This window comes from Pseudomonas sp. DF11, assembly GCF_058148565.1.
Window position 1 is genome coordinate 56,650 of sequence record NZ_JBYVYN010000009.1, and the last position, 57,202, is coordinate 113,851.

The 57,202-nt window shown below is 59.6% G+C and carries 51 protein-coding genes and 1 pseudogene (1 of these 52 cut by a window edge); 25 read left to right on the forward strand and 27 right to left on the reverse strand.

The window, feature by feature from the left end:
* The first annotated feature begins 91 nt into the window (after positions 1–91).
* Both AC30D9_RS23670 and AC30D9_RS23675 read left to right on the forward strand, forming a co-directional pair.
* Positions 92–1,945 (forward strand): ABC transporter ATP-binding protein, encoded by a 1,854-nt coding sequence (locus tag AC30D9_RS23670; RefSeq protein ID WP_490144973.1) that lies wholly within the window; start codon positions 92–94, stop codon positions 1,943–1,945.
* A 64-nt stretch (positions 1,946–2,009) separates the two neighbouring features.
* Positions 2,010–2,261 (forward strand): annotated as a pseudogene (locus AC30D9_RS23675) (type 1 glutamine amidotransferase family protein); the annotation flags it as partial.
* Between the two features lie 114 nt (positions 2,262–2,375).
* Here the strand turns inward: AC30D9_RS23675 and AC30D9_RS23680 are convergent.
* From AC30D9_RS23680 to AC30D9_RS23715, 8 genes are all read right to left on the reverse strand, one after another.
* On the reverse strand, positions 2,376–3,566 hold the full coding sequence (locus tag AC30D9_RS23680) for an ABC transporter substrate-binding protein (protein ID WP_490144974.1): 1,191 nt from the start codon (positions 3,564–3,566) through the stop codon (positions 2,376–2,378).
* A complete protein-coding gene (locus AC30D9_RS23685; RefSeq protein WP_490144975.1) occupies positions 3,563–4,537 on the reverse strand; it encodes a CobW family GTP-binding protein in 975 nt (324 codons plus the stop codon). Before AC30D9_RS23685 ends, AC30D9_RS23680 begins: the two co-directional genes overlap by 4 nt.
* Positions 4,534–4,833, reverse strand: a complete 300-nt coding sequence (locus tag AC30D9_RS23690) for a hypothetical protein (RefSeq protein WP_490144976.1) — start codon at positions 4,831–4,833, stop codon at positions 4,534–4,536. The genes AC30D9_RS23685 and AC30D9_RS23690 overlap by 4 nt, the downstream gene beginning before the upstream one ends.
* A 13-nt stretch (positions 4,834–4,846) precedes the next feature.
* Entirely contained in the window at positions 4,847–5,596 is a 750-nt protein-coding gene (locus tag AC30D9_RS23695) for an SDR family NAD(P)-dependent oxidoreductase (RefSeq protein ID WP_490144977.1), read from the reverse strand.
* A 136-nt stretch (positions 5,597–5,732) separates the two neighbouring features.
* On the reverse strand, positions 5,733–6,494 hold the full coding sequence (locus tag AC30D9_RS23700; RefSeq protein ID WP_490144978.1) for an SDR family NAD(P)-dependent oxidoreductase: 762 nt from the start codon (positions 6,492–6,494) through the stop codon (positions 5,733–5,735).
* Positions 6,495–6,504: 10 nt separating this feature from the next.
* Complete coding sequence (locus AC30D9_RS23705) at positions 6,505–7,845, reverse strand: MFS transporter (protein WP_490144979.1); 1,341 nt, start codon at positions 7,843–7,845, stop codon at positions 6,505–6,507.
* 28 nt (positions 7,846–7,873) lie between these two features.
* A complete protein-coding gene (locus tag AC30D9_RS23710) occupies positions 7,874–8,752 on the reverse strand; it encodes a polysaccharide deacetylase family protein (protein WP_176688144.1) in 879 nt (292 codons plus the stop codon).
* A 41-nt stretch (positions 8,753–8,793) separates the two neighbouring features.
* The gene (locus AC30D9_RS23715; protein WP_490145042.1) at positions 8,794–10,170 is read right to left on the reverse strand and encodes an amidase; all 1,377 of its coding nucleotides are present in this window, start codon (positions 10,168–10,170) and stop codon (positions 8,794–8,796) included.
* A gap of 329 nt (positions 10,171–10,499) precedes the next feature.
* Here AC30D9_RS23715 and AC30D9_RS23720 point away from each other — a divergent pair, with 329 nt between their 5' ends.
* Positions 10,500–11,492, forward strand: a complete 993-nt coding sequence (locus AC30D9_RS23720; RefSeq protein ID WP_490145043.1) for a GntR family transcriptional regulator — start codon at positions 10,500–10,502, stop codon at positions 11,490–11,492.
* A 14-nt stretch (positions 11,493–11,506) separates the two neighbouring features.
* Here AC30D9_RS23720 and AC30D9_RS23725 read toward each other — a convergent pair whose 3' ends face one another.
* On the reverse strand, positions 11,507–11,959 hold the full coding sequence (locus tag AC30D9_RS23725) for a MarR family winged helix-turn-helix transcriptional regulator (RefSeq protein WP_490144980.1): 453 nt from the start codon (positions 11,957–11,959) through the stop codon (positions 11,507–11,509).
* A gap of 62 nt (positions 11,960–12,021) precedes the next feature.
* Between AC30D9_RS23725 and AC30D9_RS23730 the strand changes: the two genes are divergently transcribed.
* The 3 genes from AC30D9_RS23730 (at position 12,022) to AC30D9_RS23740 (ending at position 14,621) form a co-directional block, all read left to right on the forward strand.
* Positions 12,022–12,582 (forward strand): PaaI family thioesterase, encoded by a 561-nt coding sequence (locus tag AC30D9_RS23730; protein ID WP_134923805.1) that lies wholly within the window; start codon positions 12,022–12,024, stop codon positions 12,580–12,582.
* Between the two features lie 68 nt (positions 12,583–12,650).
* Positions 12,651–13,655, forward strand: a complete 1,005-nt coding sequence (locus AC30D9_RS23735) for an aldo/keto reductase (protein ID WP_490144981.1) — start codon at positions 12,651–12,653, stop codon at positions 13,653–13,655.
* Between the two features lie 156 nt (positions 13,656–13,811).
* A complete protein-coding gene (locus AC30D9_RS23740) occupies positions 13,812–14,621 on the forward strand; it encodes an isocitrate lyase/PEP mutase family protein (RefSeq protein ID WP_490144982.1) in 810 nt (269 codons plus the stop codon).
* Positions 14,622–14,890: 269 nt separating this feature from the next.
* On the opposite strand, the gene AC30D9_RS23745 is transcribed toward AC30D9_RS23740, so the two are convergent.
* The 10 genes from AC30D9_RS23745 to AC30D9_RS23790 all read right to left on the reverse strand — a co-directional run bounded on the left by AC30D9_RS23745 (position 14,891) and on the right by AC30D9_RS23790 (position 27,202).
* A complete protein-coding gene (locus AC30D9_RS23745; RefSeq protein ID WP_490144983.1) occupies positions 14,891–16,432 on the reverse strand; it encodes an amino acid ABC transporter permease/ATP-binding protein in 1,542 nt (513 codons plus the stop codon).
* Positions 16,433–16,481: 49 nt separating this feature from the next.
* Positions 16,482–17,279: a transporter substrate-binding domain-containing protein gene (locus AC30D9_RS23750; protein ID WP_134923799.1), complete on the reverse strand. Its 798-nt coding sequence runs from the start codon at positions 17,277–17,279 to the stop codon at positions 16,482–16,484.
* Between the two features lie 23 nt (positions 17,280–17,302).
* On the reverse strand, positions 17,303–18,352 hold the full coding sequence (locus tag AC30D9_RS23755; RefSeq protein WP_490144984.1) for an isopenicillin N synthase family dioxygenase: 1,050 nt from the start codon (positions 18,350–18,352) through the stop codon (positions 17,303–17,305).
* A complete protein-coding gene (locus AC30D9_RS23760) occupies positions 18,345–19,202 on the reverse strand; it encodes a sugar phosphate isomerase/epimerase family protein (protein WP_307571137.1) in 858 nt (285 codons plus the stop codon). The genes AC30D9_RS23755 and AC30D9_RS23760 overlap by 8 nt, the downstream gene beginning before the upstream one ends.
* A gap of 390 nt (positions 19,203–19,592) precedes the next feature.
* On the reverse strand, positions 19,593–21,863 hold the full coding sequence (locus tag AC30D9_RS23765; protein ID WP_490144985.1) for a molybdopterin guanine dinucleotide-containing S/N-oxide reductase: 2,271 nt from the start codon (positions 21,861–21,863) through the stop codon (positions 19,593–19,595).
* 189 nt (positions 21,864–22,052) lie between these two features.
* On the reverse strand, positions 22,053–22,841 hold the full coding sequence (locus AC30D9_RS23770) for an ABC transporter ATP-binding protein (protein ID WP_307571139.1): 789 nt from the start codon (positions 22,839–22,841) through the stop codon (positions 22,053–22,055).
* Positions 22,835–23,833, reverse strand: coding sequence for an ABC transporter permease (locus AC30D9_RS23775; RefSeq protein ID WP_109755264.1), 999 nt, complete (start codon positions 23,831–23,833; stop codon positions 22,835–22,837). The genes AC30D9_RS23770 and AC30D9_RS23775 overlap by 7 nt, the downstream gene beginning before the upstream one ends.
* Complete coding sequence (locus AC30D9_RS23780; RefSeq protein ID WP_134923795.1) at positions 23,820–24,893, reverse strand: ABC transporter substrate-binding protein; 1,074 nt, start codon at positions 24,891–24,893, stop codon at positions 23,820–23,822. Before AC30D9_RS23780 ends, AC30D9_RS23775 begins: the two co-directional genes overlap by 14 nt.
* 29 nt (positions 24,894–24,922) lie before the next feature.
* Positions 24,923–26,248 (reverse strand): LLM class flavin-dependent oxidoreductase, encoded by a 1,326-nt coding sequence (locus AC30D9_RS23785; RefSeq protein ID WP_163854252.1) that lies wholly within the window; start codon positions 26,246–26,248, stop codon positions 24,923–24,925.
* 12 nt (positions 26,249–26,260) lie between these two features.
* A complete protein-coding gene (locus AC30D9_RS23790) occupies positions 26,261–27,202 on the reverse strand; it encodes an aliphatic sulfonate ABC transporter substrate-binding protein (protein ID WP_307571142.1) in 942 nt (313 codons plus the stop codon).
* 446 nt (positions 27,203–27,648) lie between these two features.
* On the opposite strand from AC30D9_RS23790, the gene AC30D9_RS23795 reads away from it, so the two are divergent.
* The 3 genes from AC30D9_RS23795 (at position 27,649) to AC30D9_RS23805 (ending at position 29,901) form a co-directional block, all read left to right on the forward strand.
* Entirely contained in the window at positions 27,649–28,383 is a 735-nt protein-coding gene (locus tag AC30D9_RS23795) for an SDR family NAD(P)-dependent oxidoreductase (protein WP_109755268.1), read from the forward strand.
* Positions 28,384–28,412: 29 nt separating this feature from the next.
* The gene (locus tag AC30D9_RS23800; protein WP_134923791.1) at positions 28,413–29,249 is read left to right on the forward strand and encodes a CmcJ/NvfI family oxidoreductase; all 837 of its coding nucleotides are present in this window, start codon (positions 28,413–28,415) and stop codon (positions 29,247–29,249) included.
* 298 nt (positions 29,250–29,547) lie between these two features.
* Positions 29,548–29,901 (forward strand): helix-turn-helix domain-containing protein, encoded by a 354-nt coding sequence (locus AC30D9_RS23805; protein WP_307571144.1) that lies wholly within the window; start codon positions 29,548–29,550, stop codon positions 29,899–29,901.
* Positions 29,902–29,919: 18 nt separating this feature from the next.
* Here the strand turns inward: AC30D9_RS23805 and AC30D9_RS23810 are convergent, their stop codons facing one another.
* The 6 genes from AC30D9_RS23810 to pstS form a co-directional block, all read right to left on the reverse strand.
* Positions 29,920–30,492 carry a hypothetical protein gene (locus tag AC30D9_RS23810; protein WP_307571625.1) on the reverse strand — a complete coding sequence of 191 codons (573 nt, stop codon included), beginning with the start codon at positions 30,490–30,492 and terminating at the stop codon, positions 29,920–29,922.
* A 71-nt stretch (positions 30,493–30,563) separates the two neighbouring features.
* Positions 30,564–31,262: a hypothetical protein gene (locus AC30D9_RS23815; RefSeq protein WP_109755275.1), complete on the reverse strand. Its 699-nt coding sequence runs from the start codon at positions 31,260–31,262 to the stop codon at positions 30,564–30,566.
* Between the two features lie 93 nt (positions 31,263–31,355).
* The gene (gene pstB, locus AC30D9_RS23820; RefSeq protein ID WP_025214260.1) at positions 31,356–32,117 is read right to left on the reverse strand and encodes a phosphate ABC transporter ATP-binding protein PstB; all 762 of its coding nucleotides are present in this window, start codon (positions 32,115–32,117) and stop codon (positions 31,356–31,358) included.
* A gap of 75 nt (positions 32,118–32,192) precedes the next feature.
* Positions 32,193–33,104 carry a phosphate ABC transporter permease PstA gene (pstA, locus tag AC30D9_RS23825; RefSeq protein ID WP_116832030.1) on the reverse strand — a complete coding sequence of 304 codons (912 nt, stop codon included), beginning with the start codon at positions 33,102–33,104 and terminating at the stop codon, positions 32,193–32,195.
* A complete protein-coding gene (gene pstC / locus AC30D9_RS23830; protein ID WP_109755277.1) occupies positions 33,104–34,069 on the reverse strand; it encodes a phosphate ABC transporter permease subunit PstC in 966 nt (321 codons plus the stop codon). The genes pstA and pstC overlap by 1 nt, the downstream gene beginning before the upstream one ends.
* Positions 34,070–34,144: 75 nt before the next feature.
* Positions 34,145–35,176, reverse strand: coding sequence for a phosphate ABC transporter substrate-binding protein PstS (pstS, locus tag AC30D9_RS23835; RefSeq protein ID WP_109755278.1), 1,032 nt, complete (start codon positions 35,174–35,176; stop codon positions 34,145–34,147).
* 183 nt (positions 35,177–35,359) lie between these two features.
* Between pstS and ppk2 the strand changes: the two genes are divergently transcribed.
* Entirely contained in the window at positions 35,360–36,277 is a 918-nt protein-coding gene (gene ppk2, locus AC30D9_RS23840) for a polyphosphate kinase 2 (RefSeq protein ID WP_163854264.1), read from the forward strand.
* Positions 36,278–36,438: 161 nt separating this feature from the next.
* Here ppk2 and AC30D9_RS23845 read toward each other — a convergent pair whose 3' ends face one another.
* Entirely contained in the window at positions 36,439–37,371 is a 933-nt protein-coding gene (locus tag AC30D9_RS23845) for a LysR family transcriptional regulator (RefSeq protein WP_134923787.1), read from the reverse strand.
* A gap of 123 nt (positions 37,372–37,494) precedes the next feature.
* Between AC30D9_RS23845 and ilvD the strand changes: the two genes are divergently transcribed.
* The 7 genes from ilvD (at position 37,495) to AC30D9_RS23880 (ending at position 46,616) form a co-directional block, all read left to right on the forward strand.
* Complete coding sequence (gene ilvD / locus AC30D9_RS23850; protein WP_490144986.1) at positions 37,495–39,207, forward strand: dihydroxy-acid dehydratase; 1,713 nt, start codon at positions 37,495–37,497, stop codon at positions 39,205–39,207.
* On the forward strand, positions 39,204–40,487 hold the full coding sequence (locus AC30D9_RS23855) for an aconitase X (protein ID WP_490144987.1): 1,284 nt from the start codon (positions 39,204–39,206) through the stop codon (positions 40,485–40,487). Before ilvD ends, AC30D9_RS23855 begins: the two co-directional genes overlap by 4 nt.
* Entirely contained in the window at positions 40,484–40,966 is a 483-nt protein-coding gene (locus AC30D9_RS23860; RefSeq protein ID WP_134923784.1) for an aconitase X swivel domain-containing protein, read from the forward strand. Before AC30D9_RS23855 ends, AC30D9_RS23860 begins: the two co-directional genes overlap by 4 nt.
* A gap of 91 nt (positions 40,967–41,057) precedes the next feature.
* Positions 41,058–42,335 (forward strand): FAD-dependent oxidoreductase, encoded by a 1,278-nt coding sequence (locus tag AC30D9_RS23865; protein ID WP_307571147.1) that lies wholly within the window; start codon positions 41,058–41,060, stop codon positions 42,333–42,335.
* A gap of 78 nt (positions 42,336–42,413) precedes the next feature.
* On the forward strand, positions 42,414–43,778 hold the full coding sequence (locus AC30D9_RS23870) for an MFS transporter (RefSeq protein ID WP_307571148.1): 1,365 nt from the start codon (positions 42,414–42,416) through the stop codon (positions 43,776–43,778).
* 113 nt (positions 43,779–43,891) lie between these two features.
* Positions 43,892–45,121: an OprD family porin gene (locus AC30D9_RS23875; RefSeq protein WP_490144988.1), complete on the forward strand. Its 1,230-nt coding sequence runs from the start codon at positions 43,892–43,894 to the stop codon at positions 45,119–45,121.
* Positions 45,122–45,173: 52 nt separating this feature from the next.
* Positions 45,174–46,616 (forward strand): MFS transporter, encoded by a 1,443-nt coding sequence (locus tag AC30D9_RS23880; protein WP_490144989.1) that lies wholly within the window; start codon positions 45,174–45,176, stop codon positions 46,614–46,616.
* Between the two features lie 406 nt (positions 46,617–47,022).
* Here the strand turns inward: AC30D9_RS23880 and AC30D9_RS23885 are convergent, their stop codons facing one another.
* Positions 47,023–47,853 (reverse strand): LysR family transcriptional regulator, encoded by an 831-nt coding sequence (locus tag AC30D9_RS23885; RefSeq protein ID WP_490144990.1) that lies wholly within the window; start codon positions 47,851–47,853, stop codon positions 47,023–47,025.
* Between the two features lie 243 nt (positions 47,854–48,096).
* Between AC30D9_RS23885 and AC30D9_RS23890 the strand changes: the two genes are divergently transcribed.
* From AC30D9_RS23890 to AC30D9_RS23925, 8 genes are all read left to right on the forward strand, one after another.
* Positions 48,097–49,533: an NAD-dependent succinate-semialdehyde dehydrogenase gene (locus AC30D9_RS23890; RefSeq protein ID WP_134923778.1), complete on the forward strand. Its 1,437-nt coding sequence runs from the start codon at positions 48,097–48,099 to the stop codon at positions 49,531–49,533.
* A gap of 11 nt (positions 49,534–49,544) precedes the next feature.
* The gene (locus tag AC30D9_RS23895; protein ID WP_134923777.1) at positions 49,545–49,877 is read left to right on the forward strand and encodes a carboxymuconolactone decarboxylase family protein; all 333 of its coding nucleotides are present in this window, start codon (positions 49,545–49,547) and stop codon (positions 49,875–49,877) included.
* A 1-nt stretch (position 49,878) separates the two neighbouring features.
* On the forward strand, positions 49,879–50,880 hold the full coding sequence (locus AC30D9_RS23900; protein ID WP_307571151.1) for an NAD(P)H-quinone oxidoreductase: 1,002 nt from the start codon (positions 49,879–49,881) through the stop codon (positions 50,878–50,880).
* A 641-nt stretch (positions 50,881–51,521) separates the two neighbouring features.
* Positions 51,522–52,295, forward strand: a complete 774-nt coding sequence (locus AC30D9_RS23905) for a pirin family protein (protein WP_490144991.1) — start codon at positions 51,522–51,524, stop codon at positions 52,293–52,295.
* 122 nt (positions 52,296–52,417) lie between these two features.
* Positions 52,418–53,197, forward strand: a complete 780-nt coding sequence (locus AC30D9_RS23910; protein ID WP_490144992.1) for an AraC family transcriptional regulator — start codon at positions 52,418–52,420, stop codon at positions 53,195–53,197.
* A gap of 93 nt (positions 53,198–53,290) precedes the next feature.
* A complete protein-coding gene (locus AC30D9_RS23915; RefSeq protein ID WP_134923773.1) occupies positions 53,291–54,250 on the forward strand; it encodes a quinone oxidoreductase family protein in 960 nt (319 codons plus the stop codon).
* 311 nt (positions 54,251–54,561) lie between these two features.
* Positions 54,562–55,908: an outer membrane beta-barrel protein gene (locus AC30D9_RS23920; protein WP_490144993.1), complete on the forward strand. Its 1,347-nt coding sequence runs from the start codon at positions 54,562–54,564 to the stop codon at positions 55,906–55,908.
* Positions 55,909–55,980: 72 nt separating this feature from the next.
* Positions 55,981–57,202: the 5' portion of an ABC transporter substrate-binding protein gene (locus tag AC30D9_RS23925; RefSeq protein ID WP_490144994.1), read on the forward strand. The gene runs 95 nt beyond the window's last position; only the first 1,222 of its 1,317 coding nucleotides appear in the window; its start codon is at positions 55,981–55,983; the stop codon falls past the right edge of the window.

Below are 57,202 nucleotides of genomic sequence, written 5' to 3' on the forward strand. Positions count from 1 at the left end.
GTCCTGGGCGATTAACCCTTTCCCCTCACAAAACCCTCAAAGCAGCCCATGCGTGCCAGAATCTCCTCACTGGATCGTCTTGGAGACCACCATGCTTCGCACGTTTGAAAAATGGCTCGACCCCTTCCCGCCCGACGAAGTACCGCCACCGCCTGAAGGCTTGGCGCGCTTTCTCTGGGCCTGCACCCGCGGCGCTCGCGGCTATATTCTCGCGCTTGCGCTACTGAGTGCCGCTGTGTCGGTTTACGAAGCCTGGCTGTTTTCTTTCCTCGGGCAGGTCGTGGACCTGCTGTCGACCTGGCAGGCCGGCGGCGATGCGGCGATACAGGAAAGTCGCGTGCTGTGGGGCATCGGCATCGTATTGCTGACCAGTATTGGGCTGGTCGCGTTGCGCACGATGGTGCAGCACCAGATATTGGCGATCAACCTACCGTTGCGGCTGCGCTGGGACTTCCATCGATTGATGCTGCGACAAAGCCTTTCGTTCTTCTCCGATGAGTTCTCCGGACGCGTCACCACCAAGGTGATGCAGACGGCGCTGTCGGTGCGCGAGGTGTTGTTCACCGTCATCGAGATCGCACCGGGGATCGGCGTTTACTTCATCGCGATCATCGCCCTGGCCGGCGGCTTCGACCTGAAGCTGATGCTGCCTTTCATTGCCTGGGTCGCGTTGTTCGGCCTGGCCATGCGCTACTTCGTGCCCCGCCTGGGACAAGTCGGGCAGGAACAGGCCAATGCGCGGTCATCGATGACCGGTCGCATCTCCGATGCCTATACCAACATCACCACAGTGAAGCTGTTCTCGCACTCCAAACGCGAAGCCCACTTCGCCCGCGCGGCAATGGAGGATTTCAAGCAGACCGGCTTGCGCCAGATGCGCCTGGTCAGCCAATTCGAAATCGTCAACCAGGCACTGGTGGTCGCGTTGATCATGGGCGCAGGCGGCTATGCCCTATGGCTGTGGCACCAGGGCGAAGTCGGCGCGGGTGCCGTGGCGGCGATTACCGCCATGGCGTTGCGCATCAATGGCATGTCGCACTGGATCATGTGGCAAATGACCTCGCTGTTCGAGAACATCGGCACCGTGCAGGATGGCATGGCCACTTTGACCCGTGGCCCCAAGGTGCAGGACGCGCCGGATGCGAAAGTGCTGGTGACCACTGGCGGAGCGGTGACCTTCGACAACGTGAGCTTCAATTACAACGGCGAACGCCAGGTGCTCGACGGGCTGAGCCTGAGCATCCGCGCGGGGGAAAAAATTGGCTTGGTGGGTCGCTCCGGCGCCGGAAAATCCACGCTCATCAACCTGCTGTTGCGCTTCTATGATGTGGACAGCGGAGAGATTCGCATCGACGGGCAAAACATCGCGCACGTCACGCAAGACAGTCTGCGCAGCGCCATCGGCATGGTCACTCAGGATACGTCCCTGCTGCACCGCTCCATTCGCGACAACATCGCCTATGGTCGCCCCGATGCAACCGACGAGCAAATCCGCAGCGCCGCTATCAACGCCCAGGCCGATGGCTTCATCAGCCAACTGAGCGATCAGCATGGCCATAGCGGCTACGACACCCTGGTCGGCGAGCGTGGTATCAAGCTTTCGGGCGGCCAGCGTCAACGCGTCGCAATTGCCCGGGTGATGCTCAAGAACGCCCCGATCCTGCTGCTGGACGAGGCCACTAGCGCGTTGGACTCGGAAGTCGAAGTAGCCATCCAGGAAAGCCTCGATGTCATGATGCAGGGCAAGACCGTGATCGCCATCGCCCATCGCCTGTCCACGATTGCCGCCATGGACAGGCTCATCGTCATGGATGACGGGCGCATCGTAGAACAAGGCACCCACACGGAACTGCTCGGGAAAAACGGTACCTATGCGCGGTTGTGGCATCACCAGAGCGGCGGATTTCTGGGCGAGGATCAGGGCGTGGTTGAGGCGGTGGAATAGGCATGGGCGTGGGCGTTTTGGGCGATCATTGACCGCCCGAAGCAGCCCTTGATGTCCGTTTTTCGTCGCGAGGGCCGGCTTGCTCGACACGGTTGCTCATACCTCGAACAGCGCAGAGTTCTTGCAACACAATGCCGTAGGTTATGCAGGGCAGGCGCTTTATCGAAGCAGCCCGGTAGCCGTGGTCGCAGACCGCATCATAACGGCTCCAGGCCCCGCACCCGTTAGCTTCACCTGCGCAGTGTTCGAAAGCGCCGGGCTATCTGCAGAAGTCACTTGTCAATTCAGGTCAATGTTGGCAGCGGAACATGGGTGACTGCTTCGTCCTGAGAGGGTTTTGAGTGGCCGTTCATGGCAGACTTCTGACGGCCACGACCGACAGGAAACGCTTGATTTCTCCGGCTCTTCGTTGACCGTGCAGGTTGGAAACTCACCGTCTGGGGGAGTTTTTCACTCCCGCCCGTAAAATATCGCCCCAGCGACGCACCAGATAGTTGTGCTCATCCATCACCGAGTTCCACACGGCGATATGGCCCATGCGCTGCTCATAGGAACCACCATCGCGCACGTCACCAATGTCAATCAGCGGCAAACCATCACTGCCCAGTAACTCCTCCCGCGCAGGTTGACCGGCGTACCAGTAATCCCACTCGGCACTGCTCAGATGGTCGCGGCTGCGCGCCGGGTTGCCGATGTAGTAACCCTGGCGCGCCATCACCGCGCCGGGCCAGCCGGACAACCACCAATTGAGGTAGGCGTAGGCCGCATCCAGCACCGGGCCCTGGGCGTGGCGCGACAATGACAAACCGCCGAACCAGGCGCGGTAACCCTCGCGAGGCACCGCCAGACGGTATTTCACCCCGGCGCGATGCAGGCGCATCAACGTCGGCGACCACAGGCTCTGGATATCGATGTTCGGACTGAGCATCAATTGCGCGGCCTCCTCGTCATCGGACCAGAACGCGGCAAAGTGGCCTTCCTTCTGTTTGCGCACCAGAATATCGGCCAGCACATCGATCTCTTCGATGCTCATATTGCCGATATCCTTGAAGCGCGCCAGTCCCGCGCCCTGCACCGCCAGCGCGGCATCCAGGGCACCGATGGCAGCGTCGCTCTGCAGTGCGGTGCGCGCGCGCCAGGCCGGGTCCAGCAGCCAGCCCCAGCTTTCGTTGCCATGGCAAAAACCCTCGGGCAGGCGCTCGGGACGGTAGGCAAAACTGTCGGCGTTATGGGTCAGGGGCAGCATGCTGATGCGCTCGGTGACCGTGCTGCCGAGGCTGCCATCGTGCTGCACGAACAAGCGCTCGCTAGGCACGCTGCCACTGCCCAACCGATCATTCGCGCAAAGGCGACCGCGCTTGGGCAGGTCGTTGATCTCATGCCACAACGCAATGCGCCGCGTGTCGATGGGCTGGATCGCCCGGGCCGGCCATACGAAGTCGACGTTATGGAACCATTGATCGTACAGGTCATAGCTGTCGGGCTGCATCACCGCGATGCGCTGGGCCTGCTCGACATCGTGCACCTGGTACACCAGGTGAATGCCCAATTCCTGTTCGGCACGAACACGCAGGCATTCGAGCAAGGTCACTGAAGTGCCGAGGACGCGGAGTGTGATCATGCGGCGAACCGCTGAGAGAACACGGCAAAGGAGCGCCGCAGCAGCGCAGGGTCGAGACCACGCAGGATGAACACCAGGCGCGACTGCCGATCCGTGCCCGGCCAGGCAGGCAAGTGCACGGGGGCATGCAGGCAATGCTGCACACCATGAATGACGATCGGGGCGTTACTGCTGTTCACGTTGAGCAGTCCTTTGACACGTAGAATTCGTTCGCCGTGGCATCTTAACAGCATCGACAACCAAACCCCGAAGCCGACCCAATCCAACGGCTGGTCGAAGGTGAGGCTGCACACCTGCGCGGCGCCGTGAGTGGCGCTGATACTGCGATGCAGTTGCCAGCGACTGACTTCCACTGTCGGTTCGGCGCTGCGCAATCCTTCACCTAGCAACAGTTGATCGCCGCTGTGGACGTCACAGGTATTGAGGACCGGCGTACCGGCATTGAGCGCTTGCAGGTGCATGCGCAGTGGGGCGCAGTCCTCCACCAGGTCGGTCTTGCTCAACAGCAAGCGGTCCGCGGCGGCGACCTGGGCCAGCCATTCCGGATGCAAGCGTTCTTGCAGAGTGGCGTGGCTGGCATCCACCAGAGTAATCACCAGGCCGATATGAAAACGCCCGCGCAGTTGCGCGTCGTTGTTCAAGGTGGCGAGGATCGGCGCCGGGTCGGCCAGGCCGGTGGTCTCCAGGATGACCCGTTTGAACGCCGGGATTTCGCCGCGCTCACGGCGTTGCAACAGGCCGAGCAATGCGTCTTTGAGTTCGCCACGAATCGAGCAACAGACGCAGCCACTGGGCAACAGCACGGTATCCGGGGCGACTTCTTCCACCAGCAGGTGGTCGATGCCGACGTCGCCGAATTCGTTGATCAGCAAAGCCGTATCGCCGAGGCTTTCGCCTTGCAGCAGGCGCTTGAGCAAGGTGGTTTTGCCGCTGCCGAGAAAGCCGGTGATGACATTGAGAGCGATGCTCATACGGCTGACTCCAAGTAATCCAACAGACGCGGGTCCAGGGGATCCAACGGGCGACCGAGCATGGTTTCGGCCGCTCGCCAGAGTTGATCCAGGCCACTCGCCAACTCCTGCTTGCCGGTCGCGCCGAGCAGCAGGTAAGAGGCGCCCTGAAAGTCTTCGACCTTGAGCCGGAACACCGCCAGTACCTGATTGATCGCAGCAATGCGGCGCAGGCGTTCGCGGCGCCTGGGCAGCTCATCGCCCAGGGGATCGCTCCAGTGCAGATCCTCGCCGAGCAAACCGCAGAGTCCACACATGGCTACACCTCACTCATGGCATGACATCGCCAGAGTTCGGGCCGAGGGTCTGGCCAACGAACAGGTTGCCACCCGGCTCGCTGGCTAGCAGCACAGCGGTGGGCGCCACCTCGTCCGCCAGGCCGAACCGGCCCAGGGGTAACTCGGCGGCCTTGGCGCGTTTCCAGTCGGCGCTGATCCCGGCGACCAATGGTGTTTCAATCGGCCCCGGAGCGATGGCATTGACCAGTACGTTGTCCTTGGCGACTTCCAGCGCCAAGGACTTGGTGAAGCCGATGACCCCAGCCTTGGCCGCGGCGTAATGGGTGAGTTCGGCGCCGCCCTTGATGCCCAGTTGCGAGGCTACGTTGATGATCCGCCCCCAGCGCTGGGTGAGCATATGCGGCAAGGCGCGCTGGCTGGCGACGAATACGCTGGTAAGGTCGACGCGCAGCATGTCGTTCCACATCTCGATCGTGAGGTCGACGCAACGTGCCTGGGTGAGCATGCCAGCGTTATTGACCAAAACGTCGATGCCGCCGAAGTGCTCGACGCAACGGTCGACACCGGCCTGGGCGCCTTCGACGGTGCCTACATCGGCGAGGCACTCCACCACTTCGGCGCCGAGGTTGCGGCAGGTGATCGCGGTTTCGGTGAGACTGCCAGCGTTGCGGTCGGTCAGCACCAGGCGCGCGCCTTCAGCCGCATAGGCACGGGCGATGGCGGCACCGATACCGCTGCCGGCGCCGGTGATGACGGCGCGGCGGTTGGTAAGTTGAGGCATGTAGAATCTCCTGAAGCAAACACAGGTCCCAGGTGGGAGTGGGCTTGCTCGCGAATGCGGTCTGTCAGTCACACCTGATTTATCTGAAACACCGCATTCGCGAGCAAGCCCGCTCCCACATTTGAATTGAGTACAGTCAGTCGGGCCAGCGTACGGTCAGGCCACCGTCGATGACGATGCTCTGCCCGGTCAGGTAACTCGACGCATCACTGGTCAGGAACTGCACCAATGAAGCCACTTCATCCGCGCGCCCTACCCGCCCCAACGGGATCGCCCTCGCAGCCTTCGCCAGGCCTTCCGGCCCGAGAGAGTTCTTCGCATCCAGTGACTGTGGCGTCTCGATCAACCCTGGGATCACCGCATTGCAACGAATGCCCTTTGCTGCCAACTCCACCGCCAGCGAACGACACAAGCCCGGCACGCCGGCCTTGGCCGCTGCGTAATGGCTGTGTTCTTGCCAGCCATACACGCCGCCGGCAATCGACGAAATCGCCACCAACGCTCCGCCCTCGCCCATATGCCGAGTCGCCGTGCGAAAGGTGCGCATCACTCCCGTCAGGTCGACGTTGAGCATCTCGTCCCACAGCGCATCGCTCATTTCCAGCAACGGTGCACGACGCAGCAAACCAGCGTTCGCCACGGCGTAATCCAGGCGGCCGAAGCGCTGCACGGCGTGTTCGGCCAGTGCATCCACCGAGGCGGTATCGCCCACGTCCAGCGGCAACATCAGGCACTCGCCACCGGCTTCTTCCACCAAGGCCACCGTGGTCTGCGGGTCATGGGGATCGGCCGGGTAATACCCGCCGACGACCGCCACACCATTGCGCGCATAGACCACAGCGAGGGCTTGGCCGATGCCGCTGGCGGCACCGGTAATCAAGGCAACTTTACGGCTCATCTGAAGATCCTCACTGAACGGTTTCCGGACGCACGTGGCGTGCGGCGAACATCAGCGCACCGGACAAGAAGCACGGCACGGCACCGAACCACAGTGCGGCGGTCTGCCAGTCACTGCCGGCGGACAACACCTGTGTGGCGCCAAACCCTGCGACCACCGCGCCAATCGGGCCCATGGCATGGATGATCGCGCCACCGGTGGCGCGGATGCTGGTAGGGAAACTTTCACTGATAAAAAACAGCGCCGCCGAATAGGGCCCGATCAGGAAGAACAGGCCCAGGCTGTACAGCCCGACCACCATCCCCATATTGCTCGGGCCGAACAGCATCCCGGCAAACGACAGGCCGCCGAGCATCCAGCCCAGGCCGATCACGTTGCGGCGGCCAATCTTGTCGCCCATCCAGCCGTGGCTGAGGTAACCGCAGTAACCCACCAGGTTCGACAGCACCAGGATGATCAGCGAGTTCTCGAACGAGATGTGGTGCACGCTGACGATCACTGAGGTGCCAAGCACGCTGAACACCTGGATCGCCGCCCAGTTGAGCAACAGCGCGGCGCCGATCACCAAGGTGGCGCGACGGGCCGGGCCACGGAACGCGGCCTTGAGGCCGGCCTTGCTGTGTTCGTCGTAGTCCACGCCGTAAGTCACGGCGACGTTTTGCGCTTCTTTCACCGCGCCGTTTTTACGCAACTCAGTGATACGCTGATGGATCTGAAACTGCGGGCTCTCCTTGAGCTTGCGCGCCAGGATCGCAATCACCACCGCCGGAATCGCGGCGAAGATGAAGCAGCCCTGCCAGCCGATGATTGGCAGCAGCAGCGCGGTCAAACCCGCCGCGATCAACGCACCGACTGGCCAGCCGCCCTGCACCAGGCTGTAGATAAAGCCGCGACGTTTGGTCAGCCGCGGGTCTTGCGAGGCACCATACAACTCGGTCAAGTAGGTGGCGTTGACGGTTTCTTCGGCATAGCCCAGGCCGCCCAACGAACGGATCAGAATCAGCGGCGACTTGCCCCACGCCCCGCCAATCGCGGTGAGCGCCGAGCACAGGGCGGAACCGGCCACCGTGAAGATAATCCCTTTGCGCCGCCCCAGCTTGTCGACGATTGGCCCGATGGCCAACGCAACGACAGCGGTGCCCACCGCCACCCAGGTCGCGATTTCGGCCTGCTCCACTTCACTCCAGCCAAAGTGCCGGCCTATCTCGGGCAGCAAGGTACCGAACAGGATGAAGTCATACACCGCAAACACCCAGGCGAAGAAGGCGATCCAGGTGGCGAAGCGGACTTCCTGGGACGTCAGTTGCCGGGGTTTCCAGCCAGTCAGGTCAAGCTTGTTGTAGATAGACATGAATCGCGCCTCGGAAGGTGGGTGGGAATCAGGTACGCGGCTGGCGGCGGATAAAGTCATCGGCGATTTCGTCGAAAGTGACGAAGCGCACGCCGGTATGGCTCTGGATGTGTTCGATCAGACGCTCAAGCATCAGCAGCACTTGCGGGCGACCGGATACATCGGGGTGGATGGTCATGGTGAATACCGCGTATTCGTGTTCGCGGTAGACCCAGTCGAACTGGTCGCGCCACATTTCCTCGAGGTGGCGCGGGTTGACGAAACCGTGACTGTTGGGGGCCTTTTTGATGAACATCATCGGCGGCAAATCGTCGAGGTACCAGTTGGCCGGGATCTCCACCAAGTCGGTTTCTTCGCCGCGCACCAGGGGTTTCATCCAGGTGTCGGGGTGCTGGCTGTAGTCGATCTTGGTCCAGCTGTCGCCCTTGCGCACGTAGTAGGGGTGGAAGTCGTTGTGCATCAGGCTGTGGTCATACTTGATGCCTTTTTTCAGCAGCAGCTCGTTGGTGACCTTGCTGAATTCCCACCACGGCGCGACGTAGCCGGTGGGTCGTTTGCCGGTGACCTGGGTGATCAACTCGATGGACTTATCCAGCACGATTTCTTCCTGCTCGGCGGTCATCGCAATCGGGTTTTCGTGGCTGTAGCCATGCACGCCGATTTCATGGCCGGCGTCGGCCACCGCCTTCATCTGCTCGGGAAAGGTTTCCATCGAGTGGCCGGGGATAAACCAAGTGGTACGCAAGCCGTAACGCTCGAACAATTTGAGCAAACGCGGGGCACCAATTTCGCCAGCGAACAGACCACGGGAAATATCGTCGGGTGAGTCCTCACCACCATAAGAGCCCAGCCAGCCTGCCACGGCGTCTACGTCGACGCCGAAGGCACACAGAATTTCTTTAGCCATCATTGTTCTCCTGCGGATTTATCAATCAGTCGTGGGATTTTTCAGGGCTGGCGCAACGCGGCTTCCACTGCCAGCGCCGCGCGCAACAATCGAAAGTCTTCGCCCGCAGGCGCGCTAATCAACATGCCGGTAGGCAAACCGAGCGCATCGCAGCCGCTGGGCAGGGACACGCCCGGCAGATCCAGCAAGCTACCGGGCATGGTCAGGCGCAACGTCGCGAGATTGGTGTGCACGAACAGTTCGTCGTCGGCCTCCAATGGCGCCAGGGGTGGCGCGACATGGGATACGCTTGGCGTAATCAAAAACGCCCCATCCAGCTCATCGGCGATTTGTTGCTGCAGCCGGTCGCGTGCGCTGTAGAGGTTGACCAACTGGCTGGCGGGGAATGTACGTGCGCTTTCCAGACGGCGCCGCACGCGCGGGTCGAGTCGGGTAGCAGCATCGCTGTCGAGCAACGACTGATGCAGCGCGAAAGCTTCAGGGGCGCCAAGCCAGCCTTGCTGCTCGATAAGCTGAAGTGTCGCTTGAAAGGCTGGCGACGGCCGCAGGTCAATCTGCGCACCGTGACCTTTCAACACGCGCAAGCAGTTCAGCAGGTTGTCACGCACCGCAGGTTCTACGCGTGGATCATCAAGGACCGACGGGTCGACCCAAAAACGCTGCCCTGCCAGACCGCGGGGGATGAGTGAGGTCGGCTTCGTACGCCCGCACAGGATGTCGTCGATAGCCAAGGCATCGCGCACGCTGCGCGTCAAAGGCCCCACGCTGTCGAGGGTATGTGCAAGCGGGAAGACACCTTCACGGCTATATCGCCTGCAACTGCTGCGAAATCCCACCACCCCATTGAAGGCCGCTGGAATTCGGATAGACCCAGCGGTATCCGTGCCCATCGCAATCGGCACGATTCCCGCCGCGACCGCGACCGCTGAGCCTGAGGACGAGCCACCCGGAATGCGTGGCTGGTCGAGTCCGACAGGATTGTGCGGCGTTCCAAAATGGGGATTGAGTCCAAGGCCCGAGTAAGCAAACTCGCTAAGGTTAGTTTTCCCGACACTGACCATTCCGGCTCGCGCCAACAGGCCTACGACATTGGCGTCGAGCAGCGCTGGCGTAATGTCGCGGCGCACGGCTGCGCCTGCGGTAGTTGGACTGCCTGCGACGTCGAACATGTCTTTCCAAGCAATGGGAACGCCATCCAGTGCACTTGCCGGCTGTCCGGCCTTCCAGCGCGCGGCTGATGAATGGGCTTCGCGAAAGGCACGCGCCGAACAAAGAGAGATGAACACGTCATCGACTTCCGCCACCTTGGCCAGCATTTCTTCCAACGCCTTGACCGGGTCGCTGCTGCCCGAGGCGAATGCATCCGCCATCGCCAATGCATCGGCTTCAAGCGGTAATTGAGGACTGGCGTAGGACATCTGATCCACCAAAAACGTATTCATTATTAAAATGTACGTTTTGTAGAGCAGATAGCATGCCAAACTGAGTGCTAAAGGAACGCCCGAGCGAAAGCAATCCGCGTCTAGCCTACGGGCTAGACACCTTTGCAGACGGATAGATATTCCATTTTGCGGCGTCATTCATGCAGGACCAGCTCGCAACACCAATAATGTATTAATTAAAAAACATCCGTTTTGGTGCAGAACAGTAACAACGGCCTCAGGAACGCGCACAAAGGACGTGGTCCACGGTGACAACCGACTTGTGCGAGAATCTTCCCCCGCCTTTCGAGAAGCGTATGAGATCGATGACCGCCGAGGATTACCGCACTGCATCCCGCTACGCCATGATCCGCCAGGTCCTGCGCAACGCCATCGTTGATGGAGAGGTGGCCCAAGGACTTGTCCTGCTCGAAGCGCCTCTGGCCGACCTGTTCGGAACCAGCCGCGTACCGGTGCGCAAAGCATTGGACCTGTTGCATAAGGAAGGCTTGATCAGTCGATTCGATGGTCGTGGTTATCTGGTCAACCCAAAGGGGGTTGAAGTGGAGCCACTGCGGCTGGCCGTAACCCACAAGCAACTCGGTCTTGATAGCAGCGAAGAACTGGTCGATACCCGGCCGCTGGGCGAGCGGATGTTCGACGAGATTGGTTCGGCCTTATCGACCTGTATCGCTTTCGGGCACTACCGACTCGACGAGCAAATGGCCGCCGAACATTACGGCGTCAGTCGGGCGGTGATACGCGAGGCATTGATGCGTCTGCGTGACCGCGGCCTGGTGGAAAAGGAACCCTACTCCCAATGGTTGGCCGGCCCGCTCACCGCCAGGGAGATCACCGAAGACTACGAACTGCGCGCGTGCCTTGAACCTGAGGCGTTACGCCAAAGCGCACCGGGACTTAGCCGGGAATCCCTGGAAGCCATGCTGGCGCGGGTTAAAGAGGCACAGAGCACCCCACGTTGCAGCCTGGCATGCATCGAGCAGCTTGAAGAAGACCTGCATTACCACTGCCTCGCCGGAATAAACAATCGCAAGATCGCTACGCTGATCCGGCAGGCACAGAGTCCCAGGATCATCAGTCGGATTTTCTACAGTCAGTTGGGCCTCGGCCCCGACGAAGCCATGCTGGCCGAGCACCGGTTGATTTTAGAGCTGCTACTGCATGGCGCATTCGACGCAGCAGCACTGAACCTCAAGGAACACCTCCACCGCGCCCGCCAACGCATGTTGCAGCGGTTGAAAGTTCTGTCCGTGCTACCTGAGCAGCAAGTACCGGAGTATCTGACCAAACTGAGCTGAAAATCGTCTACCAGTCAGTCCGTACACATTTCAGGCTCGTCATCAAGGCACTCGATGCATGCATCCAGCAACTCATGGAGCGCTGCAACGCGATGCACGCCGAGTCGCTCATTAAGTGCCAATTGCGCCTCTTTCCAGGCGCGCTGTCCTTCGGCTTGCTTTTCCAGTCCTGCTTCGGTCACTTGGACAAGGCGGCTGCGCGCGTCGCCACCCGCCCCGACCGTCAGCCAGCCTTGAGTGACCAGTGGCTGCATATTCCGTGTCAATGTCGAAGCCTCCATTTGCATTCGCCTGGCCAGGTCGCTCGGGCGAATGGGCCCCAGTCGGACGACGTGGGACAACAATGCGTACTGCGTGTTTTTTAATCCGAACTCGGCGATATAGCGATCGTAGTGACGCGTCACCATGCGATTGAGCTGGCGAATCTTCAGATTGGTGCAACCCTGTGGCTTGGTCATTTTTTTCATGGTATAGATTGTATCTACAAGTATTGCATATGCAAGTATCTAGCATGAGGAAGGAGTTCGTGATGGAGGCTGACCAGGTCGTTGCGCGGTGGGAGGAAGAGGAAAAAGCGATTCGTGCCCGCTGGAACACTTCCCACGCCGCAACGCACAAACAGATCACCAGCCTGACAGGCATGGAGTTGTTCCAGGCAATTTTTGCCGGGGAACTACCACCTGCCCCAATCGGCGATACGCTCGATTTCCTGCCCATTCACATGGAACCAGGCACAGCGATCTTCCAAGGTCGCCCGCAACGAAGGCACTACAACCCACTGGGAACCGTGCACGGCGGTTGGTTTTCCACGCTGCTCGATTCGGCGGTGGGATGCGCCGTGCATTCGACCTTACCCGCAGGCAAGGGCTTCACTACGCTGGAGCTGAAAGTCAACATGGTCCGCGCCTTGACCGACGCGGTACCGCTAGTACGCGCCGAGGGAAAATTGATCCATGCGGGAAGTCGGATTGCCACGGCTGAAGGTCGAATCGTTGGCCCCGACGGCAAGCTGTATGCGCACGCCACCACGACATGCTTGATCTTCGATTTCCCTGCACCTTCCCCGAGGCGTCCACATGAGCAAGCCTGACGTTGTTCTCTGCGCTCCGGTCCGAACTGAGTAACCTCGTGGTTCCGCCTCAATCAACGGAGAAAGTCATGAAATACACATCCTTTGGCAAGACCGGCCTGCGGGTTTCGCAGGTAGCGCTCGGCACGGGCAACTTTGGCACGGGTTGGGGCCATGGCGCCGACCCCGATACCAGCACAGCGATCTTCAACGCCTACGCCGAGGCTGGAGGCAATTTCATCGATACAGCGGATGTCTACCAGTTCGGACAATCGGAGGAACAGATCGGCATCCTGCTGCAGGGGCGGCGCGAAGATTTCGTCATTGCGACGAAGTACAGCAACGGCGCGCAGCCGAATGCCAATCGGCTGGTCACCGGCAACAGCCGCAAGGCCATGGTCGCCTCCGTGGAAGCGAGCCTGAAGCGACTCAAGACCGATCGGATTGACATTTACTGGGTGCATCATCCCGATGGCCTCACGCCAGCCGAGGAAATCGTCCGTGGCTTCGAGGACTTGGCACGCGCGGGCAAGATCCTCTATGCGGGCCTCTCGAACTTCGCCGCCTGGCGACTCGCCCGTACAGTGACCCTGGCCGAACTGACTCGTACCATTCCCATCGCGGCTGCACAGTTCGAGCACAGCCTGGTTCATCGCGAGTCCGAAGCCGACCTGTTCCCGGCATCGCACGCGCTGGGCCTTGGCATCGTCACCTGGTCGCCGCTGGGCGGCGGCATGCTGACGGGCAAGTACCGCCAAGGGGAGAAAGGTCGTGCCGAAGGTTTGGGCGGCCGGGTGTTCCAGCCGGAGAATTCGGCGCAGCGTACGCAAATCCTCGACACCGTCATTGCCATCGCGGGCGAGATCGGCGCCAGCGCGGGTCAGGTCGCCATTGCCTGGGCAGGCACCCACGGGGCAGTGCCGATCATCGGGCCACGCTCAATGAGCCAGCTCACCGACAACCTCGGCGCGCTGTCGCTCGAGCTTTCTTCCGAGCAGATCAGCCGTCTCGATACGGCAAGCATCCTGACGTCCTCGGCGCCAGCGCGGGCGATAATTCCCTGGGGCGAGAGCACGGATCGGATCGTGGCATAGTGCGGTACTCGGCTAGAAGTGCTATTGAAAGCGCGGAAAACCAGTACGCCGGCGGACAGAATCATTCGACACGCTGCCCACGGAGCCGTCGCCCTGAGCATCAGCCCGGTCACGCCTCAGCGTAAAAAACATAACTTTCAAAGGAGTTGAATTGTCATGCCCACCCTGGACAACGCTTTTCACAGCCTGCATCAGAATGGACTACTGGTCTTGGCCAATGTGGCCGATGCGGGCGGTGCGCGCATCGTCGAACGCTTGGGCGGCAAGGCTGTAGCGACCAGCAGCGCGGCCATGGCCTGGTCGCATGGTTATCAGGATGGCAACAAGCTGCCTCTCGACCTGCTGAGTACCACCGTCAAGTCGATGGTACGGGTGCTCAGCGTACCGCTCACGGTGGATATCGAAGGCGGCTATTCGGATGACCTGGAGCGGGTCGGCCAAGTGATTGACACCGTCATCACCGCAGGAGCGGTCGGGATCAACATCGAAGACGGCCTGGGCTCTCCAGAGCTGCTTGTCCGCAAGATCGACGTCGCGAGAAAGGTGGCGAACCAGGCGGGCGTCAAGTTGTTCATCAACGTACGGACCGACGTCTACCTGAAAAACCTGTTTCCCACCGAACAACGTCTGGAGGAACTTCTGAAACGCAGCGCACTGTATGCCAACAGCGGAGCGGATGGTCTGTTTGCCGCTGGCGTGGTCGATTCGAACGAAATTGCCACCATCTGCCGGGACACCAAACTGCCAGTCAACCTGCTGTCCCGGGACGGACTGCCCTCCCCCGACGAATTGAAGCGTCTGGGCGTCAGACGACTCAGTGCGGGCTCCAGCATCGCCGAGTTTCTGCACGGCGCCATGGGGGCATTGGTCCGCAGTTTCTTGGACAACGGCCAACTCGACACCCAAACCTTGAAAGCCCACACATACGGCGAATTGAACGCTTTGATGGCGGCGAAAACCGAGTAATGCTGTCCCGCGGACGAGGCCAAACGCCAGTCTGAATTGAAAGTGTCTAGTTCTGAAATAGGCTTACACCGGTTTCAGGGCTAGGACCACCGAAAGCAACGGCCTCCAAACCTGTACGGACACAGCTAACTTGTGCCCAGGGAATGGGCGAGTCCATCGACCTGTTTTGCCAGGGTTTCGAGGGTAAAATGTTCGATTGCGCGGGCACGCCTTGGTCCGAGAGCGATGTGACCACGATAACGCGGATCGTGCGACCCAACACGCTCGATTCAGCCCATCGACAGGCAACGCTCCTCCTCTGACTCTTCCAACCCGATAAATCGTCGCACCCGTTGAGCTCCATGCCCTTCGCGGATCGCCTGTGGCGAGGCATCCAGCTGCACGTTGCCGTTTTCCATGAAAATCACCCGGTCAGAGATCGACAGGGCAAACTCCATTTCGTGAGTGACAATCAGCAGGGTCATCCCTTCGCGAGCCAGGTCGGCGATCACCGTAAGTACCTCGCCGACCAGTTCCGGGTCCAGTGCCGAGGTCGGTTCGTCAAACAGCAGGATGTCCGGGTCCATGGCCATGGCCCGGGCGATCGCCACACGTTGCTGCTGGCCGCCAGACAGTTGATGCGGATATTTGTGAACGTGGGCCAGCAGGCCAACCTTGTCGAGCAACTGGCAGGCCCGCTGCTCACTCAGTGCGCGGCTGACGCCATGATAACGAGGGGCGAGACTGATGTTGTCCAACAGTGTCCGGTGCGGAAACAGGTTGAAGTTCTGGAACACCATGCCGATGCGCTGCACCCCCTGACGAACCCGACGCCCATCCGGTTTGTCCTCGGCATTAATGAAACCCTCCCCGAACAACAGGATTTCACCCTGATCGATGCGTTCCAGGCCATTGATGGTGCGGATCAACGAGGTCTTGCCGGAGCCGGACGGGCCGATGATGGAAATCACCTGGCCGCTTTGCACCTTCAGGTCGATACCTTTAAGCACATGATGATCGCCGTAGCGTTTGTGCACGCCCTGCAGGTGCAGGGCCGGGGCAGCACCTTTGGCTGGGAGACTGACCTTGCTCGGTACCCTAGGTGCCAGACTGTCACGCAGCACTTGTGTCGAGGTGTTCTCCAGGGTTTGCGGTGTGCGCAGGTTCAGGTCCAGGTAACGTTCCAGACGCTGCAAGGCGAAACCAAACACTGTCACGATCAGCACGTAGTACAGGCCCACAGCCGCCAGGGTCTCCATGACCAGGAAGTTCTGGGCATACAGGCGCTGGCCGACAGTCAGCAGTTCGGTCAGTGAAATCACCGAGATCAACGAGGTCAGTTTGACCACCGTGATGTATTCGTTAATCAACGTCGGCAGTGAGATACGAAACGCTTGAGGAATGACGATCAGCCGTTGCACGCCAAGCAGCCCGAGTCCCAGGGCACGGCCCGCTTCCTTCTGGCCCTTGGCGATCGAAATCAGCCCGCCACGATGAATTTCTGCCATGTAGGCGGCCTCAGTGACCACCAGCGCCAACAGACCGGAATAAAATGGCACCGACAGCACCGGCCCGGCACCGGGCAGCAACTGCGGCAGGTTGTAGACGAAGACCACCAGCACCAGCAGCGGAATACTGCGAAAGAACCAGATGTAGAGTGATGCGGGTATGCGCAGCCAGCGCACGCTCGACAGTTTGGCCGATGCCAGGACAAAACCCAGCAGCATGCCCAGGAACCAGGCCAGGGTGCTCAGTTCGATGACGGTCAGGCTCGCCGCCCAGAAGTCAGCCAGGGTGAACAGCGAAAAAAAGTAATCCCAATCGAATTGCATAGACACCTCGCGCAAGCCGCGCCCCCGATCGAGGGCGCGGTTTCAGGCATTACTCAGAGACCGGTTCCAGGTCGTACGCCTTGAGAATGGCGGCGTACTCGCCGTTGGCCTTGCTCTCAGCCAACGCCTTGACCAGCGCCTGATAGGTCGCGTCGGCGTCTTTCTTGACGTAGATGCCCAAGGTTTGCGGGTAAACCAACTTCTGCGAGCTGACGATCACACGGCCGTTGGTACGCTGAGCGATCATGTGCGCGGCACCGGCAATTTCCACTTGAGCCTGGATGTTCTTTGACAGCAGCGCCTGCGTCACCTCGGGTGCCGAGGGAAACTCACTGACGGTGATGGCACCCTTGTTGTTCGGGACGCAGTAGTCGCTGGACAACTGACGGAACTTGCCGACCCAGGTGGTGCCCTGCTCCAGCCCGATTTTCAGGCCACACAGGTCTTCGGGAACCTGCGGGTTCAACTCACTGCCCTTGGGCACCATGATTGCCGCGCCGGTGTTGGCATAAGCAATGGTCCGGGCCTGGGCCTGGCGCTCCGGGGTGATGTACATGCCGGAGATGATTGCGTCGTAATGCCCGGCGTTGAGGCCGTTGAGCAGATTGGGAAACTTAGTGTCGACGAAACTGGCCTTGACGCCCATTGCCTTGGCCAGGGAATGGGCCAACTCCGGGTCGGAACCGACCACGTTCTTGTTGGCGTCATAGGACTCGAACGGCGGGTAGGTGATTTCCATACCAACCTTCAGTACACCCGGGGTCGCGGTGCTGGCGAAGGCGGCACTGGCACAGAACAGACCAGCGGCGAGCAGACTCAGTCGGGTCAAGGCGTAGGGGGTTTTCATGATGGGAAGCTCCGTTGGTTTTTTTAGGAATGAGAGGCAGTGTTTTTCAGGCGACCGAAGCTCGATGGCTTGCGGGCTCGGGACGGCAGTTCAAGCTCGCCGTTCTCGACGCGTTTGCGCAGGTACTGATAGGTCTGCAGGGCTTGACTCCACATGTGTTCACCAATCGTCAGCGCCTCGTAGACCTGAGCGTCATTGATGAATGCCGGCAACGGCTTGATCAGCGTGTGGTAGTCGCAGGCGTAAAACAGCGGGAAGCTATAGCGCTCCTGAGCCACCTTGCGCACTCGGTGAGCGGTGGCCACAAAGGTCCCGGCGGTCATGACTTCCAGCATGTCGCCGATGTTCACCACAAACGCACCGGGCATTGGCGGTGCATCGATCCACTGATCCTGGTCGTTCAGCACCTCCAACCCTGGCTGATCGGCGTGCAGGATGGTGAAGCACTCGTAGTCGGTATGCGCGCCGATGCCTGGAGCATCCACGGCAGTGGCGTCGAAGGGGTAATGGATCAGCCGCAGCTTGGAAGGCGGACGGGTGACCAGTGCGTCGAAGTAGCCCTCTTCCAGGCCCAGGGCCAGGGCAAAACCATCGAACAATCGACGGCCCAGGGCAAACACGGCCTGATAGTAATTTTGTACCGCTGCCTGAAAACCCGGCACGTCGGGCCAGTGGTTCGGGCCCAGCAGCGGCGTTCGATTCAGGAATAGCGGATCTTCCACCGGCACTTCGAAACCGATGTCGAAGGCCTCTTTGTGGTCCGGCTTGCCCTTGGAGTACACCTCCTCACCTTCGGGCACGAAGCCCTTATGGCTTTCCGAGGCACCAATGTAATGGCGCATCTTGGTCTCCAGGGGCTGCGCGAAATAATCCTTGCTTGCCTGGCGCAGGCCCTCGATCAGTGCCGGATCGATGCCGTGCCCGGTGATGTACAGAAACCCCACATCGCTGGCGGCACGCCCCAGTTGCTCGGCCACAGCGAGGCGATGCTCCAGTTCGATACTGAAGAGGCCGGCGATGTTCACCACCGGAATGCTATTGAAGTTGGCCTGGGTCAGCGAAGTCTTATTCATGGCGGGCTCCTTCACAGGTAAAACGGTTGAAGTGTTCGCGCTCGGTTCGCGCCATCCACTGGTTCAAGGTCCAGAGATCGGCCACCGGCATGTTGGTAAAGGGCAAGTGATGCAGGTACCCGTCGGCACCGAACTCCGGGGTCAGGGTGCTGACTGCATAGCCACGCTGAATTTGAGAAGCCCAGACCGCCTCCCAGTGGCGCTGGTGAAACACCAGTTCACGGGCATATTCCGGAGCGGCGGGATGGGGAACTTGCGGGCCCTGGTCATAACCGACCCGAGCTTGAATGTGATGAACGCGCTCGACGAAGGACGACAGATCGTCGGCCGGGTCGTCCAGTAACCGCTCACAGCACACCACCCAATGGCTGATGTCACTGGTGAAACGCAGTTCCGGCAGTTGGCGAATCAGTTCCAGAGTCACCCAAGGGCTGTACAGGGAGCGGGCGCGGTGAGTCTCGAAACTGCAGAACACCCCATGCCTGGCGGCCAGTTCCAGGGCCTGACCGAAGAACTCGACCTGCTGCGCCAGAGGCCAGCGATCATTGCCTGCGAGCAGATTGACGAAACGGGGTGTCAGCTCCGTGGCCCAGCCGAGCTTGCGATCGATGTCGACCAAGTGCTGGGCAGGCGTAGCGCGCTGATCAGGCAGGACATCGTAGGCACTGAACAGGGTGCAGATGTAGGGGACATGATTGCTGCGCAGGAAAGCGCCGAACTCGCCACGCGCATCGGCCTGCAGTGGCAGGCGTGCTTCGATCCCATCAAAACCGGCGACAAGCAGTTCATCCAGTGCGGATGAATGGCTGGCGGTATAGCCCCATAAGGTACGGAAAATCTCTAGCTTCATGCATTCCTCTCGACTGCTTCGGGCCACTAGCGGATTGGGCGGGTGGCGTTGCTGGGCAGTCGAAAAGGGGCCGCTGCGGGCTGCTGCTCTGATGGCGGCAGTCCCGTTTGGAGGATCCTAAGGCCATCGTGACAAATGATTGAATAGGCTGTAGCAAATAGTTAGTTCAGAAATCCATGAACTAACGCAAGGCGGGTTTCGCGGGAACGAAAAAGAGGCCAACACCTGAATGGCACTTACTTGGCCTTCTTCGGTGGCCATTCCTCCTGACCAGTCCTTGCTGATCGACGTGTGTTCATCAGCATGGGGTAAGGCTTGGGTCTTCGTTTCATGGCACGCGGCTCAATCCTGCCCTGACACGCTCGACGACATCCCCAACAGCGACAACCGTCAAGTCATCGACGGTGGCTCGAAAGCCGTTACAGGCGGCAACGCCTGATCCCACTTCACAATGTCCACCGAGGCGGTTTGCGCCGAACAGCCTTGGGACAGACTCGATGAGCCGACATCAGCGGTGATCATGTTCGGGTTGCCGTGTTTATCAAGGCTGTTTCGCTCACCGTTCACCAACGGATCAAACCAAGCACCCGTGGCGATCTGCACGACACCCTGGCGGATTCCATCGCTGACAATCGCCCCGGCCAGAAAAGCCCCACGCTCGTTGAACACCTTGACCACGTCGCCATCGACAATACCCCGGGCGTGCGCATCCGCCGTGTTGAGGGTCAAGGGCTCACGCTGCCGGATTTTCGAGGAGCGGCTGTAGGTGCCGTGATCGTATTGGCTGTGCAGACGGGTTTTCGGCTGGTTCGACAGCAGTTGCAACGGGTACTGCGCCACTGGCTTGTCCAGCCACACCGGGTGACCGGGACAATCGGCGTAGCCAAAACTCGCGATGCGTTCGCAGAAGATTTCGATCCGTCCCGAAGGTGTCGGCAGCGGATTGGCCTCGGGGTCTTCGCGGAAGGCTTTGAGCAATACCGTATCGGTGTCGGGGTAGGCAATTTCGAACAGGCCATCTCGCCAGAACGTGTCGTAGTCAGGCAACTCAATCCCTTGCTCCTGCGCCCTGCCCCGGGACTCGTCATAGGTAAAACGCAGCCATGCCTCGGCGTCACGCCCCTCGGTGAATGACTCGCCGAATCCCAGACGCTCGGCGACTTGCGCCAGAATCCAATAGTCGTCCCGGGATTCGCCCACCGGCTTGATCGCTTGCTGCATTGCGATCATGAAGCGGTCCGACGCGGAGCTGCCGATATCGTTGCGCTCCAGGGCCGTCGTGGCCGGTAGCACGATATCCGAATACTTGGCCTGGGCAGTCCAGAACTGCTCATGGACGATGAGGGTTTGCGGTCGCTTCCAGGCCTCCAGCAGACGGTTTAGATCTTGATGATGGTGGAAAATATTCCCCCCCGCCCAATAGACCAGACGTATGTCCGGGTAATGCATCCGCTTACCGTTATAGTCGAACGGGGCTCCCGGATTGAGCAGCATGTCGGTCACTCTCGCCACCGGAATGAAGTCTTTGACCGGATTGACCCCTTGGGAAAAGCGCGGCCCGGAAAACGCTTTGCGACCGCTGCCCGTGTTGTTCATGCAGCCATAGCCAAGGCCGAATCCGCCGCCAGGCAGGCCGATCTGCCCAAGCAGCGCGGCCAGGGTCACCGTCATCCAGAACGGCTGTTCGCCGTGCACCGCACGCTGCAAGGAATAGGCAATGTTGATCATGGTGCGCTGGCGGGCCATGCGCCGCGCCAAGTCGATGATTTGCGGCGCGGGGATGTCTGTCAGGGTCTGCGCCCATAACGGATCCTTGGGTTGGCCATCGACATGACCGAGCAGGTATTGGCGAAACCGCTCATAGCCGACCGTATAGCGCCGGACGAAGTTCTCATTGTGTAAACCTTCACTGACCAACACGTAGGCCAACGCCATCATCAGCGCCGTATCGCTGCCGGGGCGCACCGATAACCATTGATTATTTGTCGGCCCAACCAGGTCTTCGCGCAAGGGACTGACGTTGACGAACTGCACGCCGGCCTCGGACATCTTTTCGAGTGCTCGAGACAACAGATGCTCGCTGGCCCCGCCGGGGCTGGTCTGGGCGTTTTTCGCCGGCAGGCCACCGAAAGCGACAAACAACTCACAATGCTGCGCCAGGTTTTGCCATGAGGTATGCGCGGCCAGCAACCAATCCATGTTGCCGACGATATGCGGCATCAACACCCGCCCGGCGCCAAGGCTGTAGCTGTCCATGCTGAACACGTAACCGCCGAACAGATTGAGGAAGCGATGCAGCTGACTCTGGGCGTGATGGAAGCGTCCGGCACTGCCCCAGCCGTAGCTGCCGCCGAAAATCGCCTGGTTGCCATGCTCGATCTTGACCCGTTTCAGCTCCCGGGCGACCAAGTCCAGCGCCACTTCCCATGACACTTCGACGAAGGGTTCCTGACCGCGCCGCTCGGGGTGAGATCCGGGCTCGGCGAGGTAACTGCGGCGCACTGCCGGCCGCATGATCCGCGTCGGCGAAGTAATGGCCCCGGGAATCGAAGCACCGATGGGCGACGGATCGGAGTCCCATTCAACAGGCACCATCGCATCCAGTTTTCCGTCGACGACCTGCGGACGGTACGCGCCCCAATGCAGTGAAGTGAAACTCATGGCGCGATGAACTCCCAATGGAATACGGTCGATAGCACGCAATAGATCTGATGCGGGAGCGGGCTTGCTCGCGAAAGCGGTGTGTCAGTCGCCATCAATGTTGAATGCCTGTCCCTCGTCGCGAGCAAGCCCGCTCCCACATTTGTGCTCTGTTGTCCTGCAAAGAGTGCTCGGGCACTCAACCAATAATTACCAGCTCTCACCCAGCCCCAGCAACCCCATGATCTGGCGTCTCAGATCCACCAGATAAGGATCGTCGCGATGACGCGGATAAGGCCGTTCGATGGTCAATTGCGCTTTAATCGCTGCCGGTCGGTCACTGAATACGATCACTCGATTGGCCAGCAGCAAAGCCTCTTCAACATCATGGGTCACCAGCAGCGCGGTGTAACCCTGACGTTGCCACAAATCGATCAACTCTTTCTGCATGGCAATGCGGGTCAGCGAATCCAGCTTGCCTAACGGCTCGTCGAGAATCAGTAGCCGCGGTTCGTTGACCAACGCCCGAGCCAACGCGACACGCTGGGCCATCCCCCCTGACAGCTGCCGTGGATAGGCTCGGGAGAACGGGCTGAGGCCAACTTTTTCCAGTGCCTCATCGACCTTGGCGGAATAGGTTTTGAGCAGCCCCTGGGCCTCAAGGCCAAGGGCGACGTTGTCCCACACGCGCCGCCACGGGTACAGCGTCGGGTCCTGGAACACCACGACCCGACTCGGGTCCGGCCCCTTAATCGGCAGGCCATCAGCCAGCAAAGCGCCCGAATCGGCAGGCTCCAGCCCCGCCACCAGGCGCAACAATGTGGACTTGCCGCACCCTGAAGGCCCGAGCAACGCGACGAACTCGCTGGGCGCCACGTCGAGGGAAACCCGATCCAGTACCGGCAAGTGCTGACCGTCCAGGGCAAAACCGTGGCTCAGGTTGTCAATGCGCAGGGCTAACCCTGCCGATGCGGTTGCTGCGTGTGCCAGCGCTACCATTTCATCGCTCCTTTTTGCCAGGCCAACAACCGGTCACGGATCAGAAACAGCGCCGAGATCAACCCCGAGCAGGCCAGTGCCATGATCAACAATGCCGCGTACATATTGGCGTAGGCCGCCCAACCCTGGGCCCATTGCAAGTACCAGCCGATGCCAGATTTGACTCCCATCATTTCCGCGACCACCAGGGTCGAGAACGAGGCGCCCAACCCCATGAACAAACCGACAAACACGTGGGGCAAAGCGGCCGGGATCGCCACTTTGAAAATCAGAAAGCCCTGCTTCGCGCCCAACGTCCGGGCCACGTCGTAATAGGCTTTGTCGACACTGGCCACACCGGACCACGTCAACACCGTCACCGGAAACCAGGTCGCCAGAGCAATGAGAAAGACACTGGCACTCCAACTGGTGGGAAACAGAAAGAAGCACAGTGGCAACAGCGCCGTCGAAGGCACCGGCCCGAGAATGCGCAGGACCGGGTGCAACCAGTAGCCGATACTGCTCGACCAACCGATCGCAACTCCGGCCACAAAACCGGTCGCGGCACCCAGCGCCACTCCACTTCCAAGCAACAGTGCCGAATGCAGCAAGCTGTCGGCCAGGCGTGGCCAGTCATCGACGTACACCGCGAGCAACGCTTGCGGCGGTGCAAAGAATGGCACCGGCAGCAGGCCAAGCTTGGCGGTGAGCAGTTCCCAGATGCCCAGCAGAATGGGCAGTGCGATCAACCAGGCGCCTGCTGCCCGTAGGCGCGTGGCGAGCTTCGCCGACCAGTGACCGACGATGCCCAGCAACCCGATCAATGTCGCCACGGCCAGGCATAGATTCGCCAGGCCTTGGGTCATCGGCCAAAGGCGCGTGGCGTTGGGCCAATAGCTGATCAGCAACGCAACCGCCACCCATGCCGTCACCGCGACCGCACCTTGGCGCCAAAGCTTGAATACCCACGGCCTGGCGGATGCGGCCAACGTCGAAACATCAGCTGAAGACATCGGCGGTGATCTCCTTGGCGAACGCTCCGGCGTCGGTCCCCTGACTGATCACCTCCACGGTTTTCAGGTCGGTGACGTAAGTGGTGATCTCCTTAGTCAGCAACGGGCCAACGGCATGATGACCGTGGGTATGGTCGTGCAGGATGGCCTCGACTTCTTCGGTGGAAGTATTCAACGCATAGGCCTGGAAGCCCTTGGCCACGGCCTCGGGGTTTTTCACCGAGTAATCGTGGGCCTCGAGAACGGCCTGAGTCAGGGCTGCGACCACGCGTTTGTCCTCACGCACCAGTTTGCCGGTGACGCCAACGACGCAGCAGCTGAGGTTGGCGTACTCCTCGACCAGATTGGTGGACAGCTCCTGGGCTTTGCCGGTCTTGATCAGGCGGTACATGAACGGATCACTGCCGCTGACTGCCTGCACTTCACCACGCTCCAGCGCTGTGCCCAGCAGGTCGGCCGGGTACAGTCGCCATTCCACATCCCGCACCGGATCGATGCCGTGCTTTTTCAGCAGGATCGAGAAGAAGTTACGGTCCGGGCTGGCCATGTCGGTGACGCCGATGGTTTTGCCCTTGAGGTCTTCAAGCTTATGCACGTTGCCGTTTACTGCGCTGAGCAAACGCAGGCAACCGCCGTGAGTGCCGGCGGTGAGTTTGACGTCGAAGCCCTGCTCCAGCGCCTTGAGCCAGCGCAATGCCATGCCGACTCCAGCATCGGCCTTGCCGGTGGCGATGGCTTCAAGCAGCACTTCGGTGGAGTTGCCAAAGTTGACCAGTTCGACATCGAGGTTGTGCTTCTTGAAGAAACCCTGACCGTGGGCGATGACCACTGGCGCCAGACAAACCGCATTGAGGTTGACCGCCAGTTTCAGCGCGCGCGGGGCATCCAGGCGAATGAATTCGCCCGTGCCGGCGGGCTCGCTGGAGCTATCGATAACATGGCCGGCGTGCTCATCCGCCGCCCGGCTAAAACGCGGCAACGCCATCAACAACGGACTCGCCAGGGCAACACTGGCCAGCCCCAGCAGGTGACGACGGGTCAAACGTTCGAAAACAGCCATTCAAATATCCCTTTGGTTGGTAGAAGAGTTCAGTTCTTCAGCTCGCCGAGCCCCAGGTGCTCACGCAAGGTCGAGCCTTCATAAGCGCGACGGAACAAGCCTTTGCGTTGCAGATGGGGGATCACGCTTTCGACGAATTCGCTGAACGATCCCGGCAGGTAACCCGGCGAGATCACGAAGCCGTCGCAACCTTCGCCCTGGAACAACTCGGCCAGTTGGTCGGCGATTTGCGCGCCGGTGCCCACCAGTTGCGGAACGCGAACGCTGCTGGCGAAGATCCGCCCCAGTTGCTCCAGCGTGGTCTCGGCACCCTGCATCAGTAGTTTTTCGGCCGCCGCCGGATGGATCAGCGGCGATTGGGCTATCTGCGCCAGCGTCGCGGATAACGGAAACGGTGACAGGTCGACATTGAGCTGTGAGGCCAGCGTGACCAGCCCTAATTCGGGACGTGCCAGTGCGTTGTGTCGATCGCGTTTGGTCCGTGCTTCGGCTTCCGTGCCGCCAATGAACGGCATGACCGCTGTCAGCACTTTGCAGCTGTCAGCCTCGCGCCCTTGTTGCACGACCTGCGCACGTACGTCGTCGCGGAAGGCGCGCATAGCGCTCAGGTGCGGATGAATGGTAAAGATCGCTTCCGCCCAACGCGCCCCGAAACGCCGACCGCGACCGGACGAACCGGCCTGGATCAGCACCGGTCTTCCTTGGGGCGTGCGCGGAATATTCAGGGGGCCTTCGACCTTGAACCACTCGCCACGGTGCTGCACCGACTGGATCTTCGATGGATCGGCCAGCTCCCCGCTTTCGCGATCGAGCTTGAGCGCGCCAGGTTCCCAACTGCGCCATAGCTTCAACGCCACTTCGACGAACTCGTCGGCACGGTCGTAACGCAGGTCGTGCTCCAGATGCTTGTCCTTGCCGAACAGCCGACCTTCGCTGTCGTTCATCGAGGTGACGATGTTCCACGCCGCGCGGCCCTTGGACAGGTGATCCAGAGTGGCGAACTCCCGGGCGATGTGCGCGGGTTCGTAATAGGTCGTGGAGCGGGTTGCACCCAGGCCGAGCTTGCTCGTTTGCCCGATCAGGTAAGACAGGATCGGAAGTGGGTCCAGGCGTGTCGCATCCTGAGCGCCATAACGCAATGCCAGATCCCGGGAGCCGCCCATTTGATCACCCACTGCGAGGCGATCGGCGAAGAACAGAAAGTCGAACAACCCCTCCTCCACGACTTTTGCGACGCGCGCGTAGTATTCGGGATCGAGGTAATTGCCGACGGTTTCAGGGTGACGCCAGACGGCGTGACTGTGAACGACTGGCCCCGTCAGCAAGAACGCTGACAGGTGAATTTGACGACTCATGCCAACACTCCCCTACTTAGCCTTCGGCGTCCAGACCGCAATATCGGAAACCTTCAACGCCTTGGGCGTCAGCTTCGCCGCGTAATAGGTGTCAGCGATACGTTGCTGCTCGACCAACTCATCGACCTTGACCGGGACGATGTCATAGCTACGGCGGGTATTGGCCAGTTCCACGGTGGCGGAAGGAATGTTGCCCCACAACGGGCCGAGTATCTTCGCGGCCTCTTGTGGGTGCGCTTTGACCCACTGCCCCGTCTCACGCAGGGTATCGAAGGTAACTTGCAACACGTCCGGGTGCGCGCTGGCGAACTTTGTCGTTGCCAGGTAGAAGCGGTTGTAATCGGCCAGGCCGTCCTTGCCGTCAGCCAGCACGCGCACGTGATGATCCAGTTGTTGGGTCGCCAGGAACGGGTCCCAGATAGCCCAGGCATCGACACTGCCGTTGGCGAATGCCGCCCCGCCATCCGGTGCTTCCAGGTAACGCGGGGTGATATCGGCGAGCGTCAAACCGGCTTTTTTCAACGCCGAAATCAATAGGAAGTTGCTGCCCGAGCCTTTGGAAACCGCAACGGTCTTGCCTTTCAGATCGGCAACGCTGTGGATGGGCGAGTTGTCCGGAACGATGATGGCCTGGGCGCCAGGCGATGGGTTTTCTCGGGCGTAGTAGGTCAATGGCGCATCGGCAGCCTGGGTGAACAGCGCAAAGGCGTCGGCGACGTCGGCATGCAAATCGACACTGCCGGCGTTCAGGGAACTGAGCAGGCCGGTGCTGAATTCATGCCAGTTGACAGTGAAGCCCAAGGGCTTCAGTCGCTCTTCCAGTTGGCCGTTTTGCTTGAGCAATATCCATAAGGTCGATGAACGCTGGTAGCTGATATCAATGGCTTGCTGGGCATGTGCCCCGGCGGCGGCGAACAACAGGCTGGCGGCGATGATGAGTTTTTTAAACGTCATGAAAGGCCTTTATAGAGGTTGGGGCGGCGTGGCTGAGGGGAAAAAACCGAGTCAGCAGTGTTGTGTTCAGCAAGACTCAAAGGTCGAGGCTGAAAGCATCAGCGATTATATTAATGATGCAAGATTATGAAAGAATCATATAACGCTAAGGTTATTCCTGTTTAAGCGTTTGGTCCTGACGTGGGCAGGAGGTGCCGGTCAGCACAAGGTAAAACTCCGTGTTCAAGATGATCTCGAACATCGGCGCGAGAGCAGGTTCGAGTTATTCATGAATATGACGTCCATGAACTTGTTGAGCGCGGTGATGGGTCGCTAGCGGTGAAGGCTGAGCACTTACGCGGTCATTGCAATCACTAATCCGATCTATCGTTAGCGTCCAAAATTCTAATCTGCGATTTAAATAGGACGTTACAGTAAGTTCCTTCTTGCCCTTGAAGGACGCCAGCATGTCATTAACCGCAGAAGTTGCCTGGGTAAACGGGGTCGGTGCTGTCGAAGGATTAGGCGCGGCGCTGGCACGACGATTCGCCAAAGGTGGATATAAGGTCGCCGTGAGCGGTCGCAGCCCCGATAAGCTCAAGGCCGTCGTCGAGAGCATCCAGGCACAGGATGGCGATGCGGTGGCATTGCCGGCAGACGCAGGCAATGAAGCCGATATCCTGGCTGCGATCAAGGCTGTCAGGGAGCTTGGCCAACTGAAGGTCGCGATCTTCAATGTGGGTAACTCGGTGTCATCCCCCAGCCTTGAACTCAGCGCCGACCTGTTCGAACAAACTTGGCGAGCTTCGACCCTGGGCGGTTTTTTGTTCGCCAGAGAAGCCACCCGCGCGTTGCTTGAAAACGGTGGCGGCACATTGCTGTTCACGGGGGCCACGGCCTCCTTGAGGGGCAAGCCACCGTTCGCGGCGTTTGCAGCGGCGAAGGCCGGACTGCGCTCGTTGAGTCAGTCCTTCGCTCGTGAGTTCGGCCCGCAAAATGTTCACGTCGCGCACGTGGTGATCGATGGCGGCATCAATGGCGAACGCTTACGCAGCCATGCTCCGCAGCGTCTTGAGCAGCTAGGCGCTGAGGGCGCATTACAGCTTGAGGATATCGCCGAAGCTTACTGGTACCTGCATACACAACCGCGCAGCGCATGGACGCAGGAATTGGATTTGCGGCCGTTCAAGGAATCATTTTAAAGCGGCTCGCCTCGAGCCAAGGAGTTCTTATGGGAACCCATCAGCAAGACATTGCACCTGTATCCGTAATCGGCGAGCTCAACTATCTGCTGGACAATGGCATACGTCCGGTCAATTACGCATTCGCGCAGCCCGACGGCCAACCACAACGCACGGGTGTCCTGCAGCCGACTCGGGTCAATATTCATAACGCACGCCTGCTCGACACCCCCGCCACCCTCGATGTGCAAGGCTTTGAGCGAATCGAGCGTCCAAGTGCGGTGCCTGATCTGGAAGACGAAACGCAAGTTCGCCTGCTCTATTACCCCGAGGCTGACGCACTGATTCGCGAGCAAACGGGCGCCATCAAAACCGTGATCTTTGACCACACCATTCGTGTTGATCAGCCTGGCAGAGAGGCTGCAGGAATGCGCGAACCGGTGCGTTATGTTCATAACGACCAGACTGAGCGTTCCGCCGTGCGCCGTGTGCGCGATCACTTGCCCCCGGAAGAAGCCGAGCAACGTTTGCTCAAACGCTTTGCAATCATCAATTTGTGGCGTCCCATCGGGGGACCGGTCTTTACCACACCGTTAGCGCTGTGCGATGCCAGCACCATCGATCCTGCCGACTTCCTGCCCAGCGACCTGGTGTATCGCGACAAAGTCGGGGAAACTTTTTCCGTGCGCGCAAACCCGAATCATCGCTGGTATTACTACCCCCGCCTACGACCTGAAGAAGCACTGCTGCTCAAGATCTTCGATTCGCGCACCGATGGTGTGGCACGAGCGGGTGCACACACCGCTTTCGATGATCCTTCTACGCCACGTGATGCCCCTCCAAGGCGTAGTATCGAATTGCGTGCATTGGTGTTCTTTGCCCACTAGTTCACGACCGTAGTTCTTGTCCCCTTCGGTGCGCCTTCACTGGCGCCCGCTCTCAGTCCTGATCTGTCGATCCGGGTTGCGGCCGCCACTCGCCCGATCACCTAGCCGTATATTCGCGCACTGAGCCGCCCCCCGGGCGACATGATCACACCCGCAAAACCTACGGACCCTGGCAAGGCCAGGTCCATTAGCCATTTCTGCCTTCGATCCCGACCTCATGGACCGGCCGGCGGTTGCTCGGCAGCTCGACTTTGCAGATTATCAAGCTTGCGAGAGTGATGCTCGACGAACTGGTCGAATGCCCCGTGAGCGCTTCAACCTACCCATCTCCAGTAATCCTAAAATTCGTGCGATAGCAAATGCGCTGACACTCGAGCCCTCCGATCGCAGTACGTCAGCCGAATGGGCGAAACGCGTGGCGATGCGCGAGAGGTCGCTGTCGCGATTGATGATTCGTGAGACGGACCTCACGCTTGGACGCTGGCGGCAGCAGTTGCACCTTGTTGTTGCGCTGCGAGAACTGGCCAGTGGTGCGAAGGTGCAGAACGTTGCGGCCGAGCTGAGCTATAGCTCGGTCAACGCCTTTATCACAATGTTCAAAAAAGGCACTAGGGAACACGCCCGCACGGTTGAGCAACTGCACTGCAACTAGTAGCGGAGTCGTACCACCTTAACTGAGAGGTTCAAGGAAAGCGTCTGCCCGTTGTTGCACCGACTCTTTCTGTCTGAACATTTGCTGCCAGGCGAGCTGCGCCTGGACAATGGCGACCGCCTCCAGGACTTTCTGCGTCCAGCGGTCATCCTCCGGATGCACCACGGCAACGCGAAACCCATGATCCTTGCCTTCAATCTGCACGCCCTCGGAATCATCGACATGCAAATCGATATCGAACGCTGGCGGATATTTCGAAGGCGCATTCAACATCCCATGCACCGTCAGGGCACGGTTGTGCAGCACGCTGTTGACCACGCCGTCGACGCGGATGCCGTACAGCAATAGCCAACGCCGGATATAGGACGGCGTGCGTCCGGACGACGTGTAGACCCAGATGCTGCAGCCCTGGCGGCGCAGCTCTCGGATCAGGGAGCGTGTGCCCATGCGCAACGGCTCACCCAACCAACGATGAACACAGGCCGGCAGCCTGCTCTGCTCGACGGCACAATGGTGAAGTTGGCAGGCGAGCGTGTCATCGATATCGAATGAAATTCGTATGCGTTGCCGCTTGAACAACTGCGTCGGCATAGCGCGGCGGATGACCCGCCCTACCCGGCTGCCGAAGGTTTTGCACCTGGCGAACGCTGGATACTCGCTCATCAATGGCCACCTTGATAAATGGGCAAGGACTTGTCCTTGAGAAAAAACTTCATGGGATCGGGCGCCTGTTCTTCTAAAAAAGCTGCGTATTTTTTCTTGATCTTGGGCAATTCGTACAACGCCTTGACGCCGTGCTTGGCGGAGTTGCGTATGACCGAGGACGGATTGAAGTAGCCCTTTGCGTTTTCCAGCGTCAGCACGAAAGGAGGCAAACCCGCGCGCATGAGCAAATAGCTGACGATGAGCGACCCACTGCGGTTGTTACCTTCGATGAACAGCTGCGGCTTGCTGAGAATGCGTACATAGACACCGGCCGCACGCTTCCAGACGGATTCGCTGCGATACGCGCAATACCAGTTGTACAAGTCCTTGATGCCTCCCTCAACATTGTTGAAGAAATGCGCCTCGGTGGCTGCCAGGTGCTGGGCGTATTCCAACCGGCGCGCCGGATCTCGGCCACACAGCACCGTGGCATTGATCTCCAGCATCAGGTTCAGTTGCTGAAGATCGAACAGGTCGACGCCGCGGGCGACATAGTCGTCAACCAACGCATAACCTTCAAGCACATTCTGCAGCACTTCATCAGTCAAAGGGTCTCGCGGCTCGGTGAAGTACCGGCTCAACTCGACGAAGCGGCCTTGAACTTCACGCAGTGCGCGTTCAATTGCAGGTAAATCAAGGCGGTGCGTAACAGGCATTGGTGCTCCTTGAAAACGTTTGGCAAATGTCTACCGGATGCCGCCAAATCCGTTTGGCTTCTGCAGGTATGCGGCCTTGACCGGATGTGATGCTTAGCTGAACTTGCCGCTGATGTAGTCTCCTGTCATCTGCTCACGCGGATTGTCGAAAATCTGCGTGGTCGGGCCCATTTCCACCAGATAGCCGGTTCGCGTGCCCTGGGAAATGTCCACCGAGAAGAAAGCCGTGGTGTCAGCGACACGGATGGCTTGCTGCATGTTGTGGGTGACCAGCGCGATGGTGTAGTCCTTCTTCAACTCCACCATCAGCTCCTCGACCCGCCGGGTAGCGATCGGGTCGAGCGCCGAACACGGCTCATCCAGCAGCAGGACTTCCGGCTCGGTGGCGATGGCGCGGGCAATGCACAGTCGTTGTTGCTGGCCACCGGAGAGCGACAGGCCGCTGACCTTGAGCTTGTCCTTGACTTCGTCCCACAGCGCGGCGCCTTGCAGCGCATGCTTGACCCGGTCGCCGATGTCGCCTTTGTAGCGATTGAGGCGCAGACCAAACGCGACGTTGTCGAAAATGCTCATCGAAAACGGGTTCGGCTGCTGGAACACCATGCCGATGTAACGGCGCACGACCACCGGATCAACGCCCTTGCCGTAGACGTCCTGTCCGAGGAAATGTACATGGCCCTCGAAACGGAACCCCTTCACCAGGTCATTCATCCGGTTGAGGCTACGCAATACGGTGCTCTTGCCACAGCCGGAAGGACCGATGAATCCGGTGATCTTGTTTTTTTCGATCGGCACATGGCTGTCACGTACCGCCATGAAGTTGCCATAGAAAATCTTGTCCAGTTTGCAGTCCATGACTACAGGCGCCTGGGTGACAAACGGAGCGGCTATTTGCGCAGTGGATACGTTCAAGATCAGATGCTCCCGTTCTTAATATTTGGGCTTGCCGAAAATACGACTGATGATGTTCACGAACAGCACGATCATCACCAGCACCAGTGAGGCCGCCCATGCGAGTTCAAGTTGGTTGTCGAAAGGCATCCCGGAGAAGTTGTAGATCAGCACTGCCAGCGAGGCAGTCGGGTTCATGACCTCGAGATTGCCCTGGTGGTAAATCCAATAGTTGCTGAACAGCGCGGTAAACAGCAGCGGCGCCGTCTCGCCCGCGGCACGAGCCACAGCCAGCATGACCCCTGTCAGGATGGCCGGCATGCCGGTCGGCAAGATGATTTTCCAGATCACCTGCGAACGGGTGCAGCCCATGCCATAGGCGGCATCCTTCATGATCTTGGGCACCATCCGCATCGACTCTTCCGCCGTCAGCACGACAATAGGCAGCATCAGGACCGCCAGGGCCACGCCACCCGCCGGCGCCGAATACGTACCGGTGGTCATCACCACCAGGGCGTAGGCAAACACCCCGGCCAGGATCGACGGCAGGCCCGTGAGCATCTTGGCGGCAAAACGCGCGGCGTTCCCCAGCTTGCTGTCCGGTCCCAGCTCAGCCAGGAAGATTGCCGCCATGATGCCGACCGGCACCGCGATCGCCGCCGCGATACCGACCATCACGAAGGTACCTGCCATCGCGTTGCCGAAACCGCCCCCCATCTCGAAGCCGGTCGGCGGCAGTTCGGTAAAGACTTCCAGGTTGAGGCGCGCGCCGCCGCGGGTAATCAACATGTAGAGCACAGAGATCAGCGGCACACTGGCCAATAGCGCACCAGCCCAGACCAGGGTGGTCAGGATCAGGCTTCGCAGGGCACGGCCTTCGAACTTGCGCTGCAGGCTGGGCATCGCACCTGTTGGAGACGTCAGGTCTGTTGCAGCAGTCAGATCAGTCATCACTTATTACCCCGTTGGGCGTACATCATGATCATCGAACCGAAGATGTTCACGATCAGCGTAATCAACATCAGCACCAGGGCCGCATACATCAACACCTCGATCTCGTTCGGCCCGGCTTCGGGGAAGTTCAACGCCAGCAGGGCGGCGAGCGTGTTGGCCGGTGCAAACAGCGAGAGGGAAATGTTGTTGGCATTGCCGACCAGCATGGCCAGCGCCATCGTTTCACCCAGGGCGCGCCCCAGGCCCAGCACCAGAGAGCCGAAGATGCCGGTGGCGGCGGAAGGCACCATCACCTTGAGAATCGCTTCCCAATGGGTAGTCCCCATGCCATAGGCGGCCTGCTTGGTTTTCATCGGCACAGCCGTGAGCGCGTCCTGCGAAACGGCGGCAATGGTCGGCAGAATCATGATGGCGAGTACCAGCGCTGCGGGTAGCAGGCCTGGGCCGCTCAGGGTCGTGCCGAAAAAGGGGACCCAGCCGAGTTCGCTGTTCAACCAGGTTGTCAGCGGCCGAATCGCCGGGATCACCACGTAGATCCCCCACAGGCCATAGACCACGCTGGGGATGGCCGCCAGCAATTCGACGATGGTGCGGAAGATAGCGGCGAGCTTGGGCGGCAGGAAATCCTGGGTCAGGAAAATCGCCATGCTGACGCCGAAGAAACCGGCGATCAGCAATGCGATAAAGGCGCTGTAGAGCGTGCCCCAGATAGCCGGCAGGATGCCGTATTTGCCCTGGTTAACGTCCCAGACGCTGCCCAAAAGCACATCAAAGCCGTGCTTCTCCATGCCGGGAAGTGCCTTGCGTCCCACCTCGAACACCAGCGCAAATACCAGCGCCAGAATCAGCACCACGCCGATACGCGCAAGCGCACGAAAGGTGCGATCAACCAGGAAATCCTTCCTCGAAGGTGGTTGGCAGGCAGAGTCCGGATTAACCGGTACGACAAAAGGTTTGTTCATGGGCGGAGTCCGGAACAAGGGGGAAAACTCTCCCGGCGTGGCGCAGACGCACACTCCGAGAGAGACCTCACGGCGTTACTGGATGTTGGCGGACGCTTTGCGAACCTGCTCGACGACCGATTGCGGCAATGGGATATAACCCATCGAATCGGCAATCTTCTGCCCCTCGGCCAGGCTGTATTCGACCATTTCACGCATGGCCTTGGCCTTGGCCGGATTGCCGTTGTCCTTGCGGAAAATCATCCAGGTGTAGGACGTGATCGGGTAGGACTTGGCACCATCCGGATCAGGCAACCAGGCCACCAGGTTTTCCGGCATCTTCACCGCCGCCAAGGCTTCGGCGCCGCTTTCGGCGTTTGGCACGACGTACTGACCGGCCTTGTTCTGCAGTTGAGCAAAGTCGACCTTGGCAAGCTTGGCGAAGCCGTATTCGATGTACCCGATCGCGCCCGGGGTTTGGCGCACAGTGGCCGTGACACCATCGTTCTTCGGCGACTTGATGAACTTGTCGCTCGCCGGCCAGTTGACGGTGTTGCCCTCCCCCAACGCCTGCTTGAACTCCGGATTGATTGTCGCCAGGTGCTTAGTGAATACCGCAGTCGTGCCGCTGGAGTCCGCACGCACAACAACCGTGATCGGCGTATCGGAGAGTTTCAGATCCGGGTTGGCGGCGACAATCTTCGGATCGTTCCAGCGGGTGATTTTGCCCAGAAAAATGTTGGAGTACACATCTCGGGGCAGTTTGAGGCCCTTCGGATTGCCCGGCAGGTTATAAGCCAGCACGATTTCACCCGCGGTCATCGGCAACAACTGCACGCCTTCGGCGACCTTGGCGATATCTTCCTCTTTCATCGCCGAGTCACTGGCGGCGAAATCAACCGTTTTGTTCAGAAAGTCCTGTACACCCGCGCCACTACCCTTGGATTGGTAATCCACAGTGACACCGTCAGATTTCTTGCTGAAATCCTTGAACCAAGTGAGGTAGATCGGTGCAGGGAAACTCGCCCCGGACCCCGTCAGACGGACACTCTCCGCAGCGTAGGACGCCGAGGTGGCACAAAGAGAAACCGCAATGGCGAGCGCAGCAGACTTCATCAAACTTTTCATTAGGGGGACACCTTGTGATTACGGGCTCCCGAACTTTGCAGCAGTTTTGTTACACCCTCATGAAAGTTGAATGGCAGCGGTCCCCTCACTCTCCATATGGCCCGGCAGGGACTTAATGTAATTGGTTCGTAACAAATTACGCCTAACACTTTGCCACCCCATCCTCGCGCGAGCCTCCCTCCTATGTCTCCCAGAGAAGCCACCTTAATCCAGCGCATCCACCGTGAACTGCTTGATCACAGTGACGAAGAGCTGGAATTGGAATTATCCGAAGACGGTCATGACCTGAACGCGCTGTTTGATGAGCACGTAGAAGAAGGTACTGAGAAGGATGCTCGAAGGACCTATTTCAGCGAACTGTTCCGCCTGCAAGGCGAACTGGTAAAGCTGCAAAGCTGGGTGGTCAAGACGGGCCACAAAGTCGTGATCCTGTTCGAAGGGCGTGATGCCGCGGGAAAAGGCGGTGTGATCAAACGTATCACCCAACGCCTGAATCCCAGGGTCTGCAGGGTAGCCGCCCTACCCGCCCCCAACGACCGGGAACGTACTCAGTGGTACTTCCAGCGCTATGTCTCGCACCTGCCGGCGGCGGGCGAAATCGTGCTGTTTGACCGTAGTTGGTACAACCGTGCGGGTGTGGAACAAGTGATGGGGTTTTGCAACGAAGACCAGTACGAGGAGTTCTTCCGTACCGTACCGGAGTTCGAACGGATGCTCGCCCGCTCCGGCATCCAACTGATCAAATACTGGTTCTCCATTTCCGACCAGGAACAGCATCTGCGCTTTCTCAGTCGCATCCACGATCCGCTCAAGCAATGGAAACTCAGCCCCATGGATCTGGAGTCCCGTCGGCGTTGGGAAGCCTATACCAAGGCCAAGGAAATCATGCTTGAACGCACCCACATCGCCGAAGCGCCGTGGTGGGTGGTACAAGCTGATGACAAAAAGAAAGCCAGGCTCAACTGCATCCATCACCTTCTCGGGCAGATGCCCTATGAAGAGGTGGAAATGCCGGTAATCGAGCTGCCGCAACGTGTCAGGCAGGAGGATTATTCCCGCAGCCCCACGCCGCCGGAACTCATCGTGCCCCAGGTCTATTAAGGTCAGCCAAAATGGGGGACGCCGTTGAGGGCTTACGTACGGTTTACAAAATCCCATGACACGACGAGGGCCGGAAGGGCTGCCGATCTGCTAGACCGGCCTGGACGAACAGAACCCAACCGGGCGACATTAGTTATTTAAATTAACCATTAATCAATAAATCAAATCGGCATCTGCTCGCTAGGAGAAAAGTCACCGAGCAACTCAATGAAGGATTGACGCAACCAACGATTAGCCGGGTCATGATGAAAGCGCGTATGCCAATACAGGTGTATGTCATAACCGCAGATAGCCCAAGGCAGCGGGACCAGGCGCACATTGGTGATTTCGGAGAACCGCCGGCCGACTGCCAGTGGGACGGTGGCGATCATGTCGGACTCGGCCACCAGGAACGGCACACCCATGAATCGTGGCAGGCTGAACCGCACCCGTCGCGTTACGCCGTGGGAGGCCAGCTCCCGATCCAGCACACTCATGCCGCGCCCCTCGGCCTGGACGGCGACGTGCACGGCGGCCTGGTATTGCTCGGCGCTTATGGTGTCGCCGATGGTGGGATGATCGCTGCGTACTATGCACACGAAAGAGTGGCTGTACAGCGCCCGATGCCGGATCGAGGTGTTGAGCAAACGAGGGAAATAGCCAATGGCCGCGTCGACCTCGCCAGCGTCCAAGCCCTCTTCCAATTGCTCGGAGGACAACGCCTGGGTGCGAATTCTCAGCTTCGGCGCCGTTTTGTCGAGCATGCGCATCAGCCGTGGCAGGAACACCATTTCACCGATATCCGACATGCACAACACTAACTGGCGATCCGAGTGCTCGGCGACGAATCCCGTGGACGGCAGTACCTCGCTGCTGACCATCTCCAGAATGCGTTGCACCGGCTCGGCGATCTGCAAGGCTCTCGCGGTGGGCTGCATGCCATGGGAGGTACGGATGAACAAAGGATCATCGAATAGCGTCCGTAACTTACCCAGGGCGAAACTCATGGCAGGTTGACTGAGCCCCATGAGATCCCCGGCCAGGGTCACGCTTTGCTTTTTGCGCAACGCATCGAAGACTTTCAGCAGGTTGAGGTCGACGTCCTTGATATCCATATTTTGGATTTTATCTATAAGTGAAATAAGGTTTTCGGATTCTAGGCTGACGCCTAGACTCGGCACAAGATCGTTAACGCGATTAACCAGATTGGCATTCTTATAACAATAACGGAGCACACCATGCCCAAGAAGCTGCGCAGCAATTTCCCCTACGGGTCCTATTTATGGGCTGTGCGCGCCGCCCAGTGGCGTGCCTTGGGAATTGACGAGAGCGAGCTGGAGAAGCCCAAGATCGCTATCGTGAACTCGTCGTCCAACCTGGCGATCTGCTTCAGCCATCTGGATGGCATCGCCAATGCCCTCAAGCAATCGATACGCGATGCCGGCGCCCTGCCCTTCGAAATTCGTACTGCCGCTCCCAGTGACTTCATCACCGGTGCCGGTGCCGGGGGCGCCTATATGCTCGCCGCCCGCGACCTCATCACCAACGATATCGAAGTCGCGGTTGAAGGCGCTCAACTCGACGGCATGATCTGCCTGGCCTCCTGCGACAAGACCGTACCCGGCCAACTGATGGCCGCCGCCCGCCTGAATATTCCGACGCTGGTGGTGGTCTGTGGCTACCAGCCGAGTGGCGAATACAACGGTAAGCATGTCGATATCGAAGACGTGTTCATCAGTTCCATGCACGTGGTCACCGGCAAGCTGCTGGTCGAGGAATTGGCCGGCATGGCCCGCAATGCCATCAAGGGCCCTGGGGTCTGCTCGGGGATGGGCACCGCCAACTCGATGCACCTGGTGTGTGAAGCCCTTGGCATGGCTTTGCCTGGCAGCGCGCCCATCGCGGCCAACAGCCGGCAGATGTTCGATTTCGTGCACCAAGCCGGCCAACGCATTGTGGAAATGGTCGAAGAAGACCTCAAGCCTCGCGATATCCTCACCCCCGAGGCCTTCGCCAACGCAGTGGCGACCATTCTCGCCGCGGGCGGCTCCGTCAATACCATCAAGCATATGCAGGCGGTGGCAGCCGAAGGCGGAGTCGACGTGGACGTCTACCAGCTCTTCAGGGACCTGGGCAAACAGGTGCCTGTGCTGGTCGGCGTACGGCCGGTGGGTGAACATAGCATCGAGCAAATGGAAGCCGCGGGCGGTGGGCGTGGGTTGCTCAAGCGCCTGGAGCCCTTGCTGCATGGCGATGCATTGACGGTCACTGGCAAAACCCTGACGCAGAACCTGCACGGGGTGATCGTCAGCGACGATGAGGTGATCCGCCCACTGGACAATCCCTTCGCCACCCAACCGGCCATCGTGATGCTGCGCGGCAATATCGCGCCCCAGGCAGGCATCGTCAAATACGGCATCGATCCGCAGAAGATGCGCCGCTTCGAGGGGCCTGCGATTTGTTTCGAACGCTCCGCCGATGCCATCGAAGCCTTGCAGGACGGGCGCATCCAGCCCGGCCATGTGGTGGTCATGCGCGGCGCCGGCGTGCGCGGCGGGCCGGCCATGGGCGGCGGCGCCTCGAAAGTGGTGTTCGCCATTGACGGCGCCGGGTTGGGCGACCACGTGGCCATGCTGACTGACGGTCATCTTTCAGGGTTGGTGTGCAAGGGCCTGGTCGTGGCCGAAGTCGCTCCTGAAGCGGCCGTCGGCGGACCTTTGGCGCTGGTCGAGGACGGCGACATCGTCACCATCGACCTGGACCTCAACACCCTCGATGCCAATATCAGCGAAACCGAGATGCAAGCACGGCGGGCCCGCTGGCGGCCTTTGGCGCCACAGTTCGGCGGCGGCTGGCTGGACATCTACCGCAATAACGTGTCGTCCATGGAGCACGGTGCGGTCCTGATCAAACCGCTCGACATCACCCGTTCGGGAGAACAGCCGCAATGAGATTGCGCGACGACGAGAAAGCCATGCTCGCCGGCGACCAAGGTCCGGCGGTGCAAAAAGCCATGGATTTACTGGTGCGTTATGGCGAGGCCCTGGACGCAGAATGTCTGGTGGACACGCGCAATGTGGCCGGAACCATCGGTGCCACCACCCCGTTCCTGCGTCAGTACGCCGAGCGCGAGGGTGGCATGGACGCGGTGTTCAGCGAGTTCAATCTCGACAGCACCGAGGTGGTCAAAATCCCCAAGGTCAAGGTCTTCAGCAGTCACCTGCAGCAAGGCATCGACCCTCGGCATGCCGAACGCCAAGGCATCTCGCCGGATGTGGTGCGCATTTATGAAACCGGCCAGGCCTACAGCAGCGGCCTGGGTGTGCAACCGTTGAATACCTGCACGCCCTATCAAGTCGGCAACGTACCGGTGAAAGGCGAGCACTGCGCGTGGATGGAATCCTCCGCCGTGATCTACATCAACTCGGTACTCGGCGCCCGCACCAATGCCGAGGGCCGCGAAAGCACCGGCGCAGCGATGCTGACCGGCAAGATTCCCTATTGGGGCCTGCACCTGGACGAGAACCGTCGCGGTACCCACCTGATCCAGTTGGATATAGACGTGAGCACCACGGCCGACTGGGGACTGCTCGGCTACTGGGTCGGTGAACAGGTGCAGGATTGCATCCCGGTCATCGAAGGCGTGAGCCATCAGCCCAACCTGGCGCGTCTCAAGCACTTTGGCGCGGCGGCGGCTTCCAGCGGTGGCGTGGAAATGTATCACCTGGTCGGGGTCACACCTGAAGCCCGCACTCGCGAGCAAGCGTTCGGCGCCTCCCGGCCTTCAGCCACGTTGCGCTTTGGTGAAGCCGAACGGCGCTGGGCCTACGAGCAAGTCAACGTCACGGCGCGCGATGCACAAGTCGATTTCGTCATGCTCGGCTGCCCGCATTACAGCCTCGAACAAATCTGGGAAGTCTGCCAACTGCTGGAAGGCCAGCGTCTGAGTGCGAACACCGAGCTCTGGATATTTACCGCCGCGTCGATCAAGCAACTGGCAGACGTGGCCGGTTACACCCACATCATTGAGCAGGCAGGTGGGCATGTGATGACCGATACCTGTTCGGCAATCGGCAAGGTGCTGCCCAAGGGCACGCGCGTGGCGGCCGTGGACTCGGCCAAGCAGGCCCATTACCTGCCGGCGATCATGGGTATCCAGGCGTGGTTCGGCACCACCGCAGAATGCGTCCAGGCGGCCATCGATGGCCGTTGGAAAGGAGTACTGAAATGAGCGCAACCTTTACGCTCCGAGGCCGCAAGGTTGTCGGCGGCTGCTTCGAAGGCGAAGCCTTGGTGACCCGTGACCGCATCTCCGGCTGGGGTGGCATCGACCCGCGCAGCGGCACCGTCATCGAGACACGCCACGAGCTCAAGGGCATCAGTTTCGCCGGCAAGGTCCTCGTGTTTCCCGGCGCCAAGGGGTCTTCCGGCTGGTCCTCGCAATTCCATATCGCCCGTCTCGCTGGCGTCGCGCCTGGCGCCATGTTGTTCAATGAAATGACGGCGAAAATGGGTCTTGGTGCCGTTGTCGTCCATGCGCCAGCCATGACCGACTTCAACGAGGACCCGCTGAACCGGATTCGCACCGGGGATTGGGTCCGCGTCGATGCCGACGCCGGGACCGTCGAAGTGATCCCGCGTCAATCGCGTACCGATCTATCCATCCAGCCACAGCCGCCCGGCCTGGAACGAACGCGAAACCCGTCGTAACCCGAATATGACTGCCGAAACACCTGCTCCCGTGGCCCTCGGTCAACGGGCTCGGGCTCGGCTACCCTGTTGACACCTCAAAGGTAGTTTTATGGCTCATGTTATTCGCACGGTACGCCGTACCAGCGCCCCCACCGCCCAACGCTTGCAGGCCGACGTATGCATCGCCGGGGCTGGTATCTCCGGTATCTCCGCCGCCCTCGAGGCCGCCGCGCTCGGCAAGCGCGTGGTGCTGTTCGACGCCCTGCCGATGCTCGGAGGCCAAGCGGTCGGCTCGATCATCGGCACCTTCTGCGGACTGTTCTCCAACGGCCCGAACCGCCAACTGCTGACCCATGGCATTGCCGACGGTATCCTTCGCGACCTGGGTGCCTCGGGAGACTTGCACCAGGCCATCGGTCCATTGACCACCGTGGTTTACTACGACGAAGTCGCCCTCGGTCGCTGGATTGGCCAAAAGGTGCTCGACGCTGGCATCACCGTGGTGCTCGGTGCGGTGTTACGTGATGTAGTGCGCGAAGGCACGCGGATCCAGGAAGTGGAGTTGGCCACACGCTATGGCGATGTGCGCGTGATGGCCGACGGATTTATCGATGCCAGTGGCGATGCGGCACTGGTGTGGAACGCGGGGCTCGCCTGTCGCGAGCCGGATACGCCAATCTATGGCACCCAAATGTTCGTCCTTGAACATATCAACGAAGCCCACTTGCCCACCCGTGCGCAATTCACCGAACGGGTCAAGCAAAAAGCCAAGAGCTACGGGATCGAACGCGATGACGGCTTGTTCTTCCAATTTCCTGGACGCGGCACGGCGGCCTTCAACATGACACACATCGAAACGCCCCTGGATCCCGTCGCTGCCTCTCACGTCGCCATCGCCGGACGCCAGCAGGTGGACCAAGTGATCGATTTCCTCAAATCGGAGTACCCCGAGGCTTACGGCAAGGCCAAAGTGCGGGCGTATGCGTTGCCAGGCATTCGCCAGACTCGCTGGATCGTCGGACACCACCATCTGACGACTGACGAAGTGCGGGCTGCGACGATGTTCCCGGATGCGGTAGCGCGCACCTCCTGGCCGGTGGAGCTACACGGCAATACCAGCGGTTACCAGTGGGAGCCCTTTGGTGACGATCACATCCACAGCGTACCGCTGCGCAGCATGCTTCCCCAAGGCAGCGATAACCTGGTCGTCGCCGGCCGCTGCATAGACGCCGATGCAGCCGCGCTGTCGAGCGTCCGCGTGATGGGGCCGTGTATCGCGATGGGGGCCGCCGCCGCTCATGCGTTGGATCTCGCAGGCCCCGACGGCAGGTTGAGTGACATACCCGCCCAGGCATTGCATGAGAGGCTGGCGTTCAATCTGGAATAGTTTCAAGCGGTTCGACGCGCCCGCCGTGCAGAGCGGGCGCCACTCCAACAACAATAAAAAATGCAGTGGAGAACGCACATGTCACAGTCCCGTACCCTGGATGTCGCGGCGCTTATAGAGGGCCGCAAGTTGTCACGCTTCAACTACGTGGTGATTCTGGTCTCGGTATTGATCACCTTCCTCGACGGCTTCGATTTGCTGGTGCTCTCGCACACCGCCTCCTACATCGCCGATGAGGTCGGCCTGGACAAGATCCAGCTGGGTGAAATCTTCTCCATCGGCCTGTTGGGCATGATGCTGGGCGGTTTTTTCTTCGGCTACCTGGGTGATCGCATCGGACGGCGTCCCACGATTCTGTTCTCCACTTGCTCGTTCGGCCTGTTGACGCTGCTGTTTGTCATGGCCGACAGCTACGAATCGCTGATGGTCCTGCGTTTTTTCAATGGCTTCGCCCTGGGCGCCATGTTGCCATTGTGCTGGGCCCTGAACATCGAGTTCGTCCCCAAGCGTTATCGCTCCACGGTGGTCACTGTCATCATGGTCGGGTTCAGCCTCGGCAGTGCGATGGCCGGCCCGCTGACGGTGTGGCTGGCGCCGCATATCGGTTGGCAGGGCGTGTTCGTATTCGGCGGCGTGGTCACGCTGTTCGCCTGGCTGCTGTTGTGGTTCACCCTGCCCGAATCGGTGCGTTTCCTGGCCAGCAAGCGTAAGGCACCGGAGAAAATCGCGGCGATTCTCAAGCGCATGGATCCGCAACTGGATGTGCGCCCCACTGACCAGTTCGTCCTGTTGGACGAGCCGGATATCGGTCGCCAGGCCTTTCGAGTCAGCCAGTTGTTCATCGGTCGCTTGAAATGGATCACGCCCATGATCTGGCTGGGCTACTCCGCCAGTTCCATGGCCATGTACTTCCTCGCTTCCTGGAGCCCTCTGGTCTATCAATACGCCGGATTCGATCGCGCGACAGCGTCGTGGGTCAGCTCCATTGCCTCGTTCAGCGGCGCGATGGCGGGCCTGGCGATGATGCGTTTCGTCGATACCCGTGGACCGTACATGGTGATGATCTATCCGCTGCTGGCCTTACCCTTCCTGCTGGTACTGGGCATCACCGGCATGCAGGGCACCGCGTTCCTGATGTTGAGCCTGGTCGGCGGCGTGTTCGTCAAAGGCTCCCACTATGGAATCCTCAGCATTGCCGGGATCTTCTACCCCAGTGCCATTCGCGCCAACGGCGCCGGCTGGGCCACCTCCATCGCCAAAATCGGCTCGATCCTCGGTCCATTGCTGGGCGCTTATGTACTCAACAGCGGCCTGCCGGTGGTCAAGAGTTTCCTGGTCCTGGCGATCTGCCCTGCCGTGCTGGCAGCCTGCGCGTTTGTCATCGGTCACTTGACTCGCCGCCACCCGGCGGCGGCCCCGTTGCCCGCCTCATCACAAACCTGAACACCCCCGGCTGATTCACAACGCCTAACGCAGGCAGCCCTTACCGCGTCGTCATCGGCGCGGTCAGGCAACGCTCGTCCTGAATAAACCTACTTATCCTGAGACCAATAAAAATGAACAGGAACCTCGCCCTCGCCACAGCCCTGATGCTCTGCGGCCAAGTCACCTACGCCCATGCGGATTTCATCAAAGACAGCAGCGCAACGCTGACGACGCGCAACTTTTATCTGAATCGCGACTTCCGCCAGAGCGGTGCCCCTCAGGCCAAGGCCGAGGAATGGACCCAGGGCTTCATCGCCGAACTTCAGTCTGGATACACCGACGGCCCCGTTGGCTTCGGGCTCGATGCCCTGGGCGAACTGGGGATCAAGCTCGACTCCGGTCCGGGCCGGCGCGGCACCGGCCTGCTGCCCTATGGCCCTGATAGCAACCAACCCGTGGACGATTACAGCGAACTGGGCCTGACTGCAAAAATGCGCGCGTCAAAGACCCAGCTCAAAGTAGGGACCCTGATGCCGATTCATCCGCTGGCGTATTACAGCGATACCCGACTGCTGCCCTCGACCTTCACCGGCGCCTACCTGACGTCCGGTGAACTCGACAACCTGACCGTCACCGCAGCGAGACTGACCAAAGCCAACGGCCGCGACTCAGCCGGTAACGACGACATCGGCTATTCCGGCCAAAGCAGCGATCACCTGGACCTGCTCGGCGGCGATTACACCATTGGCAAACAGCTGACCCTGCGCTACCACCACGGTGAGCTGCAAGACATCTACCGCCAGCAGTTCGCTGGCCTGATACATGTACTGCCCCTGGGCGAGGGCGTAAGCCTGCGCTCCGACCTGCGCTATGTCGACAGCAATGACATTGGCGTCGGGAAAGCCGGGAAGATCGACAACCGCAACTTCAACGGCATGTTCACCTTGACCGTCGGGGCCCAGCGCTTCTCCGCGGCGTTCCAGCGCCTGTCGGGCGAAAGTGCGTTTCCTGTCATCGATACCGGCACCCCCTATGTGGTGAACCTGGTCACCTACAACTCTTTCATCAAGGCCAACGAGAAATCCTGGCAGTTGCGTTACGAATATGACTTCGCCGCGCTCGGCATACCCGGCCTGACATTCATGACCCGTTACGTGAAAGGCGACGATATCCGCACGCGCTCCGTCACTGACGGCAGTGAATGGGAACGTGACACCGACCTGACTTACGTCTTCCAGAGCGGTGCCCTGGAAGGCCTGAACGTACGTTGGCGCAACCTCACCTTCCGCTCCGGAGATGGCCTGACCCAGCAGCTCGACGAGAATCGCCTCATCGTGGCTTACACCTGGAAACTGTGGTGAGTCCCATCCTCGGGAGCCTGCTCGCTTGCGTCTTACTGTGTGGAGATCACTTATGACTTCGTCACGCGCAATTGATGTCGCCGCCCTGATCGAGGGGCGCAAACTGTCGAGTTTCAACTATCTGATCATCTGTGTGTCGGTGCTGATCACGTTTCTCGATGGCTTTGATTTGTTGATGCTGTCCCATACCGCCGCCTATATGGCCGACGAAATCGGCCTGGATAAACTGCAACTGGGCAATATTTTTTCCATCGGGTTGTTCGGCATGATGCTGGGGGGATTCTTTTTCGGTTATCTCGGCGACCGGATCGGCCGCCGCCCGACCATCATTCTGTCCACCAGTGCCTTTGGTGTACTGACGCTGCTGTTCACCTTTGCCGACAGCTACGCCTCGCTGCTGGTGCTGCGTTTTCTCAACGGTTTTGCCCTGGGCGCCATGCTGCCGTTGTGTTGGGCACTGAACATCGAATTCGTGCCCAAGCGCTACCGTGCCAGCGTGATCACCATCATCATGGTCGGCTTCAGCCTGGGGGGCGCGGCAGCCGGTCCACTGACCGTATGGCTCGCACCTCAGTACGGCTGGGCCAGCGTGTTCGTACTGGGCGGCATCGCCACGCTGCTGTCCAGCGTCCTGTTGTTTTTCACCCTGCCGGAGTCGGTGCGGTTTCTGGTGAGCAGGCAGAAACAGCCGCAAACCGTGGTAAGAATCCTCAGGCGCCTGGATCCCAGCATCGATGTGCGCGCCGGGGACCGCTATTTTCTGGCAGATGAAATCGACATCGGCCGCCAACCATTTCGGGTCGGACAGCTGTTCATCGGCAAACTGAAATGGATCACGCCCATGATCTGGATCGGCTTTGGCGCAAGCTCCATGGCCATGTACTTCCTCGCCTCATGGAGCCCCCTGGTGTATCAGTATGCGGGCTTCGACCGGGCTACCGCGTCCTGGGTGAGTTCCTTCGCGTCTTTCAGCGGCGCCATGGCCGGGCTTGTATTGATGCGAGTGGTCGACACCCGAGGGCCCTATGCGGTGATGATCTATCCCCTACTCTCATTACCCTTCTTGCTGGTGCTGGGCATTGGCGACCTGCAAGGCAATGCTTTCATTGCACTGAGCATGGTTGGCGCCATTTTCGTCAAGGGCAGTCACTACGGCATCACCAGCATCGCCGGGATTTTCTACCCCAGTGCCATTCGCGGCAACGGCGCCGGCTGGGCGGCCTCCATGGGCAAGTTCGGGTCGGTCTGCGGGCCGCTACTGGGTGCCTATGTGCTCAATAGCGGGATGCCCGTGGTGAAGAGCTTTGCGGTATTGGCTTTGTGCCCGGCGGTGCTTGGAGTATGTGTCTTCACCGTGGCACGCATCGATAAGCGCGCGACCCGTGCCGAGATGCTCAATGCTGATGACTGCCCAACGCCAGATAGCGCTGCGACCTCGGCCGACATAGTCGCGCCGCAGGGAGCACGCCAGCCAGTTGGGCCCCGAGAAGCTTGATCTCGCATCCACTGCCGGGCAGAAGGAGTAATGCCCTTTCGGCCAGTTACGCAGCATGAAACGTCACCGTCGTCGAAGCCAAACAGCCTGCCGATCCAGATGGCCCGATCTTCAGCGCTGGCACTCGGGATTACTGGTTCGCAGGTTAGTTACGGCTATATATTTTATCGCTGAATAAAGTAACTTCATGAATCGGGCCTGACGCAAAAAAACTTCGCCGACCTGTCCAACCAGGCTGCGCAATTGGTGGACGACATAGAGACCTCCAATGCAGGTGGAACGCGCCTCGAATGCAAGGCGATGTCACTTTTCAATCGATGAGTTCTTTAACGGTGGTTGCTAGCTGACTGCCAACCTGATCTTTTAACACATCAATAAAGCGAGTTATCTTTGCGTCGACAAACTGTCAAGAGGTATAGACGGCATAAACGTTGCGCTCGTACGTGTGATAGTCAGGTAAAACCCGCACTAACCTCCCAGAGCGCAAGTCGTCGATGGCCGTGAATCCAGCCAGCAAGCCGATGCCAGCACCCTCCCGTATGGCAACCGCCATCGCGTCCATATCATTTACGCTGAAACTTGGCCCCGTGGGCGAAAATTTCGCGTCACCAGCCTTGCTCTTCAACTGCCACTCATCCCTCACATAGTCCACAGTGCCCAGCAGCAGGCATTGGTGATCTCTGAGATCCTCTGGCGTCACCGGGGCCGCATGCCTCTTCAGATAGTCTGGAGACGCTACCAAGACACAATGGCTGACTCCAATCTTCTGACTGACATACGCGGAATCCGGCAGCGTTCGGGCAATCAGGATCGAGACATCCAGTTGGTCTTCCAGCAGGTTGGGCATTCGTTGGGAAAGCATTAAATCCACGGTCACATCCGGAAATTCCTTGCGATACTCCAACACGGCGCCGGTGACCAGTTGCCTCGCCAATCCGGGTACGCAATGCACACGTAGAGTCCCCCTGGGATTCAAGGCTGCATTGCTTGCTTCGGCTTCCGCACTCTCGAGATCTGCCAAAATTTTCGTGCACCGCTCATAAAACCGCCGGCCCGCATCGGTCACCGAGAGACGCCGAGTCGAGCGTTGCAACAGACGAGCGTCGAGTACGTTTTCAAGTGCAGACACAGCACGCGATACGTTACCTACGGTGGAGTCCAGATGGTTTGCCACGGCAGTGAAACTGCCCATCTCGACAACCTTTACGTACACCGACATGTTCGAAAGTTTATCCATCCCGACCTTCCTGTAGATCTGACAAATACCCGTGATGACGAGCGAGTTTTCCAGATGCTACACGCTCCTCCCTGTGCTCGATATTACTTCTGGGTACAACAATGATTCCCTTTTGGCCGACTAAATCAAATGGCTCACCTTCCATAGACTTGGTTGCACAGGCCGCCTGAACAGGCCCTGCGGTACAGCCACCCAGGCGACGATATTCATACGAATCTCTGACAACCAACTGAAGGCCAAATCATGAACACTTCCTACGATCCGCTTTATCTTTTTATCGGTGGTGAATGGATCAGTGCCGAAGGGCGCGATACTGCCTCTGTCGTTAACCCGGCAACCGGACGTGAAATCGGACTCGTCCCCCTCGCCACCGCAGTCGACCTTGATCACGCCCTTGAGGTGGCTCGACTGAGCTTCGAAGAATGGCGCCAGACCGTACCTGACAAGCGCGCGAAAATCCTGAAACGGGCCGCCGATCTGATCCTGGAACGAGCACCTCACATTGCGGCGCAGATGACCCTGGAAGAAGGCAAGCCGCTGGGTGAAAGCATGGATGAAGTTACCCGCGCATCTGAGTACTTTGAGTGGTTCGCCGAAAGCGCCCGTCGTATCGATGGCCGTGTTGTACCCGCCAACCGTCCAGGCGTGCTGCAACTGGTAAAACGCCAGGCCATCGGCCCTGTGGCTGCATTCACACCCTGGAATTTCCCGGCCATCACTCCCGCTCGAAAGCTCTCGGCAGCTTTGGCCGCCGGTTGCAGTGTCATTCTCAAGCCAGGCGAAGAAAGCCCCTCCACGGCGCTGGCCCTGGCTCGCGCCCTCGACGATGCAGGATTGCCTAAAGGTGTATTGCAAGTGGTCTTTGGCGTCCCGGATCAAGTGTCCAGCCACCTGATCGCCTCATCGATCATTCGTAAGGTGACATTTACCGGCTCAGTCCCCATCGGCAGACTTCTGTCAGCCCGAGCAGCCGAGGGCGTCAAGCCAATTACCCTTGAACTGGGTGGCCACGGACCCGTGCTGGTATTTGAAGACGCAGACATTGAAAAAGCCGCTGTAGAGGGTGTCGCGAACCGGTTTCGCGGGACTGGCCAGGTATGTATCTCATCCACCCGTTTTCTGATTCAGCGTGGCGCATATCAGAGGTTTGTCGATCATTTTGTCGCTGCAACCAAAGCCCTGAGAATCGGTGATGGCCTGCATCCGCAGACTCAGGTCGGGCCGCTCGCCAACCCAAGGCAGTTGGCAAAGATGGAAGAGCTGATAGCCGATGCCGTCGAGAAAGGTGCACGAGTATTGGTCGGTGGCGAGGCCTTACCGGGTGAAGGCTTCTTCTTCCAGCCCACCGTTCTGGCAGATGTCCCCATGAACGCCCGCGTCATGCACGAAGAACCCTTCGGGCCCATCGCCGTGCTGATGCCTTTCGATGAGCTGACTGATGGCCTGAAAGAAGCCAACCGTTTGCCCTACGGGCTTTCAGCCTACGCGTTCACCTCCAGCGCTCGAACTGCAATTGACGTTGCTGACGGTTTGGAGGCCGGGATGATCGGGATCAACCAATACCGCATCGTCGCCACCGAGCTGCCTTTCGGCGGAATGAAAGAAAGCGGTCACGGCTCGGAAGGCGGCATCGAGGGCATTGAGCACTATCTCACCCACAAATTTATCAGCCAGGTTTAGGAAACTTTCCCATGTCCAATATCAATTTCAGCAGTCCTCGCGAAGCGGCCCGAGCGTTTACACCGAAACTGTCGCAATTCGTCGACTCAACTCTCTATCCGCAGATCTGGAGCGATCCCGCGTTGTCCCCCCGTGACCGCAGCCTGATCACAGTGGCCGCATTGATTGCCGGTGGTCACTCAGAAGAGTTGCCTGCACACCTGCGGCGGGCGGTGAGCAATGGGGTTACTCATGACGAAATTGCGGCGGCGATAACCCACCTGGCGTTTTACGTGGGTTTCCCTGGCGCCATCACAGCGTCTGCTATTGCTAATGCAACGTTTACCGAATCGGAGAAAAACTAATATGAAAGCCATCAATATCAGAGAATTCGGCACGGCGGACGTACTGGAACTCGCAGATGCTCCCACTCCTGAAGTACGCCCTACCGACCTGCTAGTGCGTGTCTATGCGGCGGGCGTGAACCGTGCGGATCTGACTCATCGAACCGGTGGATATGGCCATCCGAATTTCGGCGACTCGCTGATTATCGGGTTGGAAATCGCTGGTGAGGTGATTGAGAAAGGTAGCGCGGTTACGGGGTTCGAGGTGGGGGATCGAGTGATGGGCGTAGTCGGAGGCGGCGCCTATGCCGAACTGGCACGCATCGACTACCGCATGGCCATGCACATCCCTGCGCAGCTCGACTATGTCCACGCGGCGGCAATTCCCGAGGTCTTCGTCACCGCCCATGAAGCGATGATGCACCTGGCTCGGCTGAAATCCGGCGACTCAGTATTGATTCACGCTGCCGCTGGAGGCGTAGGGTCTGCCGCAGTGCAATTGGCATACGCCACAGGTGCCACGGTGTATGCGACAACCGAGGCTAGCAAGTTATCGCGTGTGGAGCATTTGGGAGCCGATGTAGCTATTGACTACAAGACACAGGATTTCGCTGAAGCCATTGCCGATAAAACGAATGGCCGGGGTGTCGATGTCGTTATCGACTTTGTTGGCGAACCCTACTTCGCACGCAACGTCGCGTCTCTTGCTCACGGTGGCCGCATGGTCCAGGTCGGTATCCTCGGCGGTGGCGGCAAGGTGACTGTGGAGTTGGAGCACATCCTCTACCGTCACTTGCAAATCATCGGCACGGTCATGAAGTCCCGCACGCAGCCGGAGAAGCACGACATGATTAAGCGCTTCCGCGAGCATTGGCTTGATCGCTTCGATGGCGCTGGAAGCCTGGAGCCGGTCGTTGATAGCACTTTCCCGCTGTCACATGCTGCCGATGCCCATCGCCGGATGGAGTCGTCCGAGAACGTTGGGAAAATTATCTTGACGATGCGGCCAGAAGACTTGGTTTGAGTCGGGCCGTATCGTCAGCGGCGAATGGAGGAAATTGAGTCGAGTATCGACCGTTACCTGACTGCACTCGATTCGCCGGATAAACAGGTCTCACTGACCGATCCAGGCCACGACAAGAGTCGGTTGGCGAATCATGACGCAGTCAAATCAAGTTTTGCGAGGAGCTTGTCGGCTGCGTCAGATCGCCTGAGGTGGCTTTTCTGTTCGTTGCCCGGCACTCTGCCGGGCTTCGCTTTTGCGCTGACTGCCTCCACATTCAATCCTGCAAATCGGGCTCTGGCACCTTGAAGCTTCTGGCGACAGTTCTACGAAGAACAGGGACGCGTCCAAGCCAATCTAGGCTATCTGGAATTTAAAAATCTGCCCGTTGATTTCGTATAGGCGGAGGTCTTTATCAGATAGGCATGGGGTCGGTAATCTGGATAGCCCATGACCTCGTTTTTCCATCTCGGATCAAAAACGCCGAGATACTGCATCCAGTCAGGCAGTCCGTCATTGAGCGCCAAGTACGGGTTGAGAAAGCGGTAAGAAATGATCTACACGCTCGATCATTAACCCTCATTTTTTGGCATATTCACGATCGATCCATCCCATTAAGCTACCCCGCACTCATATCCTGGCAGGCAGTTCGGTAGCGCATCATGTTAGAAATCCGCAAGGCGGGCGATCGCGGAAGCACCCGTTTGCCTTGGCTCAAATCCCGCCATTCGTTCTCCTTCGGCGGCTACAAAAATCCGCAGGAAATGGGGTTCTCCGACCTTCGGGTCATCAATGACGACCGTGTGGCTCCGGGTAAAGGGTTCAGTCGGCATGGCCACCGCGATGTCGAGATCCTCACCTACGTGCTGCAAGGAACCCTGGCCCATCGGGATACCCTGGGGAACAGTGCGAAGATCAAGGTCGGTGAGTTTCAGCTCATCAGCGCCGGATCAGGCATCGAACATAGCGAGCTCAATGCATCGAGCACCCAGCCCGTCCACTTTTTGCAGATCTGGCTGACACCGCAGGCCTCCCGCACCAAGCCCAGCTATCAGCAGAAGCAATTTTCAGTCGATCAGCATCGCGGGAAGCTCCAGCTGATTGCCTCAAAAGAGGGAGCCAGCGGCTCGCTGAAGGTGCGTCAGGATGCGAGGATCTACGTAGGCCGCTTTGGTGCCGGCGACTCGGTAAGCTTGCCAATCAGCAGCCGGCGACAGGTCTATGTGCACGTGATTGATGGTCGGCTCCAAGTGAATGGCGTAAGGCTTGCGCAAGGTGACGGGCTAAAGCTGGCTGACGCCAGAAAGCTCGCGATTTCAGCTCCCGCCGACGCACAGGTGATGGTGTTCGACCTCCGCTCTGTGACAGAAAAATCATCTAAGCCCAAGACCGCTGGCCTGTGTGTCACGCGCGCGTGCGGCAGTCGAAAGCGATGAAACCGGTAAGTCCGTGTCCGGTACCGTAAGCATTTCGGCTTTCGATCAACGACAGCTACGCGGCGTCGGCGGTATGCTTCACCCTGAATAGCCAATGACCATCGTTTTTTGGAAAGCTCGTGATGGCAATTGCCGTACCCCCTGACCTGGATAGCGCGGAACACCCGATCCAGCCCCTGGCCCGCACCTATCCCCGGGGCCTGGCAATCGAACCTCACATGCATGATTGGGGGCAGCTGCTGTATGCAGAGAGCGGGCTCATGTGGGTCGACACGCCGAGCGCCGCACTGCTGGTACCGCCCCATCGCGCCGTCTGGATTCCTCCGCTTATCCATCATGGAGTTCGCGTGGTCTCCGACCTGGAAATGCGCAATATCTACCTGCGAGAAGAACTGGCTGTCCGAATCGGCAGCGAGCTTACGGTGGTGGAGGTCAGCCCATTATTGCGTGAATTGATCAGACGTCGTGTCAGCGTGGGAGCAACACCTGATGAGATCTACCGAGATGCCCTGGATGGATTGCTGGTAATCGAGCTGCGGCAAGCACGCACCGCCTCCCTGCAAGTACCCATGCCCGCCAATGGCGATCGACGTTTGCGCAACCTATGCGAGAACATCCTGCGAACGCCCTCCCTGAGCATCTCGTTCGAACAGCATGCCCAAGCCATCGGTGCCAGCACACGGACACTGACCCGCCTGTTCAACCTGGAGCTGGGCCAGGGGTTTACCGAGTGGAGGCGACAGGTGCAACTCGCCTACGCGTCTGCCCGTCTGCTCGATGGTGCAGCCGTCAGCGCCATTGCCGACGAACTCGGTTTCAATTTGGGCAGCTTCAGCGAGATGTTCCGCCGCTCGATAGGCGTTGTACCTTCCGTCTACGCCTCCCGTCACCTGCAGAGATGAATCCAAACTGTCAGATACGCGTAAGTATCTGGCAGGTGCGGCAGGACGGACGACCTTAAGCTGGGACACATCATCCACTTGAGGTAACGCATCATGAAGGCTCTGCAGTTCACGGCTACCGGCAGTATCGATCACCTGAGCCTGGTCGATCTGCCTACCCCTACCCCGGCTACCGATGAGATTCTGGTTCGCGTCAAAGCTGCAGGCCTCAATCCGAGCGATGTGAAGAACGTCCTTGGGCGCTTCCCCTACACCACGCTGCCTCGCGTACCAGGTCGGGACTTTGCAGGCGTTGTTGAGCAAGGCCCTGCGGACATGATCGGTCAGGAAGTCTGGGGCACGGGCAAAGGCCCTGGTTTCCTGCGCGATGGCTCGCATGCCGAGTTCTTCACCCTGCCCGCAACCGGCGTGGCGTTGAAGCCCAAAAGCCTCTCGTTCGCCCAGGCAGCCGCCATCGGGGTGCCCTTCACGACCGCCTACGACGCTGTTGAGCGCACTGGCATCAAGCAAGGCACGTCGTTCCTGGTCATTGGTGCCAATGGCGCTGTCGGTACCGCTGCATTGGCCCTGGCGAAGATCCGCGGAGCACGCGTGCTGGCCGCCGTGCGCAGACCAGAACAAGCCGCTGCACTTGAAGCCAAGGGCTACCAGACCATCGTTCTCGACTCGGCGCAATCGCTGGGCGCTCAGGTCGCAGAGGTTTTCCCAGGCGGTGCCGAGGTAGTCTTCGACACCACCGGCTTCTGGCTCCCGGCGTCGGTGTCAGCACTCGCGAACTTCGGGCGTATCGCGATCATCGCGGCCCCTGTCGACGGCATGGTGAATTTCCCAGCATTGGCGCTGTACCGCAAGGGTGGCGTACTGGTGGGCGTCAATTCCCTGCTGTATGACACCACGCAATGCGCAGCCATGCTCAAGGACTTTGGCCATTACTTCGATGAAGGTGTGCTGCCTGCGCCAGAGGGTGTTCGCGAAGTGGCGCTGATCGATGGCATTGCCGAATACAAGGCTGTCGAGGGTGGCAACAGCGACAAGACCGTACTGATTCCCTGAAGGGGCGTGCTGGGTAACTCTAAACCCACCGGAGCATTTCCGGTGGGCGTTGATCATTCGAGGATCCTCACAGCATAGAACTGGGCTACGGGCGCACCAATGCTCAGCATCGCCTAGCGAGTGGCGCTTTGCTGCGCTACGTCTCCTCTCGATTAAACATTCGTCGAAAAACGCAAACACTCAGGTCGCTCAAAGCGCAATTGTTCGCGGATCTAGCCACGCGTAGCCTCACCTCCAAGCCTCCCGCCAATTGACTCGGTGAGCGCCAACACTCAGCAGCCTCGCCCGAATAAAAATAAAAGGAAGCAGGTATGTCCACACGTGCGTTTAAGAATGCAGCGCTTTGTCTCGCCCCCATTTTGACAATCGGAACCCTTATCTCTGCGAGTGCGCTCGCAGCAGACCCCCTGGGCAGCCTGGTCGGTAGTACCGCGCTGGGTAAACAGCTGAAAGAGGACTATGGGGTCAAGGTGTACGGTTGGGCTCAAGCGGGCCTGATCTATAACAACAACTCCACCGATGACGTCAGCAAACAGGCGTTTTTCAACACGGATGAAGGCTTCAACCTCAACCAGTTCGCCTTGGGCATCCAGCGCTCCCCTGCCAGCAATGTCCAAGGGCGCATCGGCCCGTTTCCAGGCCCCATGCCGCAGGAAGCCGACTGGGGCTTCAACGTCACGACGGTCTATGGCAAAGACGCCCGCTACTTCAAGACCTACGGTTGGGATGAAGACCTCGGAGTCAACCGAGACAACAAGCCCGAGGACGAGGCGTTCACCATCGCTCAGGCGTACCTGGAGTTCTACTTCCCCGTACTCGGTGGCTCGGACTTGATGCTCGGCATCTTCCATACCCCGCTGGAGAATGAGATCGGCTTTGCGCTGCCCTCCCCGGCGCCCACAGACTTCTACAGCCACACCTATTCCTTCATGCATGGGCCAGCCAAGCATGCCGGTGCACTGTACTCCTTCAAGCTGCCGTCGGCGCCCGGCGAAAGCATGCTCGGCTTCGAGGTCGGCGTCGTTCAAGGGTGGAACAACCTACAGAGCGAGAACCACGACCCACATGTTATCGCCAACGTCCGTTGGCGGTCAGCCGACTTTGGCACATGGGTGGACTGGGAAAACATCTACGGCAATGGTGGGGGCGACAGCTTCGCCAACTGCGCATGTGGCTCCCCCATGCCCGCTGGCACTGAAGATGACACCGTCCAGCGTTACGAGACCTACCTGACCATTTCGCACCAGCTCGATCCGGCGAACCGAATTGCTGTTGAGACTTCGTACGGCAAACAAAAGAACGGCGCGCTCGCAGGCTTTGCCAACAAAACCGACGCGACTTGGTACGGCGCCAACTTCAATTTCCATCATAAGTTGAGCGAGAACCTTAGCTGGAACAGCCGGGCAGAGTGGTTCTACACCGACGCACCGGTACATGTGGTGATGGCCAATATCGACTCGCGCACCGGTATCCCTGACCCCAGTTGGGGCAGCTTCTATGCGGTCACCACCAATCTCTCCTGGCTGCCGGTACCGAACCTGCGCCTACGTCCCGAAGCGCGTTACGACATCCATTCCGGCCCCGGGCGAGATGCATTCGGTGACGGCAGTCGGGATGCACAACTGGTGCTGTCGTTCGACGCCACCGTCTTCTTCTAAACCCTGTCCGCCACCTGACCTGGTTCGGGTGGGCGGCCAGTCCTGGAATTCATCCCAACGTAGGAGCTGACCATGCGAGACGACAACAATAAAAACCTCGTCAGTGGATTACCGGTAACGCGGCGCAACTTCCTGCGCGCCACTGGCGTCGTGGCAGGTACCGCTGCGCTCGCCAGCATGCCTTTCGGGCCGTTGTTGGCTGCTGAGCGCACCATCAAGATTGGCTATGTGAGCCCGCAAACGGGGCCGCTCGCGCCCTTCGCTGCAGCTGACCAGTACATCCTCCAATCGCTGCAGCGCGTAATGAATAACACGATCGGCATCGGCGGCAAGACCTACAAATTCGAGGTCGTGGTCAAGGACAGCCAATCGAACCCGAACCGGGCAGCGGAGGTTGCCAGCCAGCTAATCCTCTCGGACAAGGTCGACTTGATGCTGGTGTCCTCCACACCCGAGACGACCAACCCCGTATCCGATCAATGCGAAATCAACGAAGTCCCTTGCATCTCCACCGTTGCGCCCTGGCAGCCCTGGTTCTTCACCCGTGGCGGTGATCCGGCTCAAGGTTTCGAATGGACGTACCACTTCTTCTGGGGCCTGGAAGATGTCATCGCAGCCTATACGAGCATGTGGGCTGACCTGGACACCAACAGATCGGTGGCTGGCCTGTTCCCCAACGATGGCGATGGCAACGCTTGGGGAGACGCGAAACTGGGCTTCCCTCCGACCTTGAAAGAGAAGGGTTTCAGCCTGGTCGACCCAGGTCGCTTCCAGAGCCTCACCGACGACTTCTCGGCGCAGCTTTCAGCATTCAAGAAGGCCAACACCGAAATCGTCACGGGCGTGGTCATCCCGCCCGACCTCACGACCTTCTGGACGCAGGCGCGCCAACAGAACTTCGAGCCCAAGATCGTTTCCGTCGGTAAAGCGCTGTTGTTCCCAAGCGCAGTCGAGACACTCGGCAAGTCAGGGCACAACCTCTCGACCGAGGTCTGGTGGAGCCCCAATCACCCGTTCAGCTCCTCCCTCACCGGTGCTTCATCGAGCCAGCTGGCCCGCGAGTTTACCCAAGCCACCGGCAAGCAATGGACGCAGCCACTGGGCTTCGTTCACGCGCTCTTCGAGCTGGCTGTCGACATCCTCAAGCGAACCGAGGAAGTCGGCAATCCTGAAGCGGTGCGGGATGCATTGCGCAAGACACGCCTGAATACCGTGGTAGGGCCGGTGAACTGGAGCGACAGTCCGATCAAGAACGTGGCGAAGACGCCCCTGGTTGGCGGTCAGTGGCGCATGC

Bases quoted from the DNA above. Each gene is read 5' to 3' on its own strand.
- AC30D9_RS23670 (WP_490144973.1), top strand. From the start codon at position 92: ATGCTTCGCACGTTTGAAAAATGGCTCGACCCCTTCCCGCCCGACGAA.
- AC30D9_RS23680 (WP_490144974.1), bottom strand. From the start codon at position 3,566: ATGATCACACTCCGCGTCCTCGGCACTTCAGTGACCTTGCTCGAATGC.
- AC30D9_RS23685 (WP_490144975.1), bottom strand. From the start codon at position 4,537: ATGAGCATCGCTCTCAATGTCATCACCGGCTTTCTCGGCAGCGGCAAA.
- AC30D9_RS23690 (WP_490144976.1), bottom strand. From the start codon at position 4,833: ATGTGTGGACTCTGCGGTTTGCTCGGCGAGGATCTGCACTGGAGCGAT.
- AC30D9_RS23695 (WP_490144977.1), bottom strand. From the start codon at position 5,596: ATGCCTCAACTTACCAACCGCCGCGCCGTCATCACCGGCGCCGGCAGC.
- AC30D9_RS23700 (WP_490144978.1), bottom strand. From the start codon at position 6,494: ATGAGCCGTAAAGTTGCCTTGATTACCGGTGCCGCCAGCGGCATCGGC.
- AC30D9_RS23705 (WP_490144979.1), bottom strand. From the start codon at position 7,845: ATGTCTATCTACAACAAGCTTGACCTGACTGGCTGGAAACCCCGGCAA.
- AC30D9_RS23710 (WP_176688144.1), bottom strand. From the start codon at position 8,752: ATGGCTAAAGAAATTCTGTGTGCCTTCGGCGTCGACGTAGACGCCGTG.
- AC30D9_RS23715 (WP_490145042.1), bottom strand. From the start codon at position 10,170: ATGTCCTACGCCAGTCCTCAATTACCGCTTGAAGCCGATGCATTGGCG.
- AC30D9_RS23720 (WP_490145043.1), top strand. From the start codon at position 10,500: ATGACCGCCGAGGATTACCGCACTGCATCCCGCTACGCCATGATCCGC.
- AC30D9_RS23725 (WP_490144980.1), bottom strand. From the start codon at position 11,959: ATGAAAAAAATGACCAAGCCACAGGGTTGCACCAATCTGAAGATTCGC.
- AC30D9_RS23730 (WP_134923805.1), top strand. From the start codon at position 12,022: ATGGAGGCTGACCAGGTCGTTGCGCGGTGGGAGGAAGAGGAAAAAGCG.
- AC30D9_RS23735 (WP_490144981.1), top strand. From the start codon at position 12,651: ATGAAATACACATCCTTTGGCAAGACCGGCCTGCGGGTTTCGCAGGTA.
- AC30D9_RS23740 (WP_490144982.1), top strand. From the start codon at position 13,812: ATGCCCACCCTGGACAACGCTTTTCACAGCCTGCATCAGAATGGACTA.
- AC30D9_RS23745 (WP_490144983.1), bottom strand. From the start codon at position 16,432: ATGCAATTCGATTGGGATTACTTTTTTTCGCTGTTCACCCTGGCTGAC.
- AC30D9_RS23750 (WP_134923799.1), bottom strand. From the start codon at position 17,279: ATGAAAACCCCCTACGCCTTGACCCGACTGAGTCTGCTCGCCGCTGGT.
- AC30D9_RS23755 (WP_490144984.1), bottom strand. From the start codon at position 18,352: ATGAATAAGACTTCGCTGACCCAGGCCAACTTCAATAGCATTCCGGTG.
- AC30D9_RS23760 (WP_307571137.1), bottom strand. From the start codon at position 19,202: ATGAAGCTAGAGATTTTCCGTACCTTATGGGGCTATACCGCCAGCCAT.
- AC30D9_RS23765 (WP_490144985.1), bottom strand. From the start codon at position 21,863: ATGAGTTTCACTTCACTGCATTGGGGCGCGTACCGTCCGCAGGTCGTC.
- AC30D9_RS23770 (WP_307571139.1), bottom strand. From the start codon at position 22,841: ATGGTAGCGCTGGCACACGCAGCAACCGCATCGGCAGGGTTAGCCCTG.
- AC30D9_RS23775 (WP_109755264.1), bottom strand. From the start codon at position 23,833: ATGTCTTCAGCTGATGTTTCGACGTTGGCCGCATCCGCCAGGCCGTGG.
- AC30D9_RS23780 (WP_134923795.1), bottom strand. From the start codon at position 24,893: ATGGCTGTTTTCGAACGTTTGACCCGTCGTCACCTGCTGGGGCTGGCC.
- AC30D9_RS23785 (WP_163854252.1), bottom strand. From the start codon at position 26,248: ATGAGTCGTCAAATTCACCTGTCAGCGTTCTTGCTGACGGGGCCAGTC.
- AC30D9_RS23790 (WP_307571142.1), bottom strand. From the start codon at position 27,202: ATGACGTTTAAAAAACTCATCATCGCCGCCAGCCTGTTGTTCGCCGCC.
- AC30D9_RS23795 (WP_109755268.1), top strand. From the start codon at position 27,649: ATGTCATTAACCGCAGAAGTTGCCTGGGTAAACGGGGTCGGTGCTGTC.
- AC30D9_RS23800 (WP_134923791.1), top strand. From the start codon at position 28,413: ATGGGAACCCATCAGCAAGACATTGCACCTGTATCCGTAATCGGCGAG.
- AC30D9_RS23805 (WP_307571144.1), top strand. From the start codon at position 29,548: ATGCCCCGTGAGCGCTTCAACCTACCCATCTCCAGTAATCCTAAAATT.
- AC30D9_RS23810 (WP_307571625.1), bottom strand. From the start codon at position 30,492: ATGCCGACGCAGTTGTTCAAGCGGCAACGCATACGAATTTCATTCGAT.
- AC30D9_RS23815 (WP_109755275.1), bottom strand. From the start codon at position 31,262: ATGCCTGTTACGCACCGCCTTGATTTACCTGCAATTGAACGCGCACTG.
- pstB (WP_025214260.1), bottom strand. From the start codon at position 32,117: ATGGACTGCAAACTGGACAAGATTTTCTATGGCAACTTCATGGCGGTA.
- pstA (WP_116832030.1), bottom strand. From the start codon at position 33,104: ATGACTGATCTGACTGCTGCAACAGACCTGACGTCTCCAACAGGTGCG.
- pstC (WP_109755277.1), bottom strand. From the start codon at position 34,069: ATGAACAAACCTTTTGTCGTACCGGTTAATCCGGACTCTGCCTGCCAA.
- pstS (WP_109755278.1), bottom strand. From the start codon at position 35,176: ATGAAAAGTTTGATGAAGTCTGCTGCGCTCGCCATTGCGGTTTCTCTT.
- ppk2 (WP_163854264.1), top strand. From the start codon at position 35,360: ATGTCTCCCAGAGAAGCCACCTTAATCCAGCGCATCCACCGTGAACTG.
- AC30D9_RS23845 (WP_134923787.1), bottom strand. From the start codon at position 37,371: ATGGATATCAAGGACGTCGACCTCAACCTGCTGAAAGTCTTCGATGCG.
- ilvD (WP_490144986.1), top strand. From the start codon at position 37,495: ATGCCCAAGAAGCTGCGCAGCAATTTCCCCTACGGGTCCTATTTATGG.
- AC30D9_RS23855 (WP_490144987.1), top strand. From the start codon at position 39,204: ATGAGATTGCGCGACGACGAGAAAGCCATGCTCGCCGGCGACCAAGGT.
- AC30D9_RS23860 (WP_134923784.1), top strand. From the start codon at position 40,484: ATGAGCGCAACCTTTACGCTCCGAGGCCGCAAGGTTGTCGGCGGCTGC.
- AC30D9_RS23865 (WP_307571147.1), top strand. From the start codon at position 41,058: ATGGCTCATGTTATTCGCACGGTACGCCGTACCAGCGCCCCCACCGCC.
- AC30D9_RS23870 (WP_307571148.1), top strand. From the start codon at position 42,414: ATGTCACAGTCCCGTACCCTGGATGTCGCGGCGCTTATAGAGGGCCGC.
- AC30D9_RS23875 (WP_490144988.1), top strand. From the start codon at position 43,892: ATGAACAGGAACCTCGCCCTCGCCACAGCCCTGATGCTCTGCGGCCAA.
- AC30D9_RS23880 (WP_490144989.1), top strand. From the start codon at position 45,174: ATGACTTCGTCACGCGCAATTGATGTCGCCGCCCTGATCGAGGGGCGC.
- AC30D9_RS23885 (WP_490144990.1), bottom strand. From the start codon at position 47,853: ATGGATAAACTTTCGAACATGTCGGTGTACGTAAAGGTTGTCGAGATG.
- AC30D9_RS23890 (WP_134923778.1), top strand. From the start codon at position 48,097: ATGAACACTTCCTACGATCCGCTTTATCTTTTTATCGGTGGTGAATGG.
- AC30D9_RS23895 (WP_134923777.1), top strand. From the start codon at position 49,545: ATGTCCAATATCAATTTCAGCAGTCCTCGCGAAGCGGCCCGAGCGTTT.
- AC30D9_RS23900 (WP_307571151.1), top strand. From the start codon at position 49,879: ATGAAAGCCATCAATATCAGAGAATTCGGCACGGCGGACGTACTGGAA.
- AC30D9_RS23905 (WP_490144991.1), top strand. From the start codon at position 51,522: ATGTTAGAAATCCGCAAGGCGGGCGATCGCGGAAGCACCCGTTTGCCT.
- AC30D9_RS23910 (WP_490144992.1), top strand. From the start codon at position 52,418: ATGGCAATTGCCGTACCCCCTGACCTGGATAGCGCGGAACACCCGATC.
- AC30D9_RS23915 (WP_134923773.1), top strand. From the start codon at position 53,291: ATGAAGGCTCTGCAGTTCACGGCTACCGGCAGTATCGATCACCTGAGC.
- AC30D9_RS23920 (WP_490144993.1), top strand. From the start codon at position 54,562: ATGTCCACACGTGCGTTTAAGAATGCAGCGCTTTGTCTCGCCCCCATT.